Origin of the sequence: Yinghuangia seranimata (assembly GCF_029953285.1) — a bacterium.
In the GTDB taxonomy this organism is placed as follows: domain Bacteria; phylum Actinomycetota; class Actinomycetes; order Streptomycetales; family Streptomycetaceae; genus Yinghuangia; species Yinghuangia seranimata.
This window is the reverse complement of record NZ_JASAOI010000088.1, coordinates 1-52,468: the sequence shown is the minus strand read 5'-3', so window position 1 is coordinate 52,468 and position 52,468 is coordinate 1. Positions and strand designations below refer to the sequence as shown.

Annotated in this window: 42 protein-coding genes, 1 tRNA gene and 2 pseudogenes; 24 read left to right on the top strand and 21 right to left on the bottom strand. The window is 71.2% G+C overall.

Annotation, left to right across the window (positions count from 1 at the left end; translation table 11 throughout):
* Positions 1–276: 276 nt before the first annotated feature.
* From QI554_RS41305 to QI554_RS41295, 3 genes are all read right to left on the bottom strand, one after another.
* Positions 277–1,161: an alpha/beta fold hydrolase gene (locus QI554_RS41305; protein ID WP_281478093.1), complete on the bottom strand. Its 885-nt coding sequence runs from the start codon at positions 1,159–1,161 to the stop codon at positions 277–279.
* Between the two features lie 96 nt (positions 1,162–1,257).
* On the bottom strand, positions 1,258–2,508 hold the full coding sequence (locus tag QI554_RS41300; RefSeq protein ID WP_281478091.1) for a TerD family protein: 1,251 nt from the start codon (positions 2,506–2,508) through the stop codon (positions 1,258–1,260).
* Between the two features lie 92 nt (positions 2,509–2,600).
* On the bottom strand, positions 2,601–3,278 hold the full coding sequence (locus tag QI554_RS41295) for a hypothetical protein (protein ID WP_281478089.1): 678 nt from the start codon (positions 3,276–3,278) through the stop codon (positions 2,601–2,603).
* A gap of 310 nt (positions 3,279–3,588) precedes the next feature.
* Here QI554_RS41295 and hemC point away from each other — a divergent pair, with 310 nt between their 5' ends.
* Together hemC and QI554_RS41285 are read left to right on the top strand one after the other, a co-directional pair.
* On the top strand, positions 3,589–4,530 hold the full coding sequence (hemC, locus tag QI554_RS41290; protein WP_425528138.1) for a hydroxymethylbilane synthase: 942 nt from the start codon (positions 3,589–3,591) through the stop codon (positions 4,528–4,530).
* Between the two features lie 120 nt (positions 4,531–4,650).
* Positions 4,651–5,250 carry a VanZ family protein gene (locus tag QI554_RS41285; RefSeq protein ID WP_281478084.1) on the top strand — a complete coding sequence of 200 codons (600 nt, stop codon included), beginning with the start codon at positions 4,651–4,653 and terminating at the stop codon, positions 5,248–5,250.
* Here QI554_RS41285 and QI554_RS41280 read toward each other — a convergent pair.
* Positions 5,162–5,395 (bottom strand): hypothetical protein, encoded by a 234-nt coding sequence (locus QI554_RS41280; RefSeq protein WP_281478082.1) that lies wholly within the window; start codon positions 5,393–5,395, stop codon positions 5,162–5,164. The genes QI554_RS41285 and QI554_RS41280 overlap by 89 nt on opposite strands.
* A 190-nt stretch (positions 5,396–5,585) precedes the next feature.
* Between QI554_RS41280 and QI554_RS41275 the strand changes: the two genes are divergently transcribed.
* Positions 5,586–5,795 (top strand): hypothetical protein, encoded by a 210-nt coding sequence (locus QI554_RS41275; protein ID WP_281478080.1) that lies wholly within the window; start codon positions 5,586–5,588, stop codon positions 5,793–5,795.
* A gap of 55 nt (positions 5,796–5,850) precedes the next feature.
* On the opposite strand, the gene QI554_RS41270 is transcribed toward QI554_RS41275, so the two are convergent.
* Entirely contained in the window at positions 5,851–7,053 is a 1,203-nt protein-coding gene (locus tag QI554_RS41270) for a nucleoside 2-deoxyribosyltransferase domain-containing protein (RefSeq protein WP_281478078.1), read from the bottom strand.
* A 161-nt stretch (positions 7,054–7,214) separates the two neighbouring features.
* On the opposite strand from QI554_RS41270, the gene QI554_RS41265 reads away from it, so the two are divergent.
* The gene (locus QI554_RS41265) at positions 7,215–8,111 is read left to right on the top strand and encodes a SecDF P1 head subdomain-containing protein (protein WP_281478077.1); all 897 of its coding nucleotides are present in this window, start codon (positions 7,215–7,217) and stop codon (positions 8,109–8,111) included.
* A 23-nt stretch (positions 8,112–8,134) separates the two neighbouring features.
* On the opposite strand, the gene QI554_RS41260 is transcribed toward QI554_RS41265, so the two are convergent.
* Positions 8,135–10,150 carry an FUSC family protein gene (locus QI554_RS41260; protein WP_281478075.1) on the bottom strand — a complete coding sequence of 672 codons (2,016 nt, stop codon included), beginning with the start codon at positions 10,148–10,150 and terminating at the stop codon, positions 8,135–8,137.
* 317 nt (positions 10,151–10,467) lie between these two features.
* Here QI554_RS41260 and QI554_RS41255 point away from each other — a divergent pair, with 317 nt between their 5' ends.
* Positions 10,468–11,961, top strand: a complete 1,494-nt coding sequence (locus QI554_RS41255) for a serine/threonine-protein kinase (RefSeq protein ID WP_281478073.1) — start codon at positions 10,468–10,470, stop codon at positions 11,959–11,961.
* 54 nt (positions 11,962–12,015) lie between these two features.
* On the opposite strand, the gene QI554_RS41250 is transcribed toward QI554_RS41255, so the two are convergent.
* Complete coding sequence (locus QI554_RS41250; protein WP_281478071.1) at positions 12,016–13,761, bottom strand: class I adenylate-forming enzyme family protein; 1,746 nt, start codon at positions 13,759–13,761, stop codon at positions 12,016–12,018.
* A gap of 268 nt (positions 13,762–14,029) precedes the next feature.
* Here QI554_RS41250 and QI554_RS41245 point away from each other — a divergent pair, with 268 nt between their 5' ends.
* Together QI554_RS41245 and QI554_RS41240 are read left to right on the top strand one after the other, a co-directional pair.
* Complete coding sequence (locus tag QI554_RS41245; protein WP_281478068.1) at positions 14,030–14,896, top strand: enoyl-CoA hydratase-related protein; 867 nt, start codon at positions 14,030–14,032, stop codon at positions 14,894–14,896.
* 98 nt (positions 14,897–14,994) lie between these two features.
* The gene (locus tag QI554_RS41240) at positions 14,995–15,480 is read left to right on the top strand and encodes a MarR family winged helix-turn-helix transcriptional regulator (RefSeq protein WP_281478067.1); all 486 of its coding nucleotides are present in this window, start codon (positions 14,995–14,997) and stop codon (positions 15,478–15,480) included.
* A gap of 40 nt (positions 15,481–15,520) precedes the next feature.
* On the opposite strand, the gene QI554_RS41235 is transcribed toward QI554_RS41240, so the two are convergent.
* The 3 genes from QI554_RS41235 to QI554_RS41225 form a co-directional block, all read right to left on the bottom strand.
* Positions 15,521–17,803, bottom strand: a complete 2,283-nt coding sequence (locus QI554_RS41235) for a RelA/SpoT family protein (RefSeq protein WP_281478066.1) — start codon at positions 17,801–17,803, stop codon at positions 15,521–15,523.
* A 345-nt stretch (positions 17,804–18,148) separates the two neighbouring features.
* Positions 18,149–19,303, bottom strand: coding sequence for an Rv3169 family protein (locus QI554_RS41230; protein ID WP_281478064.1), 1,155 nt, complete (start codon positions 19,301–19,303; stop codon positions 18,149–18,151).
* Positions 19,300–20,475, bottom strand: coding sequence for a phosphotransferase family protein (locus QI554_RS41225; RefSeq protein WP_281478062.1), 1,176 nt, complete (start codon positions 20,473–20,475; stop codon positions 19,300–19,302). Before QI554_RS41225 ends, QI554_RS41230 begins: the two co-directional genes overlap by 4 nt.
* 317 nt (positions 20,476–20,792) lie before the next feature.
* Here QI554_RS41225 and QI554_RS41220 point away from each other — a divergent pair, with 317 nt between their 5' ends.
* Entirely contained in the window at positions 20,793–21,464 is a 672-nt protein-coding gene (locus tag QI554_RS41220) for an HAD family hydrolase (RefSeq protein WP_281478060.1), read from the top strand.
* Between the two features lie 179 nt (positions 21,465–21,643).
* Here the strand turns inward: QI554_RS41220 and QI554_RS41215 are convergent.
* Positions 21,644–22,588: pseudogene (locus tag QI554_RS41215) on the bottom strand (NsdA family TPR-like regulatory protein); the annotation flags it as partial.
* A 485-nt stretch (positions 22,589–23,073) separates the two neighbouring features.
* Between QI554_RS41215 and QI554_RS41210 the strand changes: the two are divergent.
* Positions 23,074–23,517 (top strand): hypothetical protein, encoded by a 444-nt coding sequence (locus tag QI554_RS41210; protein WP_281478057.1) that lies wholly within the window; start codon positions 23,074–23,076, stop codon positions 23,515–23,517.
* A gap of 616 nt (positions 23,518–24,133) precedes the next feature.
* Positions 24,134–24,469: a hypothetical protein gene (locus tag QI554_RS41205; protein WP_281478055.1), complete on the top strand. Its 336-nt coding sequence runs from the start codon at positions 24,134–24,136 to the stop codon at positions 24,467–24,469.
* 48 nt (positions 24,470–24,517) lie between these two features.
* Here the strand turns inward: QI554_RS41205 and QI554_RS41200 are convergent, their stop codons facing one another.
* The 4 genes from QI554_RS41200 to QI554_RS43500 form a co-directional block, all read right to left on the bottom strand.
* The gene (locus QI554_RS41200; RefSeq protein ID WP_281478053.1) at positions 24,518–25,852 is read right to left on the bottom strand and encodes an AAA family ATPase; all 1,335 of its coding nucleotides are present in this window, start codon (positions 25,850–25,852) and stop codon (positions 24,518–24,520) included.
* A 424-nt stretch (positions 25,853–26,276) separates the two neighbouring features.
* On the bottom strand, positions 26,277–27,884 hold the full coding sequence (locus tag QI554_RS41195) for a hypothetical protein (protein ID WP_281478050.1): 1,608 nt from the start codon (positions 27,882–27,884) through the stop codon (positions 26,277–26,279).
* Complete coding sequence (locus QI554_RS41190; RefSeq protein ID WP_281478049.1) at positions 27,881–29,209, bottom strand: hypothetical protein; 1,329 nt, start codon at positions 29,207–29,209, stop codon at positions 27,881–27,883. The genes QI554_RS41195 and QI554_RS41190 overlap by 4 nt, the downstream gene beginning before the upstream one ends.
* A 157-nt stretch (positions 29,210–29,366) precedes the next feature.
* A complete protein-coding gene (locus QI554_RS43500; protein ID WP_343230862.1) occupies positions 29,367–31,307 on the bottom strand; it encodes a helix-turn-helix domain-containing protein in 1,941 nt (646 codons plus the stop codon).
* A 331-nt stretch (positions 31,308–31,638) separates the two neighbouring features.
* Between QI554_RS43500 and QI554_RS41180 the strand changes: the two genes are divergently transcribed.
* A tRNA-Lys gene (locus tag QI554_RS41180) sits at positions 31,639–31,712 on the top strand.
* A gap of 374 nt (positions 31,713–32,086) precedes the next feature.
* Here the strand turns inward: QI554_RS41180 and QI554_RS41175 are convergent.
* The 3 genes from QI554_RS41175 to QI554_RS41165 all read right to left on the bottom strand — a co-directional run bounded on the left by QI554_RS41175 (position 32,087) and on the right by QI554_RS41165 (position 34,379).
* Positions 32,087–32,590, bottom strand: a complete 504-nt coding sequence (locus QI554_RS41175; RefSeq protein WP_281478048.1) for a hypothetical protein — start codon at positions 32,588–32,590, stop codon at positions 32,087–32,089.
* A 249-nt stretch (positions 32,591–32,839) separates the two neighbouring features.
* Positions 32,840–33,880 (bottom strand): tyrosine-type recombinase/integrase, encoded by a 1,041-nt coding sequence (locus tag QI554_RS41170; RefSeq protein ID WP_281478046.1) that lies wholly within the window; start codon positions 33,878–33,880, stop codon positions 32,840–32,842.
* Between the two features lie 91 nt (positions 33,881–33,971).
* Complete coding sequence (locus tag QI554_RS41165) at positions 33,972–34,379, bottom strand: hypothetical protein (RefSeq protein WP_281478044.1); 408 nt, start codon at positions 34,377–34,379, stop codon at positions 33,972–33,974.
* A gap of 485 nt (positions 34,380–34,864) precedes the next feature.
* On the opposite strand from QI554_RS41165, the gene QI554_RS41160 reads away from it, so the two are divergent.
* Complete coding sequence (locus QI554_RS41160; protein WP_281478043.1) at positions 34,865–35,491, top strand: MarR family transcriptional regulator; 627 nt, start codon at positions 34,865–34,867, stop codon at positions 35,489–35,491.
* Positions 35,492–36,018: 527 nt separating this feature from the next.
* Positions 36,019–37,154, top strand: a pseudogene (locus tag QI554_RS43495) (transposase).
* A 200-nt stretch (positions 37,155–37,354) separates the two neighbouring features.
* Here QI554_RS43495 and QI554_RS41150 read toward each other — a convergent pair.
* Positions 37,355–38,113 carry a hypothetical protein gene (locus QI554_RS41150; protein ID WP_281478040.1) on the bottom strand — a complete coding sequence of 253 codons (759 nt, stop codon included), beginning with the start codon at positions 38,111–38,113 and terminating at the stop codon, positions 37,355–37,357.
* Between the two features lie 1,361 nt (positions 38,114–39,474).
* On the opposite strand from QI554_RS41150, the gene QI554_RS41145 reads away from it, so the two are divergent.
* The 5 genes from QI554_RS41145 (at position 39,475) to QI554_RS41125 (ending at position 44,600) form a co-directional block, all read left to right on the top strand.
* A complete protein-coding gene (locus QI554_RS41145; RefSeq protein WP_281478038.1) occupies positions 39,475–40,170 on the top strand; it encodes a Crp/Fnr family transcriptional regulator in 696 nt (231 codons plus the stop codon).
* An 87-nt stretch (positions 40,171–40,257) separates the two neighbouring features.
* Positions 40,258–41,076 carry a hypothetical protein gene (locus QI554_RS41140; RefSeq protein ID WP_281478036.1) on the top strand — a complete coding sequence of 273 codons (819 nt, stop codon included), beginning with the start codon at positions 40,258–40,260 and terminating at the stop codon, positions 41,074–41,076.
* A complete protein-coding gene (locus tag QI554_RS41135; RefSeq protein ID WP_281478034.1) occupies positions 41,057–43,189 on the top strand; it encodes a hypothetical protein in 2,133 nt (710 codons plus the stop codon). Before QI554_RS41140 ends, QI554_RS41135 begins: the two co-directional genes overlap by 20 nt.
* Positions 43,186–44,085, top strand: a complete 900-nt coding sequence (locus QI554_RS41130) for a hypothetical protein (protein WP_281478033.1) — start codon at positions 43,186–43,188, stop codon at positions 44,083–44,085. Before QI554_RS41135 ends, QI554_RS41130 begins: the two co-directional genes overlap by 4 nt.
* Positions 44,076–44,600 (top strand): Pycsar system effector family protein, encoded by a 525-nt coding sequence (locus QI554_RS41125; RefSeq protein ID WP_281478031.1) that lies wholly within the window; start codon positions 44,076–44,078, stop codon positions 44,598–44,600. The genes QI554_RS41130 and QI554_RS41125 overlap by 10 nt, the downstream gene beginning before the upstream one ends.
* A gap of 342 nt (positions 44,601–44,942) precedes the next feature.
* On the opposite strand, the gene QI554_RS41120 is transcribed toward QI554_RS41125, so the two are convergent.
* Positions 44,943–45,293, bottom strand: coding sequence for a DUF1330 domain-containing protein (locus QI554_RS41120; RefSeq protein ID WP_281478030.1), 351 nt, complete (start codon positions 45,291–45,293; stop codon positions 44,943–44,945).
* A 108-nt stretch (positions 45,294–45,401) separates the two neighbouring features.
* Positions 45,402–46,163: a group II truncated hemoglobin gene (locus tag QI554_RS41115; RefSeq protein ID WP_281478029.1), complete on the bottom strand. Its 762-nt coding sequence runs from the start codon at positions 46,161–46,163 to the stop codon at positions 45,402–45,404.
* Between the two features lie 565 nt (positions 46,164–46,728).
* On the opposite strand from QI554_RS41115, the gene QI554_RS41110 reads away from it, so the two are divergent.
* The 6 genes from QI554_RS41110 (at position 46,729) to QI554_RS41085 (ending at position 52,322) form a co-directional block, all read left to right on the top strand.
* Entirely contained in the window at positions 46,729–48,237 is a 1,509-nt protein-coding gene (locus QI554_RS41110) for an ATP-binding protein (protein WP_281478027.1), read from the top strand.
* On the top strand, positions 48,234–48,647 hold the full coding sequence (locus QI554_RS41105) for a roadblock/LC7 domain-containing protein (protein WP_281478026.1): 414 nt from the start codon (positions 48,234–48,236) through the stop codon (positions 48,645–48,647). The genes QI554_RS41110 and QI554_RS41105 overlap by 4 nt, the downstream gene beginning before the upstream one ends.
* 161 nt (positions 48,648–48,808) lie before the next feature.
* Complete coding sequence (locus QI554_RS41100) at positions 48,809–49,135, top strand: DUF742 domain-containing protein (protein ID WP_281478024.1); 327 nt, start codon at positions 48,809–48,811, stop codon at positions 49,133–49,135.
* Positions 49,113–49,751, top strand: a complete 639-nt coding sequence (locus QI554_RS41095; RefSeq protein ID WP_281478022.1) for a GTP-binding protein — start codon at positions 49,113–49,115, stop codon at positions 49,749–49,751. Before QI554_RS41100 ends, QI554_RS41095 begins: the two co-directional genes overlap by 23 nt.
* Position 49,752: 1 nt before the next feature.
* Positions 49,753–51,225 (top strand): cytochrome P450, encoded by a 1,473-nt coding sequence (locus tag QI554_RS41090; RefSeq protein WP_281478020.1) that lies wholly within the window; start codon positions 49,753–49,755, stop codon positions 51,223–51,225.
* Positions 51,141–52,322, top strand: coding sequence for a cytochrome P450 family protein (locus tag QI554_RS41085; RefSeq protein WP_281478094.1), 1,182 nt, complete (start codon positions 51,141–51,143; stop codon positions 52,320–52,322). Before QI554_RS41090 ends, QI554_RS41085 begins: the two co-directional genes overlap by 85 nt.
* Positions 52,323–52,468: the final 146 nt, after the last annotated feature.

Sequence of the window (52,468 nt, the reverse complement as noted above, 5' to 3'; positions counted from 1 at the left end):
GCGGCCGGCCGCGCCGCGCAACTCCGGTGTGCGGTCGCTAGGGAGGCGAGCACCTGGCGCGCGAGCCCAGGACTCGTCGCGTAAGCGCTGCTTCGGAACGAGCCAACAACCCCGCCCTCCCGGCGCGGAACGCTCGTCGGGCTACGTAATCGGCGGGTGCCTTTTCGGCGCGGCCCTGGGCCGCGCCGCAGCGCGTTGGCGTTGTCCGCCGATTCGGCTCAGCGGCTTTCGCAGGAGAGCGGATGTTGGCCTGCGGAGCGCGTGGACAGGCGTTGGTCAGGACAGCTGGCGGGTGAGGAAGTCGCGGATGAGGGCGGCGATTTCGGGGCCGTGCGATTCGAGGGCGAAGTGGCCCGCGTCGAGGAGGTGGAGCTCGGCGTCGGGGAGGTCGCGGAGGTAGGCGCGGGCGCCGTCGGGCCCGAAGATCTCGTCGTGTTCGCCCCACGCCAGCAGGACCGGCGGCTGGTGGGTGCGGAAGTACTCCTGGAACGCCGGGTATCCGTCGAGGTTGAACTGGTAGTCCCAGAACAGCTGGAGCTGGATCTCGCGATTGCCGGGGCGGTCGAGGTACGCCTGGTCGAGGGTCCAGGTGTCGGGGGCGACGCGGTCGAGGCGGTCGGCCGGGACGCCGTGCGTGTACTGCCAGTGGGTGGCCTCGGGCTCGAACAGCTTGCGCACTTCGGGCTCGTGCGTCTCGCGGTCCTTGGCGTGCGCGAACAGGATGTCCCAGAACGGCGTGAAGCCCTCCAGGTAGGCGTTGCCGCTCTGGCTGACGATCGCGGTCACGCGCTCGGGGTGCGCGGCGGCTATGCGCAGGCCGATCGGCGCGCCGTAGTCCTGGATGTAGAGCGCGAACCGGTCGAGGCCGAGCGTGTCGAGGAGCGCGAGGGTGACCTCGGTGAGCTTGTCGAAGCTGTACGGGAAGGCGTCGACGGCCGGCATCGCCGACTGCCCGAAGCCGACGTGGTCCGGCGCCACCAGGTGGTACTCGTCGCCGAGATCTCGCATGAGGTTGCGGAACATCGACGAGCTGGACGGGAATCCGTGTAGCAGCACGAGCGTGGGGTTCGCCGGGTCGCCGGCCTCGCGGTAGAAGACCTTCTGCCCGTCGATCTCGACGGTGTGGTGACGGACGACGGCGGGGGTGGCGTGCGTGGTCATGGCGATGCTCCCGTTCGATCTAACGTCTCACTTCCTGAGTAGACGTTAGATCGCACTGCCTAACTGGTCAAATTTATTTATGAGGTTAGGACGCCGTCAGTAAGGCCTCGTGAGCCGCTGCACGGCGTCCCGCGCCGGGTTGACGAGCTTGCGGACGGTGCGGCCGTTGGTGAACTCGCCCAGGGCCGTCATGCGCCACGTGGCGCCCTCGCGGGTCAGCATGCACATCAGGACCGCGGTACGCGGTTCGCCGTCCGTCAGTTCGTAGCGCACGAGTTCGGCCTGCGTGCCGTCGTCGACGAGGCGGCAGTACGCGCGGGCGATCCGGTTGAACTTCTGCCCGAGGAACGAGTTCACGGTGAAGACGAGTGCCGTGACCTGCGGAGGGATCCGGTCGAGGTGGACGGTGATGACCTCGTCGTCGCCGTCGCCCTCGCCGGTCAGGTTGTCACCGGAGTGCACGATCGCCCGGTCCAGGCCGTGGAGTTGCCCGAACCAGACGGTGGCGACCTTGCCGCCGTATCCGTCGAAGGCGATGCAGGAGGCGTCGAGATCGATGCTCATGCCGCGCTTCGCGGGGTCCCAGCCGAGGGCCATGCGCACGCGGGTGAGGGGCGGGGCGCCGGTCTTGACCAGCGACACGGACTGGTTCTTGGCGAGGGTCACGCGCCCCTTGTCGAGGTTGACCCCGCCAGGCGCCGGGGGCGGAGGCGGAGGCGGCGTGGGCACGGCAGTTTGCTGCGGTACGGCCGGCGGCTGCCACGCCTGCGGCGTCGGCTGCGGCACCGGCGGCGGGGGCACGTACACCGGCTGCGCTACCGGGGCGGGCGGCGCCGGTTCGTCCACCTGGACCCCGAAGTCCGTGGCGATGCCTGCGAGTCCGTTCGCGTACCCCTGTCCGATCGCGCGGACCTTCCATTCCGTGCCGCGCCGGTAGATCTCGAGCAGCAACAGGGCGGTCTCGCGCGCGAGTCCGGTAGGCGTGAAGGCGACGAGTTCGACGCCGGAGGCCGCGTCGCGGACGACCGTGCCGAGGGCTCCGGCCGCGCCGAAGGTGGCGGCACCCGTGCCGTCCAGGCTCAACGCGACGACGACCTTGGCGATGTCGGCGGGAACGCCCGCGGTGTCGACGTACACCGCCGCCGGCGTCCCTGCGGCGCCCGCCTGATGGCGGACGCCGGGCCCCGTCGGCTGGTTGTAGAAGACGAAGTCGGCGTCGGAGCGGACGCCGCCGCGCGCGTCGACCAGGATCGCCGACACGTCCACGGGTACGGACGCCGCCACCTCGACGACGACGGACGCCGCCCCCAGCGGGTGGTTGCCGCCCTTGGCGAGCTGCACGGGCATAGGTGAACGCACCTCCTTGCGGGGCGCCTCCCCCGGCCGCCCCCACGGCAGTCCCCAGAACAGTACCCACGCGCGACCGTCGGCACCGGGCCTCAGCGTCCGAAGACGGCTCCCATGACGTCCGACACGAACCGGTTCATGGGACGCAGGACGCGCTCGTACGTCCAGCGCAGCGGCGGCACGACCACCCGCTCGAAGACCCACGCGACCGCCCGCCCCGCGGGCCGCAACACCGCGCGGTAGACCGCCCGGCACGGGATGACGACCAGCACGCCCACGACCACCGTGGCGACCCGCCATCCGAAGACGATCGCCGCGCGGAAGGCGCGCCACAGCGGACGCAGCACCCAGCGCCACAGCTGCACGAGCGGCCAGACGACGAACCACCTGACCACGAAGGCGACGAGGCCGACGACCGCCCTCGTGACCGGCCGCAGGACCCAGCGCCACAGCCAGCGCCCCATCGGCACGAGCACGCGCCTCCAGAGGAACTCCTCGACCGCACGGCGCACCGGCTTCAGGATCCAGTCGAGGACGAACGCCAGGACGGGCGTCAGGATGATGCCCCAGAGCAGCGTCTGGATGAACCAGCCCCACACGTAGTCCCTGAGGAACTTCCACGCGGGCCTGATGATCCAGTTCCGCACGAACCGCAGCGTGGGGAAGAGCAGCCTTTCCCACGTGAAGACCAGGACGGCGAGGGTCACCCGCCCCAGCAACTTGAGTCCTTCCCACAGCAGCCGCACCGGCACCAGGACGACGATCGCCACAGCTCGCGCGATCCACTGCCCGACGCCCCCCGCGCCGCCCCCTGCACCTGTTCCCGCCATCTCCCCACCCCTGTCGCTCCCCACGAACGGCATGACGGTATGTCAGAGCACAAAGCGGCCGACAGCGTTCCGGTACTCAGATCGGGGACTCAGATCGGGGACTCAGATGGGGACTCAGATGTGGACCTGGAAACGGGGCTCGGAAGCGCCGGGCACGTGCTCCGCAGCGGCCTGCCGTCACCCTTTCGGGTGATTGCGGACGCCCGGTCGGCGCGATCCGCACGGGCGGTCTGCCGCGGCCGCCTACCCTGTGCGCATGGTCGGCTCTGGTGCTCTGCGGATCGGTACGCGTTCCTCCCCCATGGCGATGGCCCAGGCCGAGCACGTGGCCGGCCTGTTGCGCGCCGAATGGCTGGTGCGCGAGGTCGAGATCGTGCCGTTCACGACGTCGGGCGACCGGTGGACGGGCGATCTGGCGGCGCTGGGCGGCAAGGGCTCGTTCGTCAAGGAGATCGACCGGGCGCAGTTGGCCGACGAGGTCGACGTGGTGGTGCACTGTCTGAAGGACGTCCCGGGCGACGAGCCGGTGCCGGAGGGTCTGGAGCTCACCGCGTACCTGCCGCGCGACGACGCGCACGACGCGGTGGTGACGGCGACGGGTGCGAAGCTGACCGATCTGCCGTCCGGCGCCCGCGTAGGCACGAGCTCGGTCCGGCGCGCCGCGCAACTGCTGGCGCTGCGCCGGGATCTGACGGTGGTTCCGATGCGCGGCAACGCCAACTCGCGGCTGGCGAAGCTGGATGCGGGCGAGTGCGACGCGCTGCTGCTGGCGGTCGCGGGTCTGACCCGGATCGGGATGGCGGATCGCATCAGCGAAGTGCTGCCGACGACCGCGATGATCCCGGCGATCGGCGCGGGCGTGCTGGTGGTGCAGTGCCGCAGCGGGGACGCCGAGACGGTCGAGGCGGTCGCCGGCCTGGACCACGCGATGACGCGGGCGTGCGCGACCGCAGAGCGCGCGCTGCTGACCACGCTGCGCGGGCACTGCAACAGCCCGATCGCGGGGCACTGCGTGCCGAAGGAGGACGGACTGGCGCTGCACGCCGCCGTCTTCAGCCTGTCGGGCGATGTGGTGATCGAGGCGTTCGAGAACGGCCTGATGCACATGCCGGAATGGCTCGGTGAGGCCGCCGCCCACACGCTGCTCGACCAGGGTGCGCGGCAGATCATCGACGCGATCCCGCGCAAGTAGCGCGAGCGTCGGCGCCATACGCCGCAGATCCCACGCGCCTTCACGTCCCGCGCACATAGTTCCCCCACAACCGGCACAGCCGCGCAGACGCAGTCCTGGCAGGCCTCCTAGGGTCGCCGTATGCGTCGTGTGTGGGAGCTGTGGGGCGGGGTGTTGACCGGCTGGGCGTTGGTCGGCGTCCCGCTGCTGTGCGTGGCCGCGGTGGTGTTGTTCCGGCTGCGGCTGCGCCGCGGCGTCCCACGACCGGTCGCGTTGCGGCACACCGTCGCCGAGGTGGCGATGCTCGTCGGCACGCTGCCGTGGCTGTGGATGGTGCTGACCCCCACGTCCGGCGAGCGCGCCGTGAACCTGGTCCCGCTGCGCGACCTCGCGGCCGTGCTCGCCAGTGATCCGGCCACGGTCGTCACGCAGATCGGCGCGAACGTGGTGCTGTTCGTGCCGCTCGGCTTCTTCCTGCCGATGCGCGCGCCACGGCTGGCCGGCGGTGTGATCCGCATGACACTCGTCGGCGCGGCGGCGTCGACACTGCTCGAGACCGCGCAGTACGTGCTCGACATCGGCAGGGTGTCGTCGGTCGACGACGTCTTGGTGAACGCGGCGGGCGCCGGAGTGGGTGCGCTCGCCTGGCGGCTCAGGACTTCTTCGGCTTCGCCGGCGCGTCCCCGTCGCCGCCCTTCCGGAGTCTCCGCAGGTACTCGCGGGTCCAGCCGGTGGTCTTGACCACTTCCGACTGCTTCACTCCCGCGTCCAACGCCTCCACGGCCGCCTGCTTGAGGGCCTGCCGGGCCTCCTCGTGCGCCTTCTCGGTACGCCGGTACGCCTTGGCCGCCTTGCTCAGTTGTTCGGCGGCAGTTTCGTGCTCCACGCCGTCAGGATGCCACATGGTCCGGCCAAGCACGTAGGCCAACTCAGTTGACATCCGGCCCGGCGCCGTGGAATATAGCTCTCGACTTCAAGGTGAACGACAGGTTAACGAGACCTGGACGGGGCGGAACATCGGACGCGATTCCGGTGCCTCCGCGCCCCGGATCGAGCTACCCGGAGGGGGCACCGCCATGAAGAAGACGACCCACCGCACCGTTCCCGCGCTGTGCCGCCTGTGCAACGAGCCGTACCTGGCCACGCTGCACCCGCGCACCCTGGTCGACGTCCCCGCGGGCGGCGACCGTATGGGTGGCCGGCTCACGGTGTTCGACGGCGAGACCTACATGGTGGAGCGCCACGCTCCCTGCACCGCCGCGCACCGCTTCGGCCTGCCCTACTGACAGCACCGACGCACCACACCGCAGCACCGCGCTACCGCAACAGCGCATCACAGCATCACCGCTCCACGGCGGCATCCACATACGCATCCGCGAGGACCTGGGCGACCATTCCGATGGTCGCCCAGTCCGCGTTCTCGTCGTCGAGCAGTTCGCCGTACGTGACGACCTCGACGTACGTGCGCTCCGAGCCGCCCGCGCCGTACGGCCCGCGTGCCGCGCGCAGTCGCTCCAGCTCCTCCGCCGTCGCCTCGGCGGCGAACACGTGCGCGCGGTGCGCCGACACCGTCGCCGCGACCTGACGCGCCCGGTAGGGCCGCAGCCGCGCCGGGTCGACGGCGAGCCCGGTCTCCTCGCGCAGCTCGTCCACCGCGACCCCGGCCGGGTCCGACGCGTCGTCAGCCGCGCTGGAGCCGCCGGGCAGTTCGTGGACGTACCCGTCGGCGGAGGCACCCGGCGCGCGGAACTCCCGCACCAGCACCAGTTCGGTCGCCCGCAGCGGCGTGCCCGGCGGCCTCCGGTGGAGCACGACCGTGCTGATGTCCGGCCGGCCGATGACGACTTCGTTGTCCTTGACGCGTCCGTCCTCGGCCGCGATCGCGACCGCCACCCGCACCGCCCAGTAGACGACGGGGTGTTCGGGGCCGGGCCGCAGCGTCCACACCACGCGCGCACCGACGAGCGTGTTCCCGGCCTTGGTCTGCGCGGAGTACCACTGCCGGAACGCCGGCGTGGTCCACACGTTCAGCGGTACGTCCCGCTCCCCCGCCGTCCGCGGCGCGCCTGCACCGACGCGGTCGAGCACGACGTGTACCGCGTCCTCCTGGCCGTCCGCCAGCGGAACAGCCGCGTCGGCGGCATATTCGCGCTGGTAGCGGACCTTCGCGGCGTCGGGCGGCGAGCCGAACACCGCGCGGCCGCTGTCCTTCAGCCAGCCCCACTCGTCGTTGGTGGTCAGCCCCGGCAGGGTCACCAGGTCGCGCGGCACCCAGAACAGCACCTGGTCGGCGACGGCCAGCCACCGCAGTTCCCAACGCCGTTGGTCGTCGTAGTCGGCCCACGCGGTGCCGTCGCGCGGCTCCGGGACGAACACCACCAGCGGCCCCGGGCCCGCCCAGTGACGCCGGATCAGCTCGAGGACGCCGGGCCGCCACGACGCCACGTCGGCGCTGCGCGGCGTCGGCCCGGCGAGGAACACCGAGGCGTGCCAGGCCGACGGCGGTTCCTCGTTCGCGTAGACGACGGTGACGGAAGCGGGCAACGGGACCTCCGGGCGGCGCGGGCGGACGCCCCGACGCTACCGGGCGGCACACCACGCCCCCTCCCGACCACAGTGGCCGGCCGGCCCGGGGCCGGTGGGCCGCGTCACACCAGCAGTCCGTTTCCGGGACAGGTCCACCCACACGATGGCAGGCTGGCCGGATGCGCCACGTTCCACGACGCCGCCTCGCCGTTCGCCCCGCACTGCTCCTCGCCGCGGTGCTGGCCTGCGTGCCCGCCGCCGCCGGCTGTTCCAGCGCGGACCACAAGGGCACCGGCGACGCCGACGTGGCGACGCCCGTGGGCCAGGACCTCGCCGACGTCGTGCTGACCCCGGAAACCCCGCTGTCGAAGGCCGCGTTGCAGACCGCGGCGGACACCATCCGCAAGCGCGCCGAGGCGCTCGGCCTGCGCGTGACGTACGCCAAGCCGACGGATACCGCCGTGTCCGTACGGCTGTCGGTGCGCGGCCTGGGCCAGGGTGCCGAGGACCGGGTGGCGCAGTTGGGCCGCAGCGGCACGATCGCGTTCCGTCCCGTGGTCGCGTCGGCGGGGATCGCCGCCAACGCGCCGCGCGACGGCAGCGTCCCGCCGGATTCGGCGCAGGCGTTCGACGCGCTGGACTGCGGCAGCGCGAGCACGCCGAGTGCCGAGTCGCCGACGTCCGTGCTGCTGGCCTGCGACAAGGACGACAACGAGAAGTTCGTGCTCGCACCGGTCGCGCTCGACGGCCGGGACGTGCGTTCCGCCGCCGCCGACTTCTCCGACCAGGGCGTCGGGGGCTGGCAGATCAGGGTCGCGTTCACCGACGCGGGCACCAAACGCTTCGCCGACCTGACGGCGCGGCTGGCCGAACGCCAGGAGCCCACCGCGCGGATCGCGATCGTCTCGCGCGGCGTGGTGCTCAGCGCGCCGGCGGTGCACGCACCGATCCCGGGTGGTGAGGCGGTGGTGACCGGGGGGTTCACCGAGAAGTCCGCCAAGGAGCTGGCGGCGCTGATCAACGCGGGGACGCTGCCGGTCGCGTTCTCGATGACGTCGTACGTGCACACGACCTGACGGCGCCGCTCCCCGCTCCCCGCTCAGCGTGGGCGCCGCGCCAACACCTCCAGGGCCTGGTCGAACAGCCCGCACGCGGTGTGGATTTCCATCGCCACGGCGCGCATGAGCGGCGGATCCGCGTCGCCGGCCGAGGCCGCCTCGGCGCCCGATGAGTCGCCCTCGCCCTGGCCCTCGCCGCCCGGCCGGTCGTCGACACGGCTGCCGGTCCGGATGCCCCCGGCAAGCGCGGCGATCCGGTCCGCGTAGCGGTCGACCGAGGCCTGGTCCAGCGGTTCGGCCCCGCCGTCCAGGTACGCCGAAGCGGCCACGATCGAGTCGGTAAGCCGTTCGACCGACACCAGCACCGGCCAGAACGCCGCCGCGCGCCGGGAGGTGGGCGGCGGTTCGGCGAGCGCCTGCTGGAACGCGGTACGCGACTTGGTGAGGGTGTTGTACGCGCGCCGCCGGGCCCGCGACCGCGAGGCCTTGCCGCCCGGACCCTCGGCGAGCACCAGCCGCAGATACGCGGCGTCCGCCTCGACCGTCTCGGCGACCAGCCGCCGCAGCCGGGTGCGCCGCCCGTCCGGCCACAGCAGATAGCCGAACACCAGCACGATCGCGCAGCCGAGCAGCGTGTCGACCACGCGCGCCGGCACCAGCCCCGCGACACCCTGGTGTCCGAGCTGGTCGGTGAACAGCAGCATGAGCGGCGTGATCGCGGCGGTCTGCATGCCGTAGCTGCGCGCGGTCGCGATCGGCACGAGGAACGCGAGGACGGCGACCACGGCGACGTCCGCCCAGCCGCGCGGCACGACGGTCAGCAGCACGGCGGCGACCAGCACCCCGGCGAGTGTGCCGAGCGCGCGCAGCACGCCGCGCACGAACACCGACCCGAAGTCCGGCTTGAGGACGAACGTGATGGTCAGCGCGACCCAGTAGGAGCGCGGTAGTTCGGCGACCTGCACGAGCACCGACGCGATGCCGACGCACAGCGCGAGCCGCAGGCCGTACAGCCACGCCGTGGAGCCGGTCAGCACGGTGCCGATGTGCCGCAGCCCGGCACGCGGCCCCCAGGCGAGCTGCGGCAGGCCGAGGCCGTCGGGGTCGCGCGCGAACACGCCGGTCTCGCCCGCGGGCGGCGGGGCGAGGCGGCCGGCCGCGTACCGCAGTGCCGAGCGCAGGGCCTCCTCGGCGGGGGTGCGCGGCTCGAAGCCGGGTTCGGCGACGACCTCGCGGCCTGCCGCCACGGCGTCGCCCAGCCTGGTGATGGCGTCGGCGAACACCGGGTCGACGGGCGGTTCGTGGGCGAGCGCGGCGCTCGCCTCCAGGATCGGGTTGACCGCGTTGAGCTGCGTCATCAGGTGCTGGATGGCGGGGTCGCGGCCGGGCGAGCCGGCCCGGTGCCGGACCAGCAGGTCGTACGCGGTGTCGATGGCCGCGCTGATGTCCCGCGAGGTACGCAGCGCGGAGGCGTGCAGCGCGGCCGGGTGGAGCTCGGACGCCCGCTTGCCGCCCGCCGCCCGCAGCCGTTCCGCCGCCGCGTAGTAGACCTCCGCGACGGCCTGGCGCTCGGGTGCGCCGCGCCGCAGCGGCCAGGCGAGCAGTGCCAGCGCGACCACGAGCAGCCCGCCGGACAGCAGCAGGACCGGCGGCAGCCACCACGGTTCGGGCAACGGCACACCGGTGCCGACCACGGTCAACAGCAGCAGCATCAGACCGCACGACGACGCGATCGCGCCGATCGGGCTGATCACGCCCGACAGCAGCGCGACGGCGACGAGCACGGCCACGGTCGTCCAACCGCGCCCGGCCGCCTGCGCGCCGACCACGATGCCCACGGCGCCCGCGAGTTGCGGCGGGATCATGCGGACCAGGCGCAGCCGGTAGGAGGCGTAGCGGTCCTCCATGACGCCGTTGAGCGCGCCGAGCGCGACCAGGACGCCGTAGGAGACGTGGTCGGTGGCGACGCCGACGGCGAGCGGCCCCGCGAGGGCGACGGCGGCGCGGGTGGCGGCCGGCCACGGCACCGGGCCCGGGCGGGACCGGAGCGCGCTCACAAACCAGTGGGTGTCGGCCGTTGGCGGTGCAGCCACCGGATGTGCCTCCGTAGATGCGTCCCCCGTCGTCGCCCGGGCCGCACGGGCGTGGCGAAACGATCACGGCCGGGCTCACTGTATCCCGTGACGATCACGGATCTATCCGACTATTGCGCTGAGCCGTGCATACCGCGCGCAATCGCGGGAAAGTCGGCGGCAGCGCATATGCTCTCGGCCACATCGGGGGCGGCGGGTGGGCCAACCGTTCTCCCGGCGGCGGCTCCGCTGCGGGACAATCTCGGTGCGCGGCCGGACCGGACGCGGAGTGACGGGGAGGCGTGCGGCAAGTGGCTGAGTGGTGGCTTGCCGGCCGGTACCGGCTGATCGAGGAGCTCGGCTCGGGCGGGATGGCCGTCGTGTGGCGCGCGCAGGACACCCACATGCACCGGGCGGTCGCGGTGAAGCTGCTGCGCGACGTGTACGGCGTGCCGGGCGCCGCCGACCGGTTCGCGCGCGAGGCCCGCACCGCCGGGACGCTGTCCAGCCCGCACATCGTCACCGTCCACGACTTCGGCACGGGGCTGCTCCAGCCCGCGCTGCCCGACGACCCGCACACCCCGCCCGCGCCGGACGGCACCGCGCGCGAGGCCGTGTACGTGACGATGGAGCTGGTGCCCGGCCGTTCGCTGGCCAAGGTCGTGGCCGACGAGGCGCCGCTGCCGCTCGGCCGGGTACTGGACTGGGCGCGCCAGCTGTGCGACGCGCTGGAGGTCGCGCACGACGCGGGCGTGCTGCACCGCGACATCAAGCCGGCGAACATCATGGCGACCGACAAGGGCGTGCTGAAGGTCCTCGACTTCGGCATCGCCCGGTTCATGAAGACGGTCACGGCCGGGTCGACGGTGACCCGCCCCGGCGCGGTTCTGGGTACCGCGGCGTACATGTCGCCCGAGCAGGCCAGCGGGGCGATCCTGGACCCGCGCTCCGACCTGTACTCGGCGGGCTGTCTGCTGTACGAACTACTCACCGGGCTGCCGCCGTTCGGCTTCGGCGACGTGCCGAGCCTGCTGTTCCGGCACGTCCACGTGGCACCCGAGTCACCCGAGCAGACGCGGCCCGACCTGCCGCCCGAGATGTACGACCTGATCCTCGCGCTGCTCGCGAAGGACCCCGCCGACCGGCCGCAGGACGCCGCCGAACTGCGCCGCCGGCTCGCCGCGCTCCCCGACCCGCCGCCGCCCTCTGTCCCGTCCTTCCCGGAACGCGCCGAGGAACTCGCGCGCCGCATGGAGGAGATCGGCGAACTGGCCCCCTCCGACGCGGTGACCCGCCTGCGGGAGCTGCTGCGCGAGCACATCGAGGTGTTCGGGCACGACCACCCGAGGACCCTCAGCGTGCGCGACGACCTCGCGTACTACCTGGGGATGAACGGGGACGCGCAGACCGCGGTGCGGGTGCTGCGGCAACTCGTCTCGGACTACGGGCGGGTGTGCGGGGCCGAGCACCCGGACACGCTGGGAGTGCGGCGCAGCCTGGCGTACTGGACCAACAAGTCACAGCAACATGCGGATGCCGCACGGCTGTTGCGCGACCTGCTGCCCGACTACACGCAGGTGCACGGGCCCGGTGACCCGGAGACTTTCAAGGTGCGGCGCGAACTCGCGCTCTACACCGGGCGGTCGGGGGACGCGGACGAGGCGGTGCGGCTGCTGCGCGACCTCATCCCGGAGATGACCGAGGCCCTCGGGTCTGACCACCGGCGGGTGGCCGTGGCCCGGGACGACCTGACGTACTGGGAGAACCGGATGACGCCGACGCAGCCGACGTGCTGAGCGGAGCCGGTCGGACACGGCACGCCTGAGAGGCGCGGACGTCCGACCGGCCCGTCACAGGCTCAGCATGTCCCGCAGTTCGCGCTTGAGCACCTTGCCCACCGCGTTCCTCGGCAGCGGCCGGTCGCTGAACCGCACCGTCGTGGGCACCTTGAACGCCGCGAGCCGCCGCGCCACGTGCCCGCGCAGCTCCGCCGCGGTCACGACGGCCCCCGGGTGCGTCTCGACGACCGCCGCGACCTCCTCGCCGAGTTCGCGGTGCGGCACGCCGACGACCGCGACGTCCGCGACCGCGGGGTGCTCGAACAGCACGGCCTCCACCTCGGCCGAGTAGACGTTCTCGCCGCCGCGGATGATGACGTCCTTCAGCCGGTCGACGACGTACACGAACCCGTCCGCGTCGACGTGCCCGAGGTCGCCGGTGCGGAACCAGCCGTCCGGGAAGCACTCTTCGGACTCCTCGGGCCGGTTCCAGTAGCCGCGCACCACATGCGGGCCGCGGAACCGGATCTCGCCCGTCTCCCCCGCCGCGACCTGGCGGCCGGTCGCCGGGTCGACGACCGCCACGTCCACGACCGGCACGGGCCGGCCGACGCTGTCCGGGTTCGCGTAGTACTCCTCGCCCGAGTTCGCGACCACGACGCACGTCGTCTCGGTCATGCCGTAGCCGTTGAGCGGCGACACCGCGCGGCCCGACATGCGCCCCACCTCGCCGACCAGGTCGGGCGGCACCGGCGCGCCGCCGGCTCCCAGGCTGAGCAGCGACGACAGGTCGTACTTGGCGCGCAGCGGCGACTCCAGCAGGCGGCGCAGCAGCGTCGGCACCATCGACGCGTTCGTGACCCGCTCGGTCTCGATGATCTGCAGCGCGCGCTCGGTGTCCCAGCGGCGCATCAGCGACAGTTTGGCGCCCTGCGCGGCCGCGATGTACAGGCCGACGATGCCCGCGATGTGGAAGAACGGGTAGGTCTGCAGGGCGCTTTGACGTGGCAGGTCGGGCATGGAGGCCAGGAAGTGCGGCAGTCCGCCCGTGAGCAGCTCCGGCGGCACGCCCGCGCGCGCGAGCTGCACCGACTGGAGCAGCTGCATCGTGTGGATGTTGGTCGTGTGGTTGCGGTGCGTGCCGACCGCGCCTTTGGGGCGGCCGGTGGTGCCGGACGTGTAGAGGATCGTGGCGTCGTCGTCGGGCTCGGGGCCGCCGGGCGGCAGCGGGCACGGCCCCGCCCATGCGACGAGCGCCGCCGACAGGTCGAACACCTCGTCCGGCAAGGGGCCTTCGCGGTGCGCGACCAGGACGGCACGGACGTTGCCGGGAACCAGTTCGCCGCCGTACTCCGCGGCGTGGGCCGCGAGCCGGTCGGCCCGCTCGCCGTCCGCGATCAGCACCGCGGCGCCGGAGTCCTCCAGGGCGTACCGCAGTTCGTCGGCCGTCCACCACGCGTTGAGCGGTACCGCGACCGCGCCGATCACCTGCGCGGCCCAGAACGCGAGGGACCACTCGGGGTGGTTGCGCATCGCGATCGCGACCCGGTCCCCGTGCCGCACGCCGAGTCCGTCGCTGAGATGTCGCGCGAAATGGCCTACCAGGCGCAGCTGTTCGTCGTAGCTGATGCGGCCGTCCTCGTGGACGAGCGCGTCCGAGGCGCCGAACGCGGCGGTGGCCTCGAACACGGTGCGCAAGGTCGCCGGGGCGGCCGGGAACTCCCGCCACGGGACGCCGTCGTGACGATGGGTCGGAGCGATCGCGTACACGGAGCCAGGCCCCGTCAACGCGTCGAGTGCCTGTGTGCGATCGAGCATGCGCTGCCTGCACCTCCTGGCCGTACGACGTCCCGCGCTCGCATCGTGGTCACGTCGCGTTCGCGGTGCGGATACCCGTGGGCGGAGCGGGACCACAGTAATGCGGGACAACGCGCACCAGAAAGGGGTTGCGCAACCGGGCGTTTCGCCACGGATGCCGGGGCGGGGCTGGTGTGAAGCGGTGGGACAGGGCAGGGTGTTGAGCGAGCGTTCGTCAGGTTGATCGTGGCGCGCCGGGTCGCGCGCCGCTACACGGAGGAGCCGCCGGATGCAGTACGAGCAGATCGCCGTCGAGGCCAAGGACGGGATCCTGACGGTCCGGCTCGACCGGCCGGAGCGCATGAACGCGTACACGTTCCGGATGCGCGAGGAGATCAGCGACGCGCTCGACCGGGCGGACGCGGACGACGACGTGCGGGTCGTGGTGTTCACCGGCAGCGGGCGGGCCTACTGCGCGGGCGCCGACCTGGAGCACGGCGCGGCGACGTTCGACCCGCGCGCGCACGCCGAGGCGCTGGGTGAACCGGAGCACGCTCCCGCGGACTTCCGTGACGACGGCGGCAAGCTGGTCATGCGGCTGTTCCGCTCGACGAAGCCGCTGATCGCGGCGGTCAACGGCCCGGCGGTGGGCGTCGGCGCGACGATGACCCTCCCGATGGACATCCGGCTGTGCGCCGAGGAGGCCCGTTTCGGGTTCGTCTTCGCGCGGCGCGGTATCACGCCCGACGGCTGCTCGACGTGGTTCCTCCCGAAGATCGTCGGCATCGACCGCGCCCTCGAATGGTGCTTCACGGGCCGGGTGTTCGACGCCGCGGAGGCCCTGGAGTCCCGCCTGGTCCGCGAGGTCGTCCCCGCCGACGCGCTGCTCGACCGGGCCTACGAGCTGGCCCACGCCATCGCCGAGCGCACCCCGGCCGTGGCGGTCGCCGTGACGCGCGCGCTGCTGTGGGGCATGCAGTCCGAGCCGGACCCGTGGACGGCGCACCGCCTCGAGTCCCGTGCCCTGCACTGGGCCGGCCAGTCCGACGACGCCCGCGAGGGCGTCCTGGCGTTCCTGGAGAAGCGCCCGCCGCGGTTCGGCCTGCGCGTGAGCGCGGATCTGCCGCCGCACCTGGGGAGCTGGCCGACCGAGTAGAACGCGGGCCTCCCGGGGCCGATCGGGTTAGGCAGTTGCGTTGTGCAACTGTTGTGCGGCAGGCTTGTCCGCTACAGGTCGTCGGTGGCGAGGGATACGTGGCAGGGCGAGTGGACGAGCAGGCGCAGAGTGCGGGGCGGCGCGTGGTGCGCGAGGTCGGGGCGGCGACGCGGCTGTTGCGCGGGCTGATGGCGCCGCCGTTGCAGGCGGCGGGGATCACGCAGGCCGAGTTCCACCTGCTGGCGTATCTGGAGGAGAGCGGCACGTCCACCGGCAAGGAGCTGTCCTGCACGCTCAGCCTGGACAAGACCACGGTCAGCCGGCAGCTGACCGCGCTCGAGGAGGCCGGCGCGATCACCCGGACGACGGATCCGGCCAACCGCCGCTCGCACCTGATCACGCTGACCGACGCGGGGCGCGAGCGGCTCGCCGACGCCCGCCGGCGCACCATCGCGGTTCTGGAGGACCGTTTCTCCTCCTGGCCGGCCGGGGAACTGGACGTGCTCGCCGCTCAGCTCGCGCGGTTCAACGACCAGTTGCGCGGGACCGCCGCCGAGTCGGAGCCACCCGTCCACGCCGGCTGACGCGCAGGCGGTCGAGGACCGCCCGGTCGACGACCGCCCCTCACACCTCGCCCGGCGACTCCGCCACGCGCGGGTGGATCCGCGGCCGGGCCCGGTACACGTCGTACACGCCCTGCACCCGCCGCAGCGCCTTCAGCAGCCGCGGCAGGCTCGCCAGGTCCGCGAGCCGGATCGTGTACGTCTGCCGCACCCGCATCTGCTGCGGCGGGGCGATCGACGCCGAGGTGATGTCCGCCCCCGCCGCGTCGATGGCCGCCGTGACGTCGGCCAGCAGCCGCGGCCGGTCGAGGGCCTCCAGCTGCACCGTGACCCGGTAGCCGCGCTCGGCCTGGTGCGGCAGCCACGCCGCCGCGACGATGTCGCGGCCCGCGCGGATCATCTGCTGCACGTTGGCGCACTCGCGCTGGTGCACGGCGACGGTGCCGCCGCGGATGACGAACCCGGCCAGCTCGTCCGGCGGTACCGGGGTGCAGCAACGCGCCAGGCGTACCGGCGCACCGGGTGAGCCCGGCACCGAGACGAGGTTCTCCCCCGCGTCGGGCTCCAGGTCGGTCACGGCCGCGACGGCGCCCGCCGCCTCGCCGGCCGCCGCGAGGTTGCCGAGCGACGCCTCGGCCGAGGCCTCGTGCACGGCCGCCGCGGCGACGACGGCCGAGTCGCCCGACTCCGGATGCTCGGCGAACCAGCTCTCGATGGCGACGCGCGCCAGCGCGCTGCGCACGAAACCGAGCCATTCACGAGAAGGGCCCGCGCCGGAAGGCGGGGCCGTGATGATGGAGACCGTCTCGCCGTCGGCGAGCACCGAGGAGAGTGCTACGAGACGGCCGTTGACCTGGGCGCCGATACAGCGGTGACCGGTCTGCTCGCCGATCGCGTACGCCGCGTCGACGCACGTCGACCCGGCCGGCAGGGTCAGCGGCCGCCCGCCCTGGGTGAACACGTGCAGCTCGCGGTCCGCTGACAGGTCCGCCGTGAGCTGCGACCAGAACGCGGTCGCGTCCGGGATGCCGCCCTGCCACGTCAAAAGCCGGTGCAGCCACTCGAGTTGGCCGCGCCCTTCGGCGCCGTCCGCGGTGTCCTCGCGGGCCGCGGCGGCCGTGTGCGCGACGACGCCGTACTCGGCGAGCCGGTGCATGCGGCGGGTGCGGATGAGGACCTCGACGACCTCGCCGCCCGCGAGCGTGATCGCGGTGTGCAGCGACTGGTAGAGGTTGAACTTCGGGGTGGCGATGAAGTCCTTGAACTCGCCCGCGATCGGGGTCCAGCACGTGTGCAGGACGCCGAGCGCGCCGTAGCAGTCGGTGTCGGCCTCGACGACGACCATCAGCCGGGCCAGGTCGAAGGGCCCGAGCGGGGCGTCCTCGCGGCGGACCTGGACGCGGCGCGCCGACACGTGGTGCCGGGGCCGCGGGGTCACCTGCGCGTCGATGCCCGCGTCGCGCAGCGCGCGGCGGACCGCGCCGGCCAGCGCCGCGGCCGCCTCGTCGCGCTCGGCGGCCTGGTCGGCGAGCACGCGCACGATGGTGGTGTGCTCGTCGGGTTTCAGGGTCGCGAAGACGATGTCCTCGAGCTCGGTCTTGAGCACGTGGATGCCGAGGCGCTCGGCGAGCGGGATGAAGACGTCGCGGGTGACCTCGGCGATGCGGATCTGGCTGGCCCGGCGCATGTGCCGGATGGTCCGCATGTTGTGCAGCCGGTCGGCGAGCTTGATGACGGTGACGCGCAGGTCGCGGCCGGTGGCCACGAGGATCTTGCGCATCGTCTCGGCTTCGGCTTCCTGCCGGTTGTTGAAGTCGACCTTCTCGAGCTTGGTGACGCCGTCGACGAGGTGCGCGACGTCGTCGCCGAACGACTCGCGGACGGTCTCCAGCGTGAGCTCGGTGTCCTCGACGGTGTCGTGCAGGAGGGCGGCGACCAGGGTCGTGGTGTCGGCGCCGAGCTCGGCGAGGATGGTGGCGACGGCCAGCGGGTGCGTGATGTACGCCTCGCCGCTCTTGCGCATCTGCCCGCGGTGCGACGCCTCGGCGACCACGAACGCCCTTTGCAGCAGGGCGAGATCGGCCTTCGGGTGGTGCGCGCGGTGCACCTGGACGAGCGGGATCAGGGTTTCGAGGGCCTCGGGGCTGCGCCGCCGGTTGCCGCCGATGAGGAAGGTCGCGGCCGCGAGGCTGAGGCGCTGCACGGGACGGCGGGCCGCGCGGCTCGCTCGTTCGGGACCGGCCGCCTGGGCGTCGCCGCGCTTGTCGGGGCGCGCATCGAGCGGACGGGGCGTCACATCACGCGCGCCCGCTCCTACGGGCGGGTCGATCCCCCCGATCGTCATGACGCACCTCCGGCAGCGGAACTACCGGCGCATCGCCCCGGTGGTTCATGTTACCGACATCTGTGGGGGGCGTGTCCGGCGGATGTCGCCGATCACACACCATCACCCGTGAGGGTGAACTTCCGGGGTGCGTACGCGCGAACGCGGCCGCGCGGACCGAACCGGTGATCGATTCGGGGCGCGCGGGCGCGGGGGCCGCGGCACCCGCGGCCGACTGGGGTCGGCGCCACCGGGCCCGCGGGCCCGTACCGGGTGATGTTTGGGGGCGGCGCGGCCGCGGGGTCCGCGCCACCCTCGTCCTCCCGTGCCGAAGGCGCAGGTCGCCGCGGGTGGTGGCGGCGTGGACTACATGAACGACGAGTCGGCGGTCAGCCCCAGCGCCTCGTCCGCGCCGGTGATGATCGGCTGGCAGTTGCCCCATCCGACGCCGCCACCGACCGGGTCGGTGACCCTGATCACGGTGTCGCGGATCTGGTGCAGCCGGCGCGCCTGCTCGGGCGTCGAGCAGTCCTCGATGCGTTCGCCCTCGACGTGCAGCGCGCCGCGCCACTCGCCGTGGTGGTGCCCGTCGAACCCGAAGTACAGCCCCGCGCCGAGGTGGAACCCGGTGTCGGAGACCACCTCGACCTGCAGCGGGCGCGCCGACCCGTCGGCCATCGTCGCGTGCAGCTTGCCGCCGAGCAGCCGCCGGTTGACCGGGTCGAACGCGAGCTCGGGCACCAGGTCGGACCAGTCCTCGACGCGGCCGTCCGGGTGCTCGACGCCGCCGGTGACGCGCTTCTGGGAGAACCCGGGCGCGGTGGTGATCTGGTAGTGCAGGAACAGCGCGTACCGGCTGCCGTCAGGGCGCTCCATGAGCACCGGCGACCAGATCATGCGGAACGACCCGCCGGGCGGCATGCCGACCGGCTCGAGGTCGGACACGGGCGTGCCCACGTCGTAGCGGGTGCCCCACGAGTGGTCGCGCGTCGACACCCACGTGTCGGGCGTGATCTCGGTGCGCTCGCCGTCGACCTCGACCCAGCCGTGCGCGACCCCGGTCTGGTGGTAGCGCACCAGGTCGGCGGTCACCCGGTAGGCGCGCCGGTTGTGGGTGCGCTCCTCGCAGACCGGCGGCACGGCGGCCTCGAAGGTCCAGTCGAAGGCGATCGGCTGCGCGTCGTTCGGCTCCAGCACGAAGCGGACGACCTTGAGCGGCTCGAGCACCTCGTACTTGACGGGGCCGATCTCGGTGAGCGCCGGCTCGGGGGCGAGCCTGCGGGACGCGCGGACGGTCAGCTGCTCGACGCCGCGCGAGACGCCCGCGTAGCCGTCCATCACGTTGCGGTTGGTGTACTTGCCGAGCCCGAAGCCCAGCTGCAGGCTGCCGTCGCGCGCGGCGGCCATCGCGCAGACCTTCTCGGTCCACGACGGGTCGGTGGTGCCGACCGAGCCGAACGTCTCGGTGACCTGGTGGCAGAAGCCCTCGTCCGCCGCGATCAGTTGGCCGATGGGGTTCACGCGCCGGCCTCGGCCGGATCGGCGGGGGCGCCCGGCGCGGCGGGCAGGTTGTCCCAGTACGTCCCCTCGAGCATCTGCTCGATGAGGCCGCGGTGCAGGACGGTCTCGTCCAGGTTCTCCGGCATGACGCGCTCGCCGAAGTGCTCCTGGCGGTGCGCGATGCGGGCCATCACGACGCCGTGCCGGACGGCCGCGTACACCTCGAAGTAGTTCGTGTCGCGCGGCTGGTAGCCGGTCAGCTCGGTGTACTGGCGGTAGACGTCCTCGCGGCGCAGCAGGTCGGGGATGCCGGGCAGGCCGCCGTAGCGGGTCGCGATGTCCTGGAAGAAGTCGTGTATGAAGACCATCCAGGCGAGGTCGAGTTCGCGCGGGCCGACGGCGGCCATCTCCCAGTCGAGCACCGCGGTGGGGGCGAAGTCGACGTAGAGGATGTTGCCGATGCGGGCGTCGCCCCAGCTGATGACGTCCTCGCCGCGCTCCTCGGGGAAGTTGTCCTCGAGCCACTGGAAGGCGCGGTCGAGCAGCGGGACGCGGCGGCCCTCGATGCCCCACTCGTAGAACGCCTTGAGGTCGTTGAGGTGCCGGCGCAGCGCGGAGTCGCCGGGCTGCTCGAGCTGCAGGAAGGCCATCTCGTCGGCGGTGACGTCGATCTGGTGGATGTCCGCGACGACCGCGACGGACGCCTCCTGGAGACGGCGGCGGTCGGCCGCGTCGGCCTTCAGCAGCCAGCTGTCGATCGTGTACGGCATGACGTCCGGCGGGGCGGAGCCGTCCGCGCGGCGCATGACGAAGAACGGCGCGCCGAGCGGCGCCTCCTCCGGCTCGTTCCACAGCAGCTTGGGCACCGGCACGCCGCAGCGCTCGGCGACCAGGCTCATCACGCGGTACTGCTTGTCGAGGTCGTACGTCGGGAAGACCGGCTTGGCGTCGAGCGCGGGGCGCATGCGCACGACGCAGCGCTCGGTGCGGGTGGCGCCGTCCTCGGTCCAGGAGGCGTCGAACAGCAGCGTCTCGCTGGACATGCCGTTTGTCGACGGGATGCTGAGCTCCGAGACCTGCGGGTCGGCGCCCTCGGGCAGCCGGCTCGCCAGCCAGGCGACGAGCTGGTCGTGCACCTCGGCCAGGTCACGCGTGCTGACCTGCGGGCGGGCGGGTGCGTCGGAGTCGGCCACGACAACCTCCGGTATCCGTGCCGCGTTGATTGCGACGGGTGCCAGGGGCCCGGGGGTCCGCGAGGGCCCGGGAACGAGCCCCAAAAGTGAAACCGGTTCTATCATGCGCGACACGTGTCATCAATGGCGTGCGCGGGCTCGTGCGCCCGCCACGCGCGGGCGTACGCCCTCACCCGTCAGCCACAGGACCACCGATCGGACCTGAGGTTGACCCGGTATCGGCATGCCGTACCGCGATACCTTCTGGGTGGTCCCGCGCCACCCGGGTCGCCCGGCCGCGTCCGCCCGGGACCGACAACGGGAGCGGAGCGCTTGCTATGAGGATCAACGCGGTGGTGTTCGACGTGGGCGAGACCCTGGTCGACGAGAGCCGTGAGTACGGGACCTGGGCCGACTGGCTCGAGGTGCCCAGGCATACGTTCTCCGCGGTGTTCGGCATGGTGCTCGCGCAGGGCCTCGACTACCGGGAGACGTTCCAGCGGTTTCGACCCGGCTTCGACCTGGACGCCGAACGCGCCGCCCGCACGGCGGCCGGGAAGCCCGAGTGGTTCGGCGAGGACGACCTCTATGAGGACGTCCGCCCGTGCCTCAAGGCGCTCGCCGGGCTCGGCCTGTGGATCGGCGTGGCCGGCAATCAGACGGTGAACGCCGGATCGATACTGCGCCGCCTCGACCTGGGCGTCGACATGATCGCCACGTCCGACGACTGGGGCGTGACGAAGCCCGACCCGGCGTTCTTCACCCGGCTGATCGCCGACACCCCGTTCCCCGCCGACGAGATCCTCTACGTCGGCGACCGGCTCGACAACGACGTACGCCCGGCCTTCCACGCGGGCCTGCGCACCGCGCACATCCAGCGCGGGCCGTGGGGCACGCTGGTCGCCGCCGACCCGGAGCTGCGCGAGGTGGCGGACGTCCTGCTCACGTCGCTGGAGGAGCTGCCGGGCGAGATCGCGCGGTGGAACGAGGGCGCGGCGCGGGCCTCGTAGCCGGTCGCGGCACCTCGCGGCACCTCGCAGCCGGGAGGCGCACCTATAGCGGACAGACCTGAGCCGGGCTGGGTGCTCGGGGGACACCAGCCCGGCTCAGGGTTCGGGGCCGACCGCCTGGTGCGCCGGCGCCTTCGGGTGACGACTTCGGATGACGACTTCGGATGACGACGTGCCGGCTATGACGCGGTCGGGCCCGCGACGGCCGCGAGGCGGTCGTCCACGTCGCGGACGAACCGTTCCCGCGACCACGGCGCGAGCGCGGCGCGCACCGTGCGGACCCGGTCGACCGCGGTCGCGTAACCCTGGCGCTCGACCAGGTCGAGGACGCGGTGCAGCAGCGCGCAGGCGTCCTCCGGCTCGCGGCCCGCGGCGGCCGCCGCGGCGAGGTCGGCGAGGGTGACCGCGCGCTGCTTGTCGGCGTCCGGGGACAGTCCGGCCAGCGTGCGGTGCAGGGTGGCCTTGGCGTGGTCGGTGCGGCCCGCGGCCAGTTCGGCGGCGCCGCGGAAGCCGTCCAGGCGCGGCCCGGAGAACCAGTCGAGCCAGGCCGGCGGCCCCGGCGCGGACCACGATCCGGACACCGCGTGCGCCGGGTGCAGCGCGTCGGCGGCGCGGTCGAGGAGCGGGAACGCGCCACCCGGATTGCCGAGCCTGACCTCGGCCTCGGACGCGACGGCGTCCAGCCACGCGTGGATCACCGGCCCGGCGTCGCCGCGCGCCGCCCGGTCGCGGGCGGCGGCCAGTCTGCCGCGCGCCTCGCCGCCGCGCCCGGACCAGGCCGGGGCGAAGGACATGTGCCCGAGCACCGCGGCGCCGAGCGCTCCGTCGCCCGCGGTGTCGGCGGCGGCCAGCGCCAGGTCCTGCCAGGGCTCGACCCGCTCGGCACCCAACTGCAGGTCGAAGAAGGCGATGCGGGAGACCAGCAGCGCCGACTCGGCGACCGAGGCGGCCACCAGGACGTCGGGGCGCCGGGCCAGCAACCCGGTGCCGGTGCGGACGTGACGCGCGACTTTCGGCAGCAGCCGCGCGGGTTCTTGGGTCCAGTACTGCTCGCGGAAGCGTGCCGTCGTGCGTGCGTACACCACGGGATCGGCGCCGCCCGTGCGCGCCGAAGCGCGGGCCGGCCCGGGCCCCGCGGCGACCCCGCCCCCCGCCCCCGGCCCCGGGCGGGGGGGGGGGGGGGCGGGGGGCCCCCCCCGCCCCCCCCCCGGCCGCGCCGGCCAGGAAGCTGCGTCGTTGCACCGGGTCCTCCAGGCGCGTCGTGTTCATGGGCATGCCCGGGCCGCGCCGGAGCCGGTGTCGCCGGCTCGGACCGCGGTGGGAGGGATGCTGGTTCACGATCCTGGACGTCCGATGCGGCCCCCGCTATCCGGTGTGGCCTGTTCCGGGCGAAGAGTCCTCCACGCGTCCTCCAGGAGTCCCCATCGACGACCTCGTCACACACCGTGCCGACCTGATTGCATCGTTGTGGCAGGACGGCGGGAGGACCGGCCGAGGACGCGAACTACACCCCAGACAAAGGCCAGACGTCCTGACACATCGTCAGGCCGCGGACCGGACAGACCCCCTCGACCCACGGCTCACGCACCGACCAGAGAGGACGCCTCCGTTGAACGCCGACGTCAACCGGAACAGGACGGCCGTGGTGCCGCAGGACATGATCCGCAATCCGCACGCGCCCCGGCTTGTCGCGGCCGGCGAGACGTTCGACGTCATCGAGGTCGAGGACCGGCTCGGATTCGAGGCGCTCGGCGCGCTGTACGCGCACCGCGTCGCGGTCGGACCGGTCATCTCCGACCGGCGCTACCGCCGCATCGGCTTCCTCGTACCGCCCGCGGCCGCCGCGCCCGCCGTCCGGCAGCGCGCGGTCGGCCCGCGCCACCACGGCCGCGGCGCCTGGATCACGGTGCCGCCCGCGGACTGCGACGACGGCCCGCTCGTGTGGCTCGTACCGCCGAGCCCCGAGGGCAGACTCACCGCGCTGCACCACGTGCGCGCGGCCATAGCGGAGGCGGCGCGCACGCTCGCCGACTCCCGGCCGATGGTCTCCTGACCGTCGCGGCCGACGCGGGCCACGGCGGCCCGCACCCCACAGACGTACCGGCCGGGGTTCCTGACTGAGCGGCTCCCCCTTGTCCGACTCGCCTCGGCCGGTACTGCTCTTCCCCACCGCCCGGCAGCGCGGTCACCCGCGCGGCCAGGCATCGCACCGCCCGCACCATCCGTTCCGCCCGTTCCGCCCGTTCCGCCCGTACCACCCGCACTCCGCGGCGCCCCGCGCCGCACCGCCCGTCGCGCGCCGGCACCGCCCGGAACCCCGTACACATGTCCGGGAGTTCGGTGTCGGCGCGCGTCGTCTCCCGGCGCCGCCACGCCCCCGCTCCGCACGGCACCCCTGTGCCGGGCCCACCCCCCAGTGGATCCGCCGCCCGGCCAGGCCGCCGGCGGAACGGGAACCGGAGACGCACGGATCGAGGCGGGCGGGGCGCCCGGAACATCCGGTTCGTATCCTCTTCGTACGGCTTCACGTGGCGAGCCGGGCCCGCTGTCCGCCGCCCGCGACGGGCATGATCGCGGTTCGTCGCCGAAGTCGTGCGTAGCCTCCGCGACTTTGGGCATGCCCACAACGTCATCACGGGGGGCAGATGCGTTGTCCGGAGGAGAGAGCCATGCCGTCAGAGCCGTCCAAGCCGCGAATCCGACCGGCGCGGCTGCTGTTCGAACCCTCGGTGTTCGACCGTGAGGACGAGCGGTTCTTCGACCTCGACGACCTCGACGACCCCCAGGAGATGCTCGCGCGCTCGACGCAGCTCGCCGAGGCCTTCCGCGCCGCGGCGGACAAGGCGGTCGACTACCAGGCCATCGCGGTCGCGCGGCTGGCCGACCGGCGGCGGTTCGACCGGCTGGAGCCGGCGCAGATCGCGGCGCGCACCGGGTGGAGCGAGGCGTACGCGGTCAAGATGATCGAGTACGGCATGCGGCTGCTCGCCAAGCGCGGTGAATAGTAAGGGCGTTCGTGGTTCCGGCCGGTCCACCCGGCCGGGTCGCACGGCTCAGACCCGCACCCGATTGTCGGCGAGGGTCGCCAGCACCGCCTGATTGGCCTCCCAGCCGTCCGGAAACGACACCGGCAGCCCCAGGTGCACCGGTTCCGCGGACGGATGCGCGTCCAACAACTCGGGAATGCCGGCCCGCGCGACCACCAGGCAGGCGTGCCGGTGCCGCGACGCCAGGACGCACAGCCGCCCGGTCTCCAGGTGGAACGCGGTCGCGTCGCGGCGGCCCGACAGCGGGTGCAGGAACACGGTGACGTCGAACTCCCGTCCCTGCAGCCGGTTCGCGGTGTCCACCACGATCTCCCGGGCGCCCGGCACCTCGCCCTCCATCCGCAGCAACGCGGCCTCCAGGCGTGAGCGTTGCTCGCGGTGGCTGACGCCGACGGCGATGCGCGAGGCGTCCAACGGGCTTTCGCCCCGCTCCGAACGCGCTGTGCCGCGCCGCGCCAGGACGCGCGCCGCCAGTGTCGCGACGGTGCGGATCGTCTCCTCGTCGGAGGGCAGCGTGAAAGCGGACGGGAGTTCGAGCAGACCCCAGCCCGAGCCCGCCGCGACGTCCACGACGCGGTCGTACGGGTCGCCGTGCCGACCGCGCTCGAACTCCAGCTCCCGGTCCGCGAATCCGGTGCCGGAACGGAACGGCGTGAACGGGTAGAACGCCTCCGACACCAGCGGCGCGGCGGTCGCCGGCAGCCGCCACGAGACGGGCAGGCGGTGCACCGGCAGGTCCGGGTTGTGGCGGCGCAGCACGGCGACGGCGCTCTGCGACGGGTCGTACGTGAGGCCGTGCCACTGCGCGGCGTCGACCGTCGCGAACGGGTCGAGCTGGCCGGGGTCGCCGACGAACAGCGCGCGGTCGAACAGCCGCGCGACCAGCAGCAGCGCGTCCGAACGCATCTGGTACGCCTCGTCGACGATGGCCCACGCCCAGCGCCGGTCCTCGACGAGCGCCCACTTCGCGGCGGTCGACACGACGATCTCGCAGGCGTCCAGGTCGCCGGCCTTGCCCGCGATCTGCACGGGTGTGGCCGCGAGTTCCTCCCCCGGCCGGTAGTCGCTCGCCGACAACCGGCCCAGCACCAGGCCCGGATGCTCCTCGACGAGGCGCAGGAGGAGGTCGTCGACCTGGTTGTTCGTCTGCGCGACGATCATGAGCCGGTCCCCCCGCCCGGCGATCTCCGCCGCGGCACGCACGACGAGCGTCGACTTCCCGGCCCCGGGAGGCGAGTCGACGACAACCCCGCGGTGCCGCCCGGACGCGAGGTCGGCGAGCACCGCCGCGGTCACGTGCGCGGCGTCCTGACCGGGGGACGAAGGACGGGTCAGTTCCATGCGGTGGTCCAGGAAGGCTGTGGTGGACGGCGGGTGCGAAGGAGGTGGTGGACCCGGGGGTCCGGCGGCGGAACAACCTCGCCCCGGCTGAGCCGACACGGGGCGGAGCCGACAGCGTAGGCGCGCGGCGACGCCGTCGAGCCGAAGAGGTGCGGACACCCCGAGGCCGTCGAGCCGACAGCGGGGCGAGGCTCGGCCGAGCGGCCGCTCCCGGTGCACTGGGCGGCCCCGCGCACCAGGAGCGCGGCTGCTGTTCGCCGCACAAGCACCGGTCGTCGGCTCGACACCGGTGACGCCGCGTTCGTGTTGCTCGCAGAGCGCCGTCGTTGTGCGGCGCCGACACGACCCGGAAGTGCCGGTGCGCAGCCTGCCCGTCTCGTGACGGTTGTCGGCGACCGCCGCTCTGCGGCGACCCGCATGCCCGTCACCCCCACGGCTCCGCCGCGGCGGCGAGTTCTTCCTCGTCGGGCTCGCGCTGGGGCAGCACCGGTGGTTGCGGTGGAGGAGCGGGCTGGGACGGGACGGTCGGGATCTCGTCCTCCGGCTCGTGGGCGTCCGCGTCGGGCGTCGACGACTCGGGCGGGCCTCCGTGGGTCCACGGAGTCTCTTCCGGCGCGGGCCACTTCGGGCCGCCGCGGAAGCCGGACGCGGCGAGCGTCCAGCACAGCACCTCGCCCTCTTCGGGCACGCTGCCCTCGTCGGGGTTCTTGCCGCGGCCCATGCCGCCCGTCAGTTCGAAGGTCACCTCGCGCATGCCGTCCGGTCCGTCCGTGACGGCCAGCAACTTGGCCTTCGCCTTGGGGCGTTCGACGCACTCGAGTTCGGCGTCGAGGGACAGCAGCGGTTCGTCGGACGTGTGGACGACCAGCAGCGGGCGCGGGCGGGCCTGCTTCTTGCCCGGCTCCGTCACCATCCGGTCCGCCTCCACGTCGACCACCTCGCCGCGGAAGGCCTGGCCGAGCAGCCGCGCCTCGGCCATCAGCAGCGGGTCGTCGCGCAGTTGTTCCATCTCCAGCCGCGCCTGCGCCTGTTCACGCCGCACGAGCTGCTGCGCGGCGGCGACCGCGCCCGGGATCCGCGGCTGCGGGCGCGAGTCGGGGCTCGCCAGGTCGTGGGCGAACAGGCTGTACGACATGCGGTCGGTCTCCCACCGGCCGGCCACCGAGGCCCCGGCGGGTAGTTCGCGCAGCAGTTCGAGGCCGCGCCACACCCGTTCCCACGTCGGCATGAGCTCGGCGCCCAGCGTGTCGCGGATGCGTTCTTCGGCGCGGGCGGCGTCGCGCGGATTGCCGGTGCGCTGCGCGGCGTCGAACCCGGCGATCAGCGGATTGAGGCGGGCGTCGAACTCCGGGTCCGTCGTCGGCCCCGCCGGGGGCGCGCCCTCCGCGTCGCGCGCCGCCTCCGCACCAGAGCGGCCCGGCGCGGGGTCGATCCAGCCGAGCAGCGCGGCCAGTTCGCCGTTCTCGAGGTCGCTCTGGCCGGTCGCCCACGCCTGCGTCAGCAGGTCGGTCACGGCGAGCAGCACGGACGAGCCGGGCGTGCGGGCGCGTTCGGCCAGGTAGGTGGACCAGCGGCCGAGCAGGGGGACGTCCGGGTGCACCGGGTAGTCGCCGTCGGGGCGGCGGAAGCGCGTCGACCGGCCGAGGAGGCCGACGTACTCGACGCCGGCCGGCGACGGCACGATCAGCTGCGGTGCGTCGAGCGCGCGTTCGTACGGGTCGTCGTTGCGGCGTTCGACGGTCTCGGTCTTGTCGAAGTACTCGGTCAGGTACGGCACCAGCACCGCGGCGAGCTCGGTGACGTGCGTGAACCGGCGGTCGCGGTCGCGCGGCTGCGGCACGACGAGCAGGTGCGGGGCCGCGGGGTCGTCGCCGACCAGCGCGGCGAGCGGGGCGAAGGCCTCGCCGGACATCGCGTACGGGACGAACACCATGGGACGGTCGGACAGGTGCCGGTGCCGCACGGTGGCGGCGGGTTGTGCGTAGCCGGTGGCGGCGGCGCGCAGGCGGCCGAGCGCCGAGACCGCGCTCACGAGGCCGCCCCCGTGCGCGGTCCTGCGCCTGCGGGCGCGCCGGTGCGCGGGGCGCCGAGGACTTCGCGCCGGAGCGCCTCCGCGCGCCGGAGCAGGTGCGCGATCTCCTCCTCGCCGCGCGCCGGCGCGCACTTCCCGTCGGCGAGGTCCAGCGCGCGCCCGATGTCGTCTATCCCGCCGAGCTGGCCCCGGATACCGGTGCCGAGGGTGCCGACCAGGCCGCCGGAGCCGTGCCCGGTGTCGCAGGTGCGGGCCTCGGCGCGGCAGAAGTACGCCAGCTCGCACGCCGACAGGCAGCCGGGGACGTACGCCGCCGGGACCGAGCCGACCGCGCCGCCGAGGGCCGCGGCGGCGACCGCCGGGTCGGCGTCCGGGTCGGTCTCCAGGTCGAACGTCAGTCCGGTCGGCAGGGGCTCGAGCAGCTCCTCGACGCGCGCCAGGCGCGCGAGCCGGCGCCGGGTCACGGCGAGCTCCCGGCGGATGTCCAGGAGCGCCGCGATCGGCTGGTTCGAGAAGTCCTTCGCACACACCAGCACGATGTCGGTGGACACCATGTCCGCCCGGTGGCCCAGCTCGACCGCCATGCGCTGCAGGGCCAGCACGTACACGGCGGCCTGACGGCTCGCCGAGGCCAGCTTGCTGGGGTCGGCGTTGCCGTCGATCACCGAGAACGACTTGATCTCGACGATGTGCAGGCGGCCGGCGATCACGCAGGCCATGGCGTCGGGCTCCAGGTAGGCCCGGGTGCCGGCGACGTCCAGGGGCAGCAGCGGGTGGTCGAGGATCGCGCACAGCTCGGGGCGCGCGGTGTCGAGCGCGCGCCGGAGCGCGGAGCGGGTGAGGGCGACGCGCTCCTCGCGGCCGGGGCGCTTGGCGGGCGTGGAGGCGGGTGCCTGGTCGGGGGCGGGCTCGTTGTGGGGGGCCTGCTCGTCGATCGGGCCGGCGGGGTCGGCCGGGTCGGTTTCGTCGGCCGGGGCAGCTTCGTCGGCCGGGTCGCCGCCCAGCTCGGTGTACTCCCCCTCGACGACGTCCTGGGCGGCGCCGCCCAGCACCTCCGCGAGCAGTCTGCGCAGCTCAGCGCCCTCGTCCGCCTTCACCTGCGCCTCGAACGCGTGCCCGCGCACGATCGCGAACGGCGACTGGCCGTACTGCATGGGATGGCCCAGGCGGGCGGCGAGCGCGGTCTTGTCTATCCCCGCGGCGTCCATGACCCCGCGCCGCGCGCAGCCGGGGTTCGCGGCGAGCGCGGCGACCGTGCGCGCGTTGTGGTTGCGCGTCGGCAACGAACCGCGCAGCAGTTCGAGTCGAGAGTCGGTGGTGCGCATGACGTGGTGTGCGGCTCCGTACCGTCGTAAGGGTGGAAGCGGTTCCGCCACAGTGTGACCCATCCTTATGACAGCGACCGTCCATTGGGGTGGCCCCGCGCGTGCCGCGGTGCGTCCGAGCCGCCCGGCGACCCGGGTCCGACGCCGCCGGCACGGCTCAGGTGAGGCCGCGCCGCTCGTCGCCCGTGTCGACGCCGGTGCCCTCGATCGGCTCCCACGAAAGCAGTTCCTCGTCCAGCCTGCGGATGCACTTCACGTGTTTGAACGGCTCCAGTTCGCCCCGGACTTCGCGGATCCGGTCCATCGCGAGCGAGTACCACTGGCGGGTCAGCGCCTCGAGGGCGCGGGAGAGCATGCCGCTGGCCTCGTCCACGTCACCGCTGGCCGCCGCCACACGGGCCAGGTCCGCACACGTGATGGCCTGCTGCTTCGCGGACGTCACCGGCAGGTCACCCAGCGCGTCCGTCAACGCGTCCCGCGCCGCGTCGTACCGCTTCGCCGCCAACTCCGCGCCGCCGCGGAAGCCCCAGAGCCGTGAGGAGTCGAAGAAGTCGAGCCAGATGGGGACTTCGTTGTCGTCGGGGTGGCAGAGCAGGTCCTCGGCCCGGTCGATGTAGTGCAGTGCCAGATCCTTGTCGCCGACGAGCGACTCGATCTCGGCGTTGACCGCGAACAGCCACGAACGCATCAGCGCAGGGGCGTTCGCGTTCGCCAGCGCCGTCGGGTTGTTCGCGCGGGCGATCAGCGCACGGGCCTCGCCCTGCCGGCGCGCGAACGCCGGCATCAACGCCTGGTGCGCGAACACCGCGATGCGCAGCAGGGGTTCCTCCGCCTCGTGCGCGGCGTGGTCGGCCAACTGGTAGTAGCTCGAGGCCCGGTCGGCGCGGCCCATGTCGAAGAACGCGATGCGGCCCGCGAGCATGGCCGTTTCGGACAGCGACGCCGCAAGCACCCGGCGCGGACGGCCGGGGCCGGGGGCGTCCAGCAACTGCATGCCCATGTGGACGTGGCTCACCACCGGGGCGTACGCCACGGGGGCGGGGGCCACCCAGTACATCTGACGGTACGAAGCGGTCAGTCGTGCGTACTGGTCCGCTATCGGCGAGCCGAGGCGGCCCGTGCGGCCCGGGCCCGGCACGTTCACGACCGGGTCCGCGGGGGTCATGCGCTCGACCCGCTCCACGGCGCGGATCAGCGCGGGCGTCCCGGTACGCAGGCGCTCGACGCCCAGCCCGCCGGGCGGACCGGGGTTCCCGCGGCCCGGCACGATCAGGCCGGATTCGGCCGCGCGGTTCGGGTGGCCGCCGTTCTCGAACCTGGGTTCGACCGTGTGCGCGGGCTCCGGCATGAGGCCCGCCGCGAGCGCCATCGGGCTGTCACCGCCCGGCCGCCCACCGGCCCCACGCCCCGGAGACCCGCCGCCACCGGGCCCCGGCGGCCCCATCGACCGCGGCACGACCCGGTAGGGACCCTCCGGCCCCTCGCCCATCCCCGCCGACGCCCGCCCGGCCCGCGAGAACCGCTCCCCAGGCCGGAACCGCGGCGTATCGGCGGCACCACCCAGGGGGCTGCCCCCGGCCTGGTGCGGCGGAGGCGGATACCCACGCGGCCCGGGTAACCCGGGGCCCGCGCCGTTGGCCGTACCGCTGAGACCGTTGCCCGTGCCACCGAGGCCGTTGCCCGTGCCGCTGAGGCCGCCACCGGCAGGCCCGAAGCCGTTGCCACCGGGACCGAGGCCGTTCCCGCCCAGGCCCCCTACCCCTGACCCCCCCGGCGGCCCGAGCCCGCCGTCCTCGACCACATCACCGGTCGCCTCCAGCTCGGCCTGCCACGGCGGCGTGAACCCGAGCTCGGCCAGCGGCCGGCCGAAAAGCTCCTGCAGAACCTTCTGGTAGTCCGGCGTCGGCCACGGCGGATCAGCGCTCTCCCACCGCCGCACCTGCCGCACACTCACGGCGAGCCGCAGCCCGCACTCCAGCGCCTTCTTCTCGAACGCGTCGGCGAGCTGCTGCTGCGACACCCAGCCCCGGGCATGGCGCAGCGCCTTCAACCGCACGTTCCCCGACACCGAGGACCCGCCACCCTGCCGTATGGCCATCGGCGTCCTCCCCAGAGATGCGCGGCCCACGGATCCGGACCGTCAAACTACAACGCAGCACAGCGTGGCGGGCCGTGATCCTGACGGTACCCGTCGTGAGCTACACGCGGTGCCGACTTGACGGATGTCTTGAAGCAGCAGTCCTCCCCAAGTCCTCTCCCACGTCCTCCCTGCGACCTCCACGCGCCCTTGCCCACCACCCCCACGCCACCCTCACAACCCCACCCACCAATCCCGCCCCCGCACCACCCCCACCCCGCCCCTCCCCACCCCCAAACCACCGATTTTTGATCACCCCACCTCTCCTGCTACTGTCTACCCATCGCAGCAAGCGCCGCTAGCTCAGTTGGTTAGAGCAGCTGACTCTTAATCAGCGGGTCCGGGGTTCGAGTCCCTGGCGGCGCACAAGCAAGCGGTACACGACCTGGGCGTTCTCGATCCATCGAGAACGCCCAGGTTGTTTTTGACGTTGTGGTGGGAGCGTGGTGTGAGCGCCCCGCAATCCCTCGAGTCCTCACCCAACTCTCTCCATCCCTGCCGTACCCACCGGCGTCCTCCGCCAGCCGCCACCCCGTATGGGCACCCCTGCCCCGACGGCGCCCGGACTACCGCCCCTGGGCCCATCACCCCAGCCCCCACCCACTAACGCGACGTCGCCCCCGACACGCCCCACGTCGCCGCCGCTGCGGGCCGCGCACCGGCACCCGGCACCGCCCCGTCGGCATCGCCCGGCTGCGCGCTCATCGCCTACCATTCGCGGGACCATCAGGCCGCAAGGACTACGTCGGACCGCCGTTGACGAACTGACCGTCATAGAGGACCAGATCACCCGTTTTCATGTCGTGGACATCAATGCGTGCCGCCTTGTAGCGCTCCCACCCATGCAACACGTCGAATGGGCTCAACACCTCGTGCTCGGCTGGAGTCACGACGCACGCGAGAGCCCGCTCGAGGATCTCGGATACTCGGTCCGGGGAATCACGAAGCTCCTGCACCAATGAGGCCCTCGTCAGGACGTGTTCATGACGCAGGTGCTTCCACCACTGCTTGATGGGCGCCTCTTTTTCCAGACCGAGGACGCCAGCGGATCTGTACCGGCAGCCGTACTTGGCCGCTCCTTGCGTCTTGTACCAAATCGCCTGCTTCAGCAGCTCATTCCGATGCTGCTCCAGCAGGTCAGGGTCGCTCAGCGCGAATCGCGCCAGCGCCACTGCGGATCTGTGGCGCTCGTCGTGAAGGGCATCGGGCACCCAGAGCTTCAAGTACGGGCGGACTTGGGCCATGGATCAATGCGTACAGCCCGGACGACGAAATCGGAACTACTTGGCTGCGCTCCGACACTCCGTGGTCGCCCTGCGGCCCGGCCCTGAGTGCACCGCCGCTGCACAGGGCCCCACGGCCCGCCACCCTAGCGCCCGGCCTTTCATGCGCCGGCGCCCTTCGTTCACCACGTCGCCGCCATCGGCCTGGCATCCGGCACCGTCTCCACCGGTATCTACTCACTGCGCGTTAAACGGGCAGCCTTCACCTGATCATGCACACGCGCCGTCTTGACTACTGCCTGCATTGCCGCCGTTCTCCCGGTTCGCCTTCACCTTGGCTGGCGCGGCAGCGCGCAGTAGCGCGGTAATAGCGTCTGCAGCAGCTTGCTTCGCTTCGATGGCGACCGAGGTGTACGTGTCACGTGTGATCACGGACGACGAGTGGCCCAGCATGTCCTGCACCACCTTCACGTCGACCCCCGCGGTCAGCGCATGCGTCGCCGCGCCATGCCGCAGGTCGTGCAGCCGGATCGGCGGCAACCCCGCCTCCCGCCCGAGCTGTTGGAACAGATCACTCACCCGGGCTGGGTGCAGCGGCCCGCCATCCGCCCCAGTGAACACCAACCCGGAGTCGATCCACCCCTCGCCATACTTCGCCCGACGCGCACTCTCCCGCTGCCGGTGCTGCCGCAACACCTCCACCGTCTCCGCCGACAACGCGATCGTGCGCTCCCCCGCATCGGACTTGGGCTTTCCGAACTGCGTGTCCCACCCGATCTGCACGATCTGCTCCCCCACATGGAGCGTGCCTGTGGCCTCGTGGAAGTCCAGGTTGGCCCAGCGCAAGCCGCACACCTCTCCACGCCGCAGCCCCGTCACCGCGACCAGGTGAAACATCGCGAACAACTCCCGATGCCGGGTCGCACGGTCCAGGAACATCGCAGTCTGCCGGGCCGTCCACACCATCACCGACGACGGCCGCTCCCCCGACTTCCGCCACGCGGCCTCCCGCTCGTCCGTCCACACCAGCGGCCGGGCCTTGCCCGGCGACGGCAACTTCAGCAGCTTCGCGACGTTGATCGTCACCAGCTCCTGCGCCGCCGCATCCGACAACGCCGAACGCAACGTCGCCCGGATCCTGTGCCGCGCAGCAACTCCCGTCGGCATCCGATGCGGCGGCAGTGCTCGCAGCTGCGCCCGCGCGGCACGGACCGCGACATGGTCGTGCCGATACCACGCGTTACTTGCTGCCTCCCGCAACACCCGCCGTGCTTCGTTGTTCGCCGCGATCTCCTCGGCCTCGTCCTCCATCGCCGCGAACGCGATTTGGAGGTGCGCGACACGCAGCCGGTCCAACCGGATGTGCCCCAGGTGCGGCAACAGATACAGCCGCAGGTGCGACTCATAGCACCGCAGCGTCGCCGGCCGGATGTCCCGCTTCCCCCGCAGCCATTCGCACAGCCACTCCCCCCACCGTCACCACCCGGTCCACCGGACGCGAAGACCGCAGCCGCCGCTTCAGGTCATCGATCTCAGGGAGCGGCTGCTTGGCCCGGATCGCCGCCCGCACCAGATTGGCGATCTGCGCCCGCACCTCATCGGGACGATCCGCGCCATCCGCCAAAGCCAACAGCAGCCGAACGTGCGCCATGGCATCCCGCGCCGCCGTCTCGTTGCGGTGCCCGGCCTGCCGGATGTGATCGCGCCGCACCGAACCCTGGCCACCAGCCGCGGACTTCGTATGCGGCACGTCCAGCAGGAACCACCACGTCCCGTGCCCCGGGTTCCACGTCCCGTTCGCCCGCTTCAACTTCGGACAGGACGCCCCGAGCTGACGCCGCTTGGGACGCCCCTGCCCATCCAGTACCGGAGCACCTTCCGCATCCAACACAGGCACCGCGCACCCGCACCGCTTGAACACCGATCCACTCACCGGGGAACTCCCATCGCACTCGACCGCCAAGACCCCGGCAGCCGATGCAACGACGTTCACGGTCAGCTGGACCGGGCACGACGATCGACGCTCCGCCCCGACAGACGGTCAAGTCGCCCACGAGAAGACCCCCGCGCGCGGCGCTCCTCGTTCGCCGTCACCCTTAACGGAGGAAATCCAGCCCCCATGCGACACCGCGCATGGCTATCGTCCGCCACGTATTCCGACCCACTAATCCGTGCCAGCAAGGGAGTTCGCCGAATCACACGACTTGACGAAGGGAACCCGACAGAGCGTCGCTGGTCGACCAGATCCGGCATCCACGCCGGGGCAGGGCACCACCGACGCGAATCGAGGCCACCATGCAGCAACCGCCCCCAGAGCCCGCCACCCCCATCCCACTGCAACCGGCCGCGCTGATCGTCCACGACAACCTGCGCAGCCACCCCGGCAGCACCGTCGTTCAAATCTCCAAAGCCACCGCCTTGGCGCGCTCCACCGTCGCCCAGGCACTCGCCGACCTTGAGAAGTCCGGCCTCGCTCGCCGAGACGACAGCCCCGGCCACCACGGCGCCCGCCAGAACCCCCACCTCTGGCACCTACTCCCCGACGTCATCCAGCTGGCAGAGCCCGTTGAACCTGCCAGGGTCGCCCCACAGCCCGATGCGTCCCCCGAGCCAGCAGAAGCCTCCGGCGGCGATAGCGCCCCACCCACCCCGCCAGCCGCCACGGACCACCCCGACACGGACGCGTCCGGCGAAACCAACGCCGCCTCAACGCCGACGCGCCTCCTCCCCGGCGAACTCCGTGCCCTGGTCGCCGCCCACCTCGCCGCTCACCCCGAACAGCATTTCACCGTGGGCCAGATCGCCCGCGCCATCGGCGCGAAGTCCTCCGGCGCCGTCGCCAACTGCCTCGACCACCTCACCATCGACGGCACCGCCGTCCAGACCAGCGAGAAGCCTCGCCGCTACACCGCGCCACAGTGACCCCAGCACTCCTCGGCCGCGCCGCCCTCCACAGGTCGGCGCGGCCGGCCCGTCTCTGATGAACAGCTTGGGACGCCAGCCTCAAAGGGCGCACACGCCTCACAAGCACTGATGCCCCGGCAGGATCAGGAAGGGCGATCAAGAGGCTGGACGGCTAACCCTGTGAGCGAGAAGCAGGCCGACAGCAACGCCGTAGCCGACGAGGTACGCAACCGTCACCGGGGGCACGGGAACATGCGACCAGAGCATGACATTGACGGCCACAGCGGAACGACCGCAGGGCGGGGCCGCTGCCGGGCGGGCTGCACAGATCGGGGAGGACGAACACGACTCCACCAGTCGGCTCCACTTCGCAACCGGCAAATCGGGCCTTGACCTGCAGAAACGACCGACTGAGGGTCGGCGACGTTCGGGAGTGGGGTCGGCGACGCCCGAGGGCCTGTAAAGCGAACGGCTCTGTCTCACATTCAAAGGTGACGGAGCGTGCACCCAGGCAACGATGAGTTGAGTGTGGCGCCGACGACCTTGTGGACACGGTGCTTTCGGGGCTGTCATCCCTGTGCATCGGGAACGTGACGGCCGATCAGGGGCAGTTGAGGGTGCGGGCCCGGACCCGAACCAGCCTGTGTGCTATCCGGATTGCGGCTTCCCGTCACAGCATGTGCACGCGCACTGCGAGCGGACGCTCGCGGACGCGCCCGTCGACGCCCGGCCGGTCCCCGTGCGGGTACGCCGCGTGGTCTGCAACAACCGCGGCTGCCCGCGACAGGCGGTCCGAGAGCAAGTGCCCAAGGTGATGGAGCACTATCAGAGGAGGACGCCGCGATTGACGGCCCATATCGGCGCGGTGGTAAGGGAGTTGGTCAGCCAGGCCAGTCGCCGAGTGCTCTCGGTCCTCGCCGTGGGGGCTCCCGGCACACCGCGCTGTGCATCCTGCTGCGGCTGCCCTTGCCGTCCCGGCACGTGCCGCGGGTGTTGGGCGTGGACGCCGTCCCCCAAGGAGGTGACCGCGCACACCGCATGCTGGGCCAAAGCCGGGCCGCCGCGCACGCACCAACCGTGAGCGCTGGCAGCACATCCACGACCTGCTCGGCCAAGGCGTCGGCCTGCTCGAATGCGCCCGCCGACGGGGCCTCGCAGTGAACACCGTCAAGCGCTACGCACGCGTCCCCGAACGTCCGGTCGCGCACCGCACCACCCTGCCCTGGTCGACCCGTTCTGCGGCTACCTGCACGAACGTCGCGCACAGGACCCGGCCGTCCCGGTTCTGAACCTCCTGGCCGAGATCAGGGAACGCGGCTACACCGGAAGCCAGAGCCTGCTCTACCGCTACATCACCCGGGGCCGCGTCGAAGCGGACCGGCCCGCGCTCTCACCCCGCCGCCTCACCCGCTACCCGTTGACCCGTCCCGGTCGCCTCGCCAATCAGCAGCACGAACTGCTGGACACGCTCATCGCCGCCTGCCCGCAAATGACCGCCCTCGTCGGCCTGGTCCGATCCTTCGCCGCGTTGCTGACACCCACGCCAGGCAACATCGACCGGCTGACCGACTCCACAACGGCGGCGCCGGAAGGCGTGAACACCAAGACCAACCGCATCATGCGCAAGATGCACGGCCGCGCCGGCTTCAGCCTCCTCCGCCACCGCGTACTCCGCGGCTGACCTCACGCCGTCACCACCGAATGCGAGAGAGAGCCGTTAGTTTTACAGCCCCCCAACCGCAACCTCGCCGGATAGGCGGATCAGACGGGTTGATCCCCGGCCTCCTCCACACCAAGCAGAGATCATTTACGGGACAAGTCTTAGGGGCCCGCGCCGTAGGGCGCTTCAACCAAAGGGTTGGAAAGCCGCGTCTCAACGAGTCAGTCGGAAAGCTCCATAAATTCCTCTGCAAGCTCACGGCTGGTGAGAACATGCCCCCTGTTGAAACTCTTCAATAGAGCCATTCCGTCCGCCTTGTTGATGCGCTGGAGATACGCGAGTTCCAATTCACGACACCGCGGGCAAAACAGGTTTGCAATCAAAGGAGACATCTCTGCAGGACCCTGCGGACTCATTACATAAACGCAGTCATTAACCACAGGCGCCCCCCACTCGTACGAAAGTATCTCGTAGTCGGGATGGTCACCCATGACTCCGCGTGCAGTCACGTCGAATACCTCAGCGCGCCGACGCAATGTACACGATTCGATGAGGATCCACGGCAGGTTTCCCATGAAAGCAGTCTTGGCCAGAGCTGCGTCCAAGTACGGTAGCTGCTCTTGCACTCTCAGAGCAGCTTCCGGCCGGCTCTTCGGACGCCCCCCGTGCGCAGCGCAGTTCCGTTCCTCACGAAGCGCGTCAAGTGATTCAATGAGTCCGATGTTTCCCGGCCCATCCTCCAGGGCGGCCGATAGCCCCGGCAGTATTTCTTCTCGACCGTAGGCAAGGGAAGTCACCTGGCGGCGCAACCACGAAGTCCATGAACCGAACATTACGCCTGCTGTGGTGCAGTACTTGCCCTTAAGGACCGAAAGCGCGGTCGCCCGGAGGGGGAGATCGGCTGGCTGAGGTTTCCAATTTTGTACCAATGCAGCGACCGTGCACGAAACAACAATGGCCAAAGTCTCGGCGGCGTCCAACAAGTCGTCGTACTGTGCTTCAGGCGTGTGGGCCTGCCGCAAGCGTCGTATCGCGCGAGCTACTGGGTGCGGGAGCTTGCCAGACGGCACCGCCCAAGAGAGAACAGGCACCGGACCTGTATGCCCCAGGTGGGGCGTGGCCGCCGCCAGATTTCGGCGGGTCGAGCCCTCGGCGTTAGCCTCAGCCTGGTGTGCCCTAAGTGGATCGACGCGGCTGGTCTCCGTGGCTGGCAATCGGCGATCTGCTTGCGCGCCGCTCGCCCTGGTCGGCCTGCGCTTCTTCAACTGGACTGGGGCAGTTGGCCACCCAGGGACAGCGCCTGTCGCCGCTTGGGCCGCCCGCGGCGCCACTGCCATCGGCGCTACAGCCCGCGAGTCCTCACCAACACTCGAACCCGTTTCAGCACGAGCACCCGACGGCTCAGACTTGCTGTCGCGTCGCCGTCGGAGAACCAGTCGAATCCAGGCTGGCACGACCCCGAAGAAGGCCATAAAGAAGAGCACCGCAAGGAGAGTGTCCAACCACACAGGGATGCCGTGTGTCTTCTTGCTGGTTCCGATCGAGACTGCGGCAAGAGCACCCCACGCGAGCATCATCCAGAACGCCCAATCTCGGCGCAATGGCGCATCGTACAGCCGCCAAACCGCGTTGCGGCGTTTCGGCTGGCTAACTGGCAGTCTCCCGGAGGGGGCTCCGACCGAGCCACGCATACATCCATCGTGCCTGCAAAACCCGACGAGTGACCACGCGATCCACGCCCCCGAGGGATGTTAGACGCTCTGCTGCGCGATCGTTGCCCAGAGTGATCAAGGCGCAAAAATCATGCTGAAATGGTTGGTCAAGCTTGCCGACGTGCACACGGCACGACTGACAGTCGTGCGGCAGCATTGCAGATGCCACAAGGACTCGGCGAAACACGCCCCAGCCCCCGGCGAGCAACGCGCGTCGTCCGGAAGCTAGCCACGACGCATCACCCGGGACGTGGTGGGAGCCATCGTTTGGGAGTCGGTCTGGCGGCACCCGATGGTCGTTGAGTGCCAGGGGAAATGCCGATCGGGATGAGCCGCGTCGGAACGGGCCAGAATGGGGTCGGGTCTGCAGGGTGCAGGGCACTCATTCTCAGCGGGACTGACTTCGCAGGTCAGAGCTGCGAGTTGTTGTCTGGAAGGTCAGACTGCCTATGTACTGACAGCTGCTTCCGCAGACGCGTGCCAGCCAGCTACGGCCCCGCGCTCGCATGAGTCGCGTACGGCTGCCGCTTTGGTGTCCACTCAGGCTCATGCGATCACGCAATCACCCGCATTTGGGCGTCAGTTCGGTGGCATCCTGCAAGGGGAGCCAACCGGACAGGGAGGTCTGTGTGGCTGAGCCTCATGCGGGTGAACGGCTGACGGCGGCTGAGATCGACGAGTGGAAGGTTCAGGGACGCGAACGCCGGTACGGCGACGGTCAAGTGTTGATGCGACAGGGGGATCCTGCCGAGCACGGACTGTTGCTAACGGCCGGGCGGGTCAAGGTGGTTGCTTCATCGGAGGATGGCCACGACGTAGTGCTCGCGTATCGCGAACCTGGGGAGATCTTTGGCGAGCTGGCCGTTTTGGATGGCGGTACGCACTCGGCGACGGTGTACGCGATCGGACCTGTGGAGGTCTGGGCCATGTCACCGGAAGGCTTCCTGAGCTACCTGCAGCAGCAACCTCGGGTGTCGGTGGCGCTGTTGCTGGTCATGATCCGCCGTCTGCGGCAGGCCGACACGCATCGGCTGCGCTATCGCGCCCAGACTGTGGTGCAGCGCGTCGCCGAGCGACTGCTGCACTTGGCCGATCAGTGTGGGGTGCAGACCCGTGAGGGCATCCGGCTGGAAATGCGTTTGACCTACCCGGAGTTGGCAGCGGCTGTGGCTGCGTCCCGTGAGTCCGCGGTCAAGGCGGTCGCGAGCTTGCGGAGTGCGGGCGCGCTTGCGACGGGGCGCGACAGGAGGTTCGTGATCACGGAGCCGGACCTGCTGCGCCGCATCGCTTCTCACGGACTCACGGATCCTTCCGTGAGTGGGTAAAAGTACGCTGCACCTGAGCGGTCCCTGCGGAAACCTGATGCATGCATTCAGTGACTCTACGAGTACGCAGGGGGAAGTGTGGTTGAGATGCCGCCGTACCGCGCGCTGATCACCGTCGACGCGGAGAAGTTCTCGAAGACCAGCGACATCGGGATGCCGGCCGTTCGCGAAGCCATCCGCAGCGTGATGCGGACCGCGCTCGGTGACGTAGGTCTGGACTGGGACGCCGACGTAGAGCGCTGTGATGACACCGGCGACGGAGTGATCATCACTCTGACCGACGAGCGCGTGCACCTGCTCGTGGACGCAGTCCATTACCTGAACCGGGAACTGCGCAAGCGTGCGCTCAGGTTCGACGGTCCGTCACTCCGGCTGCGGGCCGCGGTGCACTGCGGCCCGATCGACCCTGCGGAGGGCTCGGGTGCCGCCAAAATCGAGGTCTGTCGGATGTCCGACGCCGAGGTCGGCCGTGAGGCGCTCAGGGCGACGGCATCACGCGTCGCACTCCTGGTCTCCGATCAGGTGTTCCGGACCGTCGTGCGGGGGCAGGGCTACGCGGAGACGGTCGAGGAAAGCATGTTCCACCGCGTGGACACCCCGATCAAGAACGGCACGTTGACGGTCTGGGTGCATGTGCCGGCCAACGACTGGCACCCGTCCTCGACGGCTCCCGCCGCGGCCTCCGCAGCGACACCGGAAGCGAGTGCAGCGACCGCTGCTCCGCCACCGGCATCGCCGGCGCGCGCCGGGCAGGTGCACATCGGGAGTGTGTCAGGTCCCTCGGTCGTGGCTGAGACGTTCAACGGCGGAATCAGCCACACGACCAACAGCGACATCGTGCACGGGCACAAGGGGGACAACGTGTACGGCGACAAGCAGATCGGCGGTGCTCAAGATGCTGGATGAATCCTTCGAGGCCCCCGACGACGAGCCGGAGAACGCGCAGCCACCGCGCAGCGCCGACGACATAACGGACATCGAGGACGACGATCTCGCGGACGATGCCGCCACGTACGGCATTGACTGGATGGGCGCCGCCGTTCGGGTGGCTTCGGCCGGGACCGTCATCTTCGCCAACAACCTGAACGGCGGCGTCACAAGCACAGGCGCGACCACAGCCCGCCCGGTTCGCCAGGTCCGCGCGGGCACCATCCGGCGCGAGGAACTGGACTTCATCACTCGTGTCTTTGTCGAATCACCGGGCTACCAGCAGGCGCTGCGGATGTTGAGGGCCCACCTGCTGGTCGTCGACGGCGCAGCGCATAGTGGCCGGCGGACGCTTGCCCTGCACCTGCTGATCGAACAGGAGGTGGAGAAGGTCACCGCTCTCGCGTCCGACTCCGACCTGACGTCGCTGCGCTCCGCCCAGCTGCAACGCGAAGCGGGCTACCTGTTCGAGGCAACTGCTCTCGACTCGCTGGCCTGTTGCACGACCGCCGACATTCAGACGCTCGCCGACATCCTCGTCAAGTCAGGCGCCTACCTGGTCATCACCACGTCGGACGGACGGAGCGCGCTCCCGGGAAGCTGGCAGCCGTATCTGTTCGAGAGTGCGGCGCCGAGCGGCGACCGCGTGGTGCGTGAGTACCTGACAGATCGCCTCGGCCCCAGGTGGGCACAAGATCACCAGGATCTCGTCGACGCGCGAATCACCCAGATCGCTGCCGACTGCCGGCCGGCCGATGCTGCATCCTTGGCGGCGGACCTGGTCGGTGTTGCACGTGGGCTGTACGACAAGTCGCGTGTGCTGGGCACCCTGGGAAAGCACGGGCGCGACGCCGTCCGAGACTGGTTCGCGAAGAACCCCCGTGTCGATGACTGGGCGATGATGCTGGCAGCCGCGGTCTTCGAAGGCCACGACTACTCAGTGGTCAATGAGCGCGCTGAGGCCCTGAGTGGACGGCTGAGCAGCACATCGGTGGCGCCGCCGCACAACGATGGGGCTGACACCTCGCCATCATGGGCGCCTGTCTCGCGCAGCAGTCGCCTCGACGCCATCAACGCGGAATGCGAGTCTCTGCCGTCCATCGTCAGCAACAGGTCGCTCAGCTACCGGATCGACGCGGTGCGCTTCAGCACACTCCATTGGGGAACCTCGGTGCTCGACCACTTCTGGTTGGAGTACCCCGAGCTCAGAGAGCCGCTGTTTGACTGGTTGGCCGCGACTCCCGCCCGACGCGACCTGCACAAGGTCGCAGGTGTCACAGCCGGCCGCCTCGCTGGAGCAGGCTCCGGTTTCAACACCCTGCGTCCCATCCGCAGTTGGGGACGACTGGACCGGCACCGACAGGAGATGGCGGCGATCGCACTCGGCATCGCGGCGGAGGACCCCGTCACGGCAACCCAGGTCCGTCACCTGCTCAACAGTTGGAGCAGTGCCCAAGCGTCACGCGAGCTGCGATGGACCGCTGCGCGCGCATACGGCGGTCCCTTTGGGGAAGCCTTCCCCGAGCTCGCTTTGATGCGCCTTCTCCGGCTGGCGAACACCCCGGACTCCGACGTGATGACCGAAGCGGCCATGAGCATTCTGAGGCTGTCCCGCTCAGTCATCGAGCTCGTGGATGTCGTTAAGCAACTCAACGAGCCTTCCCTTGTCGAAGGCTCGGCGTCCGCAACCGTTGGCCCCTTGACCGCACATCTCCTCGGTGCTGAGCAACAAGCCCGTGGACCGGCACTCACGGCAGAGGTAATCGCCCTCCTGCGGGACCCTGGCGGCAGGGGCGAGACCATCACGCTGTTGCGCTCGCTGGCAGCTGAGCCCGGCGGCTACAACGCAGTCCACCAGCTGGTGACCGGCTGGCTCGACGCGACAGCCGACCCCAACCGGTGTGACGAAGCCGAATTGATCCGAGACATGCTGGTCGAACTGTTCGCCGGCAATCGGCGCGCCGGCATCGAACGACTGGCGTACGACGTCATGCGGCTCGCATTCGAGGGCGGCAACGTGAACGTGGATGTCCTACAGCCTGCCATCGACGCCTTTGAAGACCCCCTGCCGATGCCGGGAGGCACACGGTGACACCCTCTGGACTGCTCACGCCAGTGGTCGGCTCCCGACTCGTCGCCTACATCAAGCACCGCTTGTCCCTGCACCGCACACACGCATTGGTACCGGTCACCGGCACTCCCGACCAGCGAGGACAGCTGGCTGCTTTGCGCATCGCACGCGACGCCTACTGGGTCCACCTCGGTGAGCGAACCGCCAACTTCACGTGTCAGGTGGGGACTTCAGGACGCCATCACGGGCAAACCGTGGACATCAGCCTGGTCTGGTGGGTGGACGACCCGCAGGTGGTCGTCGACCGGCGTGTGCTTGATGCCGTCCCCTACCTACGCCGCGACATCCAGCATCGGCTGACCGCATACGCTGCGGACCGATCATGGCCATCGACGATCGCGATGCAAGAGCAGTGCAACGCGTTCCTGCAACCAGCCGCAGTCCTGGACACGGTCGGCATCGGGTATGGGCATATCCATCTCGACGTCACCGATCCGGCGATGCCCGAGATCCGTAAGGCCGAGCTGGACGACGTCCGTTGGACCTCGGACGTGGAGCTTGAGCGTCAACAGCTCGAACGACTGCGTTTGGACTACTACCAGCGCCTCGTCCAAGACGGCCCCACAGCGTTGCTGGCCTACTGGCTCCAACAACGCCCGAACGACATCAAGGACATCATCGACTACGCGCAACGGCTCCCGCCGCCACCACCTGACCCCATGCGGGAAGTCGACCTCAAATTCACGAAACTCATGACCGAGCTGAGCGACTTCGACCGACAACGGGTACGCCAGTGGGTCGCTGTGGCGATGGCGCATTCAGGTACGTCCATGGAGAGCGTGCTCCGCGAGCTCGGCTTCCTTGGCGAGAACGGCAAAGCGACCGACCCGCTGGACGAGGAACAGCCATGGCCGTAAGGCGACACCGCATCGCCCCCAGGAGAGACCCCGAACTCGCCGCAGCGCTCCACGCCATCGACGACTTCAGCCGCTGGATCGAGAATGCCGACACCAAGGCCGCGCATTTGGTGGCGATCCTGGGCACGCTTGCGGCCGGCCTCCTCAGCCAGTCAGCACGAGTCAGTGCGACGTGGCACTACGCCGCAGTCGGCAATCCAACACCGGCAGTCCTGCTGACCATCGTCCTTATCCTGTTGTCAGCGGCACTGATTGAAGTCGCGCTCGCTCTGCTACCCAACACCACTCCGTCCGGCCCGACCCGCCTGGCGTTCCCGTGGATGGCCCAGCAGAGCGGTGACATGGCAGGCAGCACGATCCAGACCCGTGAGGCGTGGTCGCACGCACAGTTCATCTCCCGCAGGGCTCGCGCCAAACTGGGTCATGTTCGCCGTGCCGTTGGCGCCACCGCCGCATCGTCAGTGCTCTTCATTGCGTGGTGGGTCGTGATCCTCACGCTCGATACTCATCAATGAAGCGTCTGGCGGGGGTGCGGCCATCCCACCTAACGCTGGGAGCGTGGTGGGAGCGGTCGTTCACTACTGCGGCGTGTACGTACGATGCAGCCCCGTGCGCGGGAGTCGCACATAGCGGCATGAGGCGTTCCAAAGCCCACTGAGCGCACGGTAAATACCGTTTGACCAGGACTCTCTTAATCAGCGGCTGCGGGGTTCGAGTCCCTGGCGGCGCACTCGATGAGAGGCGGTCCGATCCACGGCACCGTGGAGCGGACCGCCTTGTTCGTTTTCCCACCACGGACCAGTGTCGTGAGTCGGCGTCCTGGCATCTCCGTCCGGACCGAAGCTTGGAGAGACCGATCAGGACATCGGGTCTCGGGCGTTGGTGATGAAGTCGGCGAGGGTGGCGGCGCGGTAGTCGGGGGTGCGGCCTTCGACTATGCAGGCGCCGCCGTCGGAGTTGTTGGTGCGGAAGGCGAGGATGGCCTGGTAGGCGTCGGAGTTGTACCAGGCCTTGGCGGCTTCGACGGTGGGGAACTCGATGAGGACGAGGACGCCTTCGAAGGTGCCGTCGACGACCTCGGGGGTGCGGTTGTGGATGAGGAAGCGGCCGTCGTACGGGGTGAGGGTGTCGTCGATGCGCCTCAGGTATTCGACGATCTCCTCGTTGACGTCGACGGACCGAAGGTGGGCGAACGCGTAGGCGGTCATGGCGCGGTGTCCTCTCGTGGCGGTGCGCTGGGGCGCTTGAGTGGACCGTATGCGCGGGCCGCCTGCGCGGCATCAGTCGCTTATAGGTAGATCGCCTGGGCGGTCGGATCAGCCGAGGTAGGGCGGGGTTTGGTTCCAGTGCCAGGTTGGCATGGGGGTTTCGGGGAGGGGCGGGGGGTTGGGGCCGGAGTAGATGAGGGCCATGCGGGTGCCCCATTCGAGGTAGTAGGCGAAGACGGCGCGGAACTCGGGGTCGGCGGGGAGGCCTACTTCGTCGGCGGTGTCCATCAGGAGGTTGATCCAGCGGCGGCGTTGGGCGTCGGTGATGTTGCGGCCGAGGTGGCGGGAGGCCATGTGTTTGTGGCCGCCGTGGTCGGAGCTGTAGAGGGAGGGGCCGCCGAAGACCTCGCCGAGCCAGGCGGCGACGTGTTGGGCGTGGTGGGCGTCCATGCCGGCGAAGACCGGGGCGAGGTCGGGGTCTTCGGCGACGTGTTCGTAGAAGCGGGTGAAGAGGCGGTCGAAGGCTTCGGCGCCGCCGGCCCATTCGTAGAGGGTCGGGGTGGAGCCGCCGGTGCCGACGACGTCGGTGACCTCGTAGTGGCGCATCTCCTGGATCGCCTGGAAGTACGGGCGGATCTCGGCGAAGAAGGGCGGGAAGTGCTCGCCCTTGCGGAAGCCTTCGAGGTGGTCGGGGGTGGACGTCCAGCGGATGCGGAGGATGTAGGAGCCGGGTTCCTCTTCGCAGCGGGCGAGTTCGTAGTCGACGCACTGCGGGGCGGCCTGGAGGGCGAGGGCGGCGCGGCCGTAGGCGGCTTCGAAGTCGGGGCGGTCGGGTTCGGCGATGGTGTAGCGGATGTACTCGACAATCATGTGGCGGAGTCCCTGGGTCGCGGGTGGTCTGCGGGTCGCCTCTGCGGACGACGAGGGTCGGTCTTTCGCGCGAACGCGCGGCCGTAGGGCTCGGATTCCCCGCTTCGCCGATGGCGTACACACAGGCCGGTTCGCGCAATCGGGTGACAAGGCGCGCTCGGGTATGGGTGGGCGGCGCGGGTGACGGGTGTTTTCCGTGTGGCCTGCGTTACAGCGGGTGAGATAGGTGGCATATACAGCCGGAATCACCCTCACCGTCGAAATCAGGCCAGGAATGGGGGCGCGGCACATCCCTTGCGGATGGCTTTCCAGAGGATCGGGTGGGGTTCGGGGGGACGGCGTTCTTGCAGATGGACGCGCATCAACTGGTGGCTGATGGGTGGTTGTTGGCGGTGGGGAAGGCACGTCGCGGTGCCGTCGGCTGGTCGCGGCGGCTCGGCTGTGGGAGCCGATAAATCGGTGCTTCATGGGGTGTTCCTGGCCCCTGACTTGCCGTCATTGGTCTGATTAGGATGTTGGCCGCCTGCTTTGATCGCCCCCGCATCTGGCCGTACTTGAGGATCCGATGACAGATAGCGTTCCGTCCGCCGCCTTCTGGGCCCTGGTCGCGGTCACCGTCCTCATCACCGCTCTTGCTGTGCGGCTGTACGCGTCGAACTCGGCGCGCCGCAGCCGGATCCTGTGGCTTGAAGCCGCCGTGGACGCGCGCGACGCGGGGCTGCGTGAGCTGGTCGAGGTGCGGCTGCCGCACTACGAGGCGGGCCGCAAGCCCCCCGCCGAGGTGGCCGATCCGATGCTGGAGGGCAGTTCGTACGCGGCGAGCGCGCAGCTGCTGGAGAGCAGGTTCGCCGCGACGATGTCCCGTGCACAGGCCCGCGCCGACCAGTCGGCCAAGGCCGCGCTGAAGGGCGCGATGCGCGCGCTGCAGGGGTTGGCGAACGAGCAGCAGATGTCGATCTCAGACATGCAGGACCGGCACGACCACCCGGACGTGCTGCGCGACCTGCTCGAGATCGACCACGCGAACGCCCAGTTCGGCCGCCGTGCGCAGGCGATCGCAGTGCTGTGCGGGTCGTGGCCGGGGCGGCAGCGGTCGGCGTCGTCGTTGACGGACGTGGCGCGCGGCGCGAAGTCCCGGATCCGGGACTACCGACGCGTCCAGGTGCACGCGCAGGTCGAGATCGCGGTGGTCAGCCGCGCGGTGGAGCCGGTCGTGCTCGCCGTGGCGGAGCTGCTGGACAACGCCGCGCGGCACTCGCAGCCGAACACGGCCGTCGAGGTCAACATCCAGCCCGCGCACAACGGCGCGTGCGTCGTCATCGACGACGCGGGCGTCGGGATGAACGAGCAGGAGGTACGGCACGCCACGCGCCTGTTGTCCGGTCAGGACTCGGTCGACATCAACCGGCTGGGCGATCCGCCGCAGTTCGGCTTCGCGGTGATCGGCGTGCTCGCGGAGCGGTACGGATTCCAGGCCTCGGTCGACACGCGTTCCCCGTACGGCGGAGTCCGTGCCGTGCTCTTCCTGCCCAACGCGTTGCTGACGCACCTCGCCCCGGACGAGACCGCCGGCATGGCGCGGGACGTCCGCACCGCGGTGCCCCCGCCCGCCGCGCCGCAGTCCGCACCGCAGTCCGCACCGCAGTCCGCACCGCAGTCCGCGCCGCCCACGCCCGCCCCGCACCTCGGCGGCGGCCCGCACCCCGCGGCCGAGGTCGTCGGCGCCACGCTGACCGGTCTGCCGAAGCGCCGTCGGCGCGAGGTGGATCCGGCCGTGGCCGCCGCGGTGCTCGTCGAACCGGGCCCGGCCGCGCCGGAGTCCGCGTCCGGTCCGGCAGCGGCGCACGGCTCGGCGCGGCAGGCCGCCGCACACGAAGGCGCGCACGCCGAGGACCACGCGCCCACCCGCTCCGTCCACGAAACCGCCGCGCGCATGGGCGCGTTCGCCCGCGGCACGCGCTCGGGCCGTGAGGCGGTCCGCGGCAACGCCGCGGAAGCGGCGGGCGGCTCTTCGGGAGACGCCAGGGGGGACAGCACGGGGGACGACAAGGACAAGGGGATCGCACACTCATGAACGACCACGGTGAGAACGAACTGGGCTGGATGCTCGACGAAGCCCTGAAGGTCCCCGAGGCGCGGCACGCGATCCTGCTGTCCGCCGACGGCATGCTGCGCGCGCACTCGCGCGGCATCGGCCGCGACGACGCCGACCGCCAGGCGGCCGCGCTGTCCGGTCTGCAGTCGATCAGCCGCAGCACCACGGAGTTCGCCGGGCCGACGGAGACCCGCTGGCGGCAGACCCTGGTCGAGTTCGACGGCGGCTACGTGTTCCTGGTCGCGGCGGGCGCGGGCGCGTACCTGGCGGTGTCGGCCTCGGAGCACGTCGACATGGAGGCCGTGACGTACGCGATGCAGAAGCTGGTGGACCGGCTCGGCAAGGAGCTGACGACGCCGCCGCGGCAGAGCACGGGGCTCCTCGCATGAGCTGGCGGCCGTCCGGGGCCGGCCCCGTCGGCGGCACGCCCCGCGGCGGGAACGGCGCGAACGTTGCGAACGGCGTTGCAGGCGGCGGTCCTACGGGCGCCTGGACCGGCGGTCCCGCAGCCGGCTCCTCGGGCAACTCCCGCGGCCGCGGCAAGGGTTTGGTGCGTCCGTACGTCGTGACCGACGGCCGCGCGCACCCGAGCCGCAACACGTTCGACCTGGTGACCCTGGTGATCGCACCGCACGACCGCCCGCTGAACGGGCTGAGCCCGGAGAAGCGCCGGCTGGTCGAACTGTGCCGCCCCGGTTCGCTGTCGGTCGCCGAGGTCGCCGGGTACCTCGGGCTTCCGGTGAGCGTCACGAAGGTGCTGCTCGCCGATCTCCTCGACTCCGGGCACATCCTCACCCGTGCCCCCATACCCGCGGCCGAGCTCCCCGAGGCCAAGCTGCTTCAGGAGGTGCTCGATGGACTCCGTGCTCGTCTCTGAGCCGGACGACAGGCCCCGCATCCCCGCGGGGGCCCCGCCCTCCGCGATGTACCTGCGGCCCAGCGTCCGCACCTCGGTGAAGCTCCTCGTGGTGGGCCCTTTCGCGGTTGGCAAGACGACGTTCGTCGGGACGCTGTCGGAGATCCGCCCGCTGCACACCGAGGAGAAGATGACGCAGGCCGGCGCACTCGTCGACGACCTGAGCGGTGTGCCGGACAAGACCACCACCACGGTCGCCATGGACTTCGGCCGGCTGACCCTCAACGACCAGCTCGTGCTCTACCTGTTCGGCGCTCCCGGGCAGCAGCGCTTCACCCGGTTGTGGCAGGACATGACGCGCGGTGCGCTGGGCGCGCTGGTGCTCGTCGACACCCGCAGGCTCGACCAGTCGTTCGAGGTGATGGGCCTGTTGGAGGAGCACGGGCTCCCGTACGCGGTGGCGGTGAACCGGTTCACCGGCTCGCCGTACCACTCGGACGGAGAGATCCGCGAGGCGCTCGACCTGCTGCCCGAGACCCCGCTGGTGACGTGCGACGCGCGCGATCCGCGGTCGTCCACCGAGGCGTTGATCGCGCTCGTGCAGTACCTGCTCACCCGTTCCCGCCAGGAGGCCTGAGTTGTCCACCGAGCCTTCGCTCGACGCCGTCCCGCCGCCGGGCTGTCCCGCTCACGCCGGCCAGGACCGCCCCGCTCCCTCCGGAGTCCCGCTCTACGGCGCGGCGTTCGCCGACGACCCGGCCGCCGTGTACGCCGAACTGCGCGCGCTCGGACCGGTCGCGCCGGTGCTGGTCGCCGAGGACGTCGAGGCGTCGCTGGTCGTGTCGTACGAGGCGGCCCTGCAACTGCTGCGCAGCCCCGAGACGTTCTCGAAGGACCCGCGCCGCTGGAAGGCCGTCCTTGACGGCCGAATCCCGCCGACCCACCCCGTCATGCCGATGATGGGCTACCGGCCGAACGCGCTGTTCACGGACGGTGAGGAGCACGCCCGATTCCGCTCCGCCATCTCCGACAGCCTGGACCGGGTGGACCCGATCGAGCTGCGCGAGTACGTGCGGCGCGCCGCGGACACGCTGATCGACGGTTTCGGCCCCGACGGCAAGACCGACCTGCGCCGCGAGTACGCGCTGGTGGTGCCGCTGCTGGTCTTCATGGAGATGTTCGGCTGTCCGTCGGCCATCGCCGAGAAGCTGGTGCGCGGCATGTCCGGCATCTTCGACGTGGTCGACGCCGAGAAGAGCAACGCGCTGCTGCTCGAGGGCATGGTCGAACTCGTCGCGCTCAAGCGCGCCCAGCCGGGCGCGGACGTGACGTCGTGGCTGATGGCGCATCCGGCGGATCTGACGGACGAGGAGATGGTCCACCAGCTGGTGGTGCTGATGGGCGCGGGCACCGAGCCGCAGCAGAACCTCATCTCGAACAGCCTGCGGCTGCTGCTGTCCGACGACCGCTTCGCGGGCGACCTGTCCGGCGGCAGCATGCCGATCGAGGACGCGCTCGACGAAGTCCTGTGGTCCGACCCGCCGATGGCGAACTACGGCGTGCACTTCCCGGTGCGCGACGTGGACCTGCACGGCGTACGGCTGCGCGAGGGCGAGCCGGTGGTGGTCAGCTTCGCGGCGGCCAACACCGATCCGGCGCTGACCACCGACCACCGGGCCGGGAACCGCGCGCACCTGGCGTGGAGCGCGGGGCCGCACACCTGCCCGGCGAAGGACGGGGCTCGGCTGATCGCGACGGTCGCGATCGAGCGGCTGCTCGACCGCCTGCCGGACATCGAACTCGCCGTGCCTGCCGAGAGGTTGCGCTGGCGGCCCGGCCCCTTCCACCGCGCGCTCGCCGAACTTCCGGTGGTGTACCCGCCGTTGACTGTCGTCCGCCCGGCGCCCAGGGCTCCGCAGACGGCTCCCACGACTGCTCCTCCTTCCGCCACACCCGAACCACAGCTTGGAGAAAGCCCGTGGCAGAACAGTCCGGCGCCTACGTCCTCGACCCCGCGGGGCGCGACATCCACGGTGAGAACGAGCGACTCCGCGCCCGAGGCCCGGCGACGCTGGTGGCACTCCCTGGCGGTGTGGAGGCATGGTCGGTAAACAGCCAGGCGCTGATCAAGCGGCTGCTGACCGACCCGCGCGTGTCCAAGGACACCCGGCAGCACTGGCCGGCGTGGATCAACGGCGAGATTCCGGCGGACTGGCCGCTCCAGATCTGGGTCGCGGTGAAGAACATGTTCACGGCGTACGGAGGCGACCACAAGCGCCTGCGCACGCTGGTGTCCAAGGCGTTCACGGCACGCCGGACCGCCGCGCTGCAGCCGCGCATCGAGGAGATCACCGCGCGGCTGCTGGACCGGCTCGCCGCCACCCCGGCGGGGGAAGCGGCGGACCTGCGCACGGAGTTCGCGTATCCGCTGCCGATCAGCGTGATCTGCGAGCTGTTCGGGGTGCCGGCCGAGGCGCAGGGCGACCTGCACACGGCGGTCGACACGATCTTCCGGACGACGGCGACGGCCGAGGAGGTCGCCGAGGGCCAGCTGAAGCTGTACAAGGTCCTCACCGCGCTGGTGGCGGAGAAGCGCGTGAACCCGGGCGACGACATGACGTCGGGCCTGATCGCGGCGCGCGAGGAGGGTGACGACTCGGCGCTGAGCGAGACCGAGCTGCTCGACACGCTGATCCTCATGCTGTCGGCCGGTCACGAGACGACCGTCAACCTGCTCGACAACGCGATCCACGCGCTGCTCACCCACCCCGAGCAGCTCGCGCTCGTGCGCTCGGGCGAAGTGACGTGGGACGACGTCATCGAGGAGACGCTGCGCGCCGAAGCGCCGGTCGCGAACCTGCCGTTGCGCTACGCGGTGGAGGACATCGACCTGGGCGAAGGCCTCGTGATCGCGAAGGGCGAGCCGATCCTGATCGCGTATGCCGCGGCGGGCCGCGACCCCGGCGTGCACGGCGCCGACGCGGGCGCGTTCGACCTGAAGCGCGAGGCCAAGGACCACCTGGCGTTCGGCCACGGCGTGCACTTCTGCCTCGGCGCGCCGCTGGCCCGGCTCGAGGCGCGGATCGCGCTGCCGGCGCTGTTCGACCGGTTCCCAAACCTGGCGCTCGCGGTGCCGGCCGACGAGCTGGAGCCCATGGAGTCGTTCATCTCGAACGGCCACAAGGCGCTGCCGGTTCGCCTGAGGTAACCCCTCGGCCGAATCCCGGGGAATCCACACCCCGTTCGGTTGAACCGGACCGTCGGAGGGTCCGTGATACCGGCGTGGCCGCGTAGCGGAACCGGGGGTGGGGAGGCTCCGAGCGAGGCCGAGGGGGGAAGCGGGCCGGGGGGGGG

Bases quoted from the DNA above. Each gene is read 5' to 3' on its own strand.
- QI554_RS41305 (WP_281478093.1), bottom strand. From the start codon at position 1,161: ATGACCACGCACGCCACCCCCGCCGTCGTCCGTCACCACACCGTCGAG.
- QI554_RS41300 (WP_281478091.1), bottom strand. From the start codon at position 2,508: ATGCCCGTGCAGCTCGCCAAGGGCGGCAACCACCCGCTGGGGGCGGCG.
- QI554_RS41285 (WP_281478084.1), top strand. From the start codon at position 4,651: ATGCGTCGTGTGTGGGAGCTGTGGGGCGGGGTGTTGACCGGCTGGGCG.
- QI554_RS41275 (WP_281478080.1), top strand. From the start codon at position 5,586: ATGAAGAAGACGACCCACCGCACCGTTCCCGCGCTGTGCCGCCTGTGC.
- QI554_RS41265 (WP_281478077.1), top strand. From the start codon at position 7,215: ATGCGCCACGTTCCACGACGCCGCCTCGCCGTTCGCCCCGCACTGCTC.
- QI554_RS41250 (WP_281478071.1), bottom strand. From the start codon at position 13,761: ATGCTCGATCGCACACAGGCACTCGACGCGTTGACGGGGCCTGGCTCC.
- QI554_RS41245 (WP_281478068.1), top strand. From the start codon at position 14,030: ATGCAGTACGAGCAGATCGCCGTCGAGGCCAAGGACGGGATCCTGACG.
- QI554_RS41235 (WP_281478066.1), bottom strand. From the start codon at position 17,803: ATGACGATCGGGGGGATCGACCCGCCCGTAGGAGCGGGCGCGCGTGAT.
- QI554_RS41220 (WP_281478060.1), top strand. From the start codon at position 20,793: ATGAGGATCAACGCGGTGGTGTTCGACGTGGGCGAGACCCTGGTCGAC.
- QI554_RS41205 (WP_281478055.1), top strand. From the start codon at position 24,134: ATGCCGTCAGAGCCGTCCAAGCCGCGAATCCGACCGGCGCGGCTGCTG.
- QI554_RS41200 (WP_281478053.1), bottom strand. From the start codon at position 25,852: ATGGAACTGACCCGTCCTTCGTCCCCCGGTCAGGACGCCGCGCACGTG.
- QI554_RS41190 (WP_281478049.1), bottom strand. From the start codon at position 29,209: ATGCGCACCACCGACTCTCGACTCGAACTGCTGCGCGGTTCGTTGCCG.
- QI554_RS43500 (WP_343230862.1), bottom strand. From the start codon at position 31,307: ATGGCCATACGGCAGGGTGGCGGGTCCTCGGTGTCGGGGAACGTGCGG.
- QI554_RS41175 (WP_281478048.1), bottom strand. From the start codon at position 32,590: ATGGCCCAAGTCCGCCCGTACTTGAAGCTCTGGGTGCCCGATGCCCTT.
- QI554_RS41170 (WP_281478046.1), bottom strand. From the start codon at position 33,880: ATGGAGGACGAGGCCGAGGAGATCGCGGCGAACAACGAAGCACGGCGG.
- QI554_RS41160 (WP_281478043.1), top strand. From the start codon at position 34,865: ATGCAGCAACCGCCCCCAGAGCCCGCCACCCCCATCCCACTGCAACCG.
- QI554_RS41140 (WP_281478036.1), top strand. From the start codon at position 40,258: ATGCCGCCGTACCGCGCGCTGATCACCGTCGACGCGGAGAAGTTCTCG.
- QI554_RS41125 (WP_281478031.1), top strand. From the start codon at position 44,076: ATGGCCGTAAGGCGACACCGCATCGCCCCCAGGAGAGACCCCGAACTC.
- QI554_RS41120 (WP_281478030.1), bottom strand. From the start codon at position 45,293: ATGACCGCCTACGCGTTCGCCCACCTTCGGTCCGTCGACGTCAACGAG.
- QI554_RS41115 (WP_281478029.1), bottom strand. From the start codon at position 46,163: ATGATTGTCGAGTACATCCGCTACACCATCGCCGAACCCGACCGCCCC.
- QI554_RS41110 (WP_281478027.1), top strand. From the start codon at position 46,729: ATGACAGATAGCGTTCCGTCCGCCGCCTTCTGGGCCCTGGTCGCGGTC.
- QI554_RS41105 (WP_281478026.1), top strand. From the start codon at position 48,234: ATGAACGACCACGGTGAGAACGAACTGGGCTGGATGCTCGACGAAGCC.
- QI554_RS41095 (WP_281478022.1), top strand. From the start codon at position 49,113: ATGGACTCCGTGCTCGTCTCTGAGCCGGACGACAGGCCCCGCATCCCC.